54 protein-coding genes (2 of these 54 running past the window's edge) are annotated in these 56,121 nt (G+C 63.9%); 29 read left to right on the top strand and 25 right to left on the bottom strand.

Annotation, left to right across the window (positions count from 1 at the left end; translation table 11 throughout):
* Positions 1 to 786, bottom strand: partial view of a phosphatase PAP2 family protein gene (locus L6639_RS17405; RefSeq protein ID WP_237862950.1) — the 5' portion only. It extends 198 nt beyond the left edge of the window; the window shows 786 of its 984 coding nt (coding positions 1-786); its start codon is at positions 784 to 786; its stop codon lies beyond the left edge, outside the window.
* Positions 787 to 1,059: 273 nt separating this feature from the next.
* On the opposite strand from L6639_RS17405, the gene L6639_RS17400 reads away from it, so the two are divergent.
* Positions 1,060 to 1,746: a helix-turn-helix domain-containing protein gene (locus tag L6639_RS17400; protein ID WP_237862949.1), complete on the top strand. Its 687-nt coding sequence runs from the start codon at positions 1,060 to 1,062 to the stop codon at positions 1,744 to 1,746.
* A gap of 18 nt (positions 1,747 to 1,764) precedes the next feature.
* On the opposite strand, the gene L6639_RS17395 is transcribed toward L6639_RS17400, so the two are convergent.
* Entirely contained in the window at positions 1,765 to 3,141 is a 1,377-nt protein-coding gene (locus L6639_RS17395; protein ID WP_237863344.1) for a SagB/ThcOx family dehydrogenase, read from the bottom strand.
* A 92-nt stretch (positions 3,142 to 3,233) separates the two neighbouring features.
* On the bottom strand, positions 3,234 to 5,474 hold the full coding sequence (locus tag L6639_RS17390) for a TOMM precursor leader peptide-binding protein (protein ID WP_237862948.1): 2,241 nt from the start codon (positions 5,472 to 5,474) through the stop codon (positions 3,234 to 3,236).
* A 921-nt stretch (positions 5,475 to 6,395) separates the two neighbouring features.
* Between L6639_RS17390 and L6639_RS17385 the strand changes: the two genes are divergently transcribed.
* Positions 6,396 to 7,265 (top strand): VOC family protein, encoded by an 870-nt coding sequence (locus L6639_RS17385; protein WP_237862947.1) that lies wholly within the window; start codon positions 6,396 to 6,398, stop codon positions 7,263 to 7,265.
* A 431-nt stretch (positions 7,266 to 7,696) separates the two neighbouring features.
* Here L6639_RS17385 and pyk read toward each other — a convergent pair whose 3' ends face one another.
* Entirely contained in the window at positions 7,697 to 9,133 is a 1,437-nt protein-coding gene (gene pyk, locus L6639_RS17380) for a pyruvate kinase (protein WP_237862946.1), read from the bottom strand.
* Positions 9,130 to 9,732: a DUF1036 domain-containing protein gene (locus L6639_RS17375; protein WP_237862945.1), complete on the bottom strand. Its 603-nt coding sequence runs from the start codon at positions 9,730 to 9,732 to the stop codon at positions 9,130 to 9,132. Before L6639_RS17375 ends, pyk begins: the two co-directional genes overlap by 4 nt.
* A gap of 169 nt (positions 9,733 to 9,901) precedes the next feature.
* Here L6639_RS17375 and L6639_RS17370 point away from each other — a divergent pair, with 169 nt between their 5' ends.
* The 3 genes from L6639_RS17370 (at position 9,902) to L6639_RS17360 (ending at position 11,175) form a co-directional block, all read left to right on the top strand.
* Positions 9,902 to 10,207: a DUF1244 domain-containing protein gene (locus tag L6639_RS17370; RefSeq protein WP_237862944.1), complete on the top strand. Its 306-nt coding sequence runs from the start codon at positions 9,902 to 9,904 to the stop codon at positions 10,205 to 10,207.
* Between the two features lie 196 nt (positions 10,208 to 10,403).
* Positions 10,404 to 10,676, top strand: a complete 273-nt coding sequence (locus tag L6639_RS17365; RefSeq protein ID WP_008546273.1) for a DUF2312 domain-containing protein — start codon at positions 10,404 to 10,406, stop codon at positions 10,674 to 10,676.
* Between the two features lie 73 nt (positions 10,677 to 10,749).
* Positions 10,750 to 11,175, top strand: a complete 426-nt coding sequence (locus L6639_RS17360) for a DUF1801 domain-containing protein (RefSeq protein ID WP_237862943.1) — start codon at positions 10,750 to 10,752, stop codon at positions 11,173 to 11,175.
* Positions 11,176 to 11,187: 12 nt separating this feature from the next.
* Here L6639_RS17360 and L6639_RS17355 read toward each other — a convergent pair.
* The 4 genes from L6639_RS17355 to L6639_RS17340 form a co-directional block, all read right to left on the bottom strand.
* Positions 11,188 to 12,127 (bottom strand): IS630 family transposase gene (locus tag L6639_RS17355; RefSeq protein WP_377803134.1). Its coding sequence is split into 2 segments (ribosomal slippage): positions 11,188 to 11,790 and positions 11,792 to 12,127, totalling 939 coding nucleotides; the frame shifts between segments, so codons are not numbered across the junction.
* A gap of 104 nt (positions 12,128 to 12,231) precedes the next feature.
* Positions 12,232 to 13,839, bottom strand: a complete 1,608-nt coding sequence (locus L6639_RS17350; RefSeq protein ID WP_237862941.1) for a peptidoglycan L,D-endopeptidase MepK — start codon at positions 13,837 to 13,839, stop codon at positions 12,232 to 12,234.
* 283 nt (positions 13,840 to 14,122) lie between these two features.
* Positions 14,123 to 16,378: a L,D-transpeptidase scaffold domain-containing protein gene (locus L6639_RS17345; protein WP_237862940.1), complete on the bottom strand. Its 2,256-nt coding sequence runs from the start codon at positions 16,376 to 16,378 to the stop codon at positions 14,123 to 14,125.
* A gap of 347 nt (positions 16,379 to 16,725) precedes the next feature.
* A complete protein-coding gene (locus L6639_RS17340; RefSeq protein WP_237862939.1) occupies positions 16,726 to 18,222 on the bottom strand; it encodes a sigma-54-dependent transcriptional regulator in 1,497 nt (498 codons plus the stop codon).
* A gap of 127 nt (positions 18,223 to 18,349) precedes the next feature.
* Between L6639_RS17340 and L6639_RS17335 the strand changes: the two genes are divergently transcribed.
* The 9 genes from L6639_RS17335 (at position 18,350) to L6639_RS17295 (ending at position 27,016) form a co-directional block, all read left to right on the top strand.
* Positions 18,350 to 20,248 (top strand): M3 family oligoendopeptidase, encoded by a 1,899-nt coding sequence (locus L6639_RS17335; protein ID WP_237862938.1) that lies wholly within the window; start codon positions 18,350 to 18,352, stop codon positions 20,246 to 20,248.
* Between the two features lie 208 nt (positions 20,249 to 20,456).
* Positions 20,457 to 20,609, top strand: a complete 153-nt coding sequence (locus L6639_RS17330) for an aa3-type cytochrome c oxidase subunit IV (RefSeq protein ID WP_018317799.1) — start codon at positions 20,457 to 20,459, stop codon at positions 20,607 to 20,609.
* 142 nt (positions 20,610 to 20,751) lie between these two features.
* Positions 20,752 to 21,879, top strand: coding sequence for a Re/Si-specific NAD(P)(+) transhydrogenase subunit alpha (locus tag L6639_RS17325; RefSeq protein WP_237862937.1), 1,128 nt, complete (start codon positions 20,752 to 20,754; stop codon positions 21,877 to 21,879).
* Between the two features lie 11 nt (positions 21,880 to 21,890).
* A complete protein-coding gene (locus L6639_RS17320; RefSeq protein WP_014492434.1) occupies positions 21,891 to 22,208 on the top strand; it encodes a proton-translocating transhydrogenase family protein in 318 nt (105 codons plus the stop codon).
* A gap of 39 nt (positions 22,209 to 22,247) precedes the next feature.
* Positions 22,248 to 23,648, top strand: coding sequence for an NAD(P)(+) transhydrogenase (Re/Si-specific) subunit beta (locus tag L6639_RS17315; protein WP_237862936.1), 1,401 nt, complete (start codon positions 22,248 to 22,250; stop codon positions 23,646 to 23,648).
* A gap of 21 nt (positions 23,649 to 23,669) precedes the next feature.
* Positions 23,670 to 24,470: an alpha/beta hydrolase gene (locus L6639_RS17310; RefSeq protein ID WP_237862935.1), complete on the top strand. Its 801-nt coding sequence runs from the start codon at positions 23,670 to 23,672 to the stop codon at positions 24,468 to 24,470.
* Between the two features lie 60 nt (positions 24,471 to 24,530).
* Positions 24,531 to 25,628, top strand: coding sequence for a calcium:cation antiporter (locus L6639_RS17305; RefSeq protein ID WP_237862934.1), 1,098 nt, complete (start codon positions 24,531 to 24,533; stop codon positions 25,626 to 25,628).
* A gap of 26 nt (positions 25,629 to 25,654) precedes the next feature.
* Complete coding sequence (locus L6639_RS17300) at positions 25,655 to 25,939, top strand: cupin domain-containing protein (RefSeq protein ID WP_237862933.1); 285 nt, start codon at positions 25,655 to 25,657, stop codon at positions 25,937 to 25,939.
* Between the two features lie 93 nt (positions 25,940 to 26,032).
* Positions 26,033 to 27,016: a hypothetical protein gene (locus L6639_RS17295; RefSeq protein ID WP_237862932.1), complete on the top strand. Its 984-nt coding sequence runs from the start codon at positions 26,033 to 26,035 to the stop codon at positions 27,014 to 27,016.
* Positions 27,017 to 27,047: 31 nt separating this feature from the next.
* Here the strand turns inward: L6639_RS17295 and L6639_RS17290 are convergent, their stop codons facing one another.
* The gene (locus L6639_RS17290) at positions 27,048 to 27,698 is read right to left on the bottom strand and encodes a tetratricopeptide repeat protein (protein WP_237862931.1); all 651 of its coding nucleotides are present in this window, start codon (positions 27,696 to 27,698) and stop codon (positions 27,048 to 27,050) included.
* Between the two features lie 225 nt (positions 27,699 to 27,923).
* Positions 27,924 to 28,220: a 30S ribosomal protein S21 gene (gene rpsU, locus L6639_RS17285; RefSeq protein ID WP_027545547.1), complete on the bottom strand. Its 297-nt coding sequence runs from the start codon at positions 28,218 to 28,220 to the stop codon at positions 27,924 to 27,926.
* 259 nt (positions 28,221 to 28,479) lie between these two features.
* Here rpsU and aqpZ point away from each other — a divergent pair, with 259 nt between their 5' ends.
* On the top strand, positions 28,480 to 29,202 hold the full coding sequence (aqpZ, locus tag L6639_RS17280) for an aquaporin Z (RefSeq protein ID WP_237862930.1): 723 nt from the start codon (positions 28,480 to 28,482) through the stop codon (positions 29,200 to 29,202).
* Positions 29,203 to 29,238: 36 nt separating this feature from the next.
* Here aqpZ and L6639_RS17275 read toward each other — a convergent pair whose 3' ends face one another.
* Positions 29,239 to 30,345: a 5-(carboxyamino)imidazole ribonucleotide synthase gene (locus L6639_RS17275; protein ID WP_237862929.1), complete on the bottom strand. Its 1,107-nt coding sequence runs from the start codon at positions 30,343 to 30,345 to the stop codon at positions 29,239 to 29,241.
* A complete protein-coding gene (gene purE / locus L6639_RS17270) occupies positions 30,342 to 30,830 on the bottom strand; it encodes a 5-(carboxyamino)imidazole ribonucleotide mutase (RefSeq protein ID WP_237862928.1) in 489 nt (162 codons plus the stop codon). Before purE ends, L6639_RS17275 begins: the two co-directional genes overlap by 4 nt.
* A 141-nt stretch (positions 30,831 to 30,971) precedes the next feature.
* Here purE and L6639_RS17265 point away from each other — a divergent pair, with 141 nt between their 5' ends.
* Positions 30,972 to 31,715, top strand: a complete 744-nt coding sequence (locus L6639_RS17265; RefSeq protein WP_237862927.1) for a GGDEF domain-containing protein — start codon at positions 30,972 to 30,974, stop codon at positions 31,713 to 31,715.
* Positions 31,716 to 31,775: 60 nt separating this feature from the next.
* Here L6639_RS17265 and L6639_RS17260 read toward each other — a convergent pair whose 3' ends face one another.
* The 3 genes from L6639_RS17260 to L6639_RS17250 form a co-directional block, all read right to left on the bottom strand.
* Positions 31,776 to 32,027, bottom strand: coding sequence for a hypothetical protein (locus tag L6639_RS17260; protein ID WP_237862926.1), 252 nt, complete (start codon positions 32,025 to 32,027; stop codon positions 31,776 to 31,778).
* A 23-nt stretch (positions 32,028 to 32,050) separates the two neighbouring features.
* Positions 32,051 to 32,257, bottom strand: coding sequence for a hypothetical protein (locus L6639_RS17255; RefSeq protein WP_237862925.1), 207 nt, complete (start codon positions 32,255 to 32,257; stop codon positions 32,051 to 32,053).
* A 133-nt stretch (positions 32,258 to 32,390) separates the two neighbouring features.
* Positions 32,391 to 32,597 carry a YdcH family protein gene (locus tag L6639_RS17250; RefSeq protein ID WP_018641547.1) on the bottom strand — a complete coding sequence of 69 codons (207 nt, stop codon included), beginning with the start codon at positions 32,595 to 32,597 and terminating at the stop codon, positions 32,391 to 32,393.
* Positions 32,598 to 32,926: 329 nt separating this feature from the next.
* Here L6639_RS17250 and L6639_RS17245 point away from each other — a divergent pair, with 329 nt between their 5' ends.
* Positions 32,927 to 33,109, top strand: a complete 183-nt coding sequence (locus L6639_RS17245) for a YdcH family protein (RefSeq protein WP_057757317.1) — start codon at positions 32,927 to 32,929, stop codon at positions 33,107 to 33,109.
* 113 nt (positions 33,110 to 33,222) lie between these two features.
* Here the strand turns inward: L6639_RS17245 and L6639_RS17240 are convergent, their stop codons facing one another.
* Positions 33,223 to 34,326: an NAD(P)/FAD-dependent oxidoreductase gene (locus L6639_RS17240; RefSeq protein WP_237862924.1), complete on the bottom strand. Its 1,104-nt coding sequence runs from the start codon at positions 34,324 to 34,326 to the stop codon at positions 33,223 to 33,225.
* A 208-nt stretch (positions 34,327 to 34,534) separates the two neighbouring features.
* Here L6639_RS17240 and L6639_RS17235 point away from each other — a divergent pair, with 208 nt between their 5' ends.
* The 6 genes from L6639_RS17235 to L6639_RS17210 are packed head-to-tail and all read left to right on the top strand — an operon-like array spanning position 34,535 to position 42,172.
* On the top strand, positions 34,535 to 37,213 hold the full coding sequence (locus tag L6639_RS17235; protein WP_237862923.1) for a sensor domain-containing protein: 2,679 nt from the start codon (positions 34,535 to 34,537) through the stop codon (positions 37,211 to 37,213).
* Positions 37,214 to 37,252: 39 nt separating this feature from the next.
* The gene (locus L6639_RS17230) at positions 37,253 to 38,722 is read left to right on the top strand and encodes a glycerol-3-phosphate dehydrogenase (protein ID WP_237862922.1); all 1,470 of its coding nucleotides are present in this window, start codon (positions 37,253 to 37,255) and stop codon (positions 38,720 to 38,722) included.
* A gap of 52 nt (positions 38,723 to 38,774) precedes the next feature.
* Positions 38,775 to 39,935: an ABC transporter ATP-binding protein gene (locus L6639_RS17225; protein ID WP_237862921.1), complete on the top strand. Its 1,161-nt coding sequence runs from the start codon at positions 38,775 to 38,777 to the stop codon at positions 39,933 to 39,935.
* On the top strand, positions 39,932 to 40,843 hold the full coding sequence (locus L6639_RS17220; protein WP_237862920.1) for an ABC transporter permease: 912 nt from the start codon (positions 39,932 to 39,934) through the stop codon (positions 40,841 to 40,843). The genes L6639_RS17225 and L6639_RS17220 overlap by 4 nt, the downstream gene beginning before the upstream one ends.
* A 1-nt stretch (position 40,844) precedes the next feature.
* On the top strand, positions 40,845 to 41,657 hold the full coding sequence (locus tag L6639_RS17215; RefSeq protein ID WP_237862919.1) for an ABC transporter permease: 813 nt from the start codon (positions 40,845 to 40,847) through the stop codon (positions 41,655 to 41,657).
* Positions 41,658 to 41,671: 14 nt separating this feature from the next.
* The gene (locus tag L6639_RS17210) at positions 41,672 to 42,172 is read left to right on the top strand and encodes a DUF6622 family protein (protein WP_237862918.1); all 501 of its coding nucleotides are present in this window, start codon (positions 41,672 to 41,674) and stop codon (positions 42,170 to 42,172) included.
* Here L6639_RS17210 and L6639_RS17205 read toward each other — a convergent pair.
* The 4 genes from L6639_RS17205 to L6639_RS17190 all read right to left on the bottom strand — a co-directional run bounded on the left by L6639_RS17205 (position 42,169) and on the right by L6639_RS17190 (position 46,604).
* Entirely contained in the window at positions 42,169 to 43,020 is an 852-nt protein-coding gene (locus L6639_RS17205; RefSeq protein ID WP_237862917.1) for a carbohydrate ABC transporter permease, read from the bottom strand. The genes L6639_RS17210 and L6639_RS17205 overlap by 4 nt on opposite strands.
* On the bottom strand, positions 43,017 to 43,889 hold the full coding sequence (locus L6639_RS17200; RefSeq protein WP_237862916.1) for a carbohydrate ABC transporter permease: 873 nt from the start codon (positions 43,887 to 43,889) through the stop codon (positions 43,017 to 43,019). Before L6639_RS17200 ends, L6639_RS17205 begins: the two co-directional genes overlap by 4 nt.
* A gap of 98 nt (positions 43,890 to 43,987) precedes the next feature.
* Complete coding sequence (locus L6639_RS17195; RefSeq protein ID WP_237862915.1) at positions 43,988 to 45,373, bottom strand: ABC transporter substrate-binding protein; 1,386 nt, start codon at positions 45,371 to 45,373, stop codon at positions 43,988 to 43,990.
* A 247-nt stretch (positions 45,374 to 45,620) separates the two neighbouring features.
* A complete protein-coding gene (locus L6639_RS17190; RefSeq protein ID WP_237862914.1) occupies positions 45,621 to 46,604 on the bottom strand; it encodes a LysR family transcriptional regulator in 984 nt (327 codons plus the stop codon).
* Between the two features lie 118 nt (positions 46,605 to 46,722).
* On the opposite strand from L6639_RS17190, the gene L6639_RS17185 reads away from it, so the two are divergent.
* Both L6639_RS17185 and dctA read left to right on the top strand, forming a co-directional pair.
* Entirely contained in the window at positions 46,723 to 47,796 is a 1,074-nt protein-coding gene (locus tag L6639_RS17185; RefSeq protein ID WP_237862913.1) for a 4-oxalomesaconate tautomerase, read from the top strand.
* Between the two features lie 52 nt (positions 47,797 to 47,848).
* Positions 47,849 to 49,234, top strand: a complete 1,386-nt coding sequence (dctA, locus tag L6639_RS17180) for a C4-dicarboxylate transporter DctA (RefSeq protein WP_237862912.1) — start codon at positions 47,849 to 47,851, stop codon at positions 49,232 to 49,234.
* Positions 49,235 to 49,301: 67 nt separating this feature from the next.
* Here the strand turns inward: dctA and L6639_RS17175 are convergent, their stop codons facing one another.
* Positions 49,302 to 51,191 (bottom strand): AsmA family protein, encoded by a 1,890-nt coding sequence (locus L6639_RS17175; protein WP_237863343.1) that lies wholly within the window; start codon positions 51,189 to 51,191, stop codon positions 49,302 to 49,304.
* A 293-nt stretch (positions 51,192 to 51,484) separates the two neighbouring features.
* Between L6639_RS17175 and L6639_RS17170 the strand changes: the two genes are divergently transcribed.
* From L6639_RS17170 to L6639_RS17160, 3 genes are read left to right on the top strand one after another with little or no spacing between them, the layout of a single operon-like run.
* Positions 51,485 to 52,222, top strand: a complete 738-nt coding sequence (locus L6639_RS17170; protein ID WP_237862911.1) for a CoA transferase subunit A — start codon at positions 51,485 to 51,487, stop codon at positions 52,220 to 52,222.
* Positions 52,222 to 52,872: a CoA transferase subunit B gene (locus L6639_RS17165; protein WP_212298191.1), complete on the top strand. Its 651-nt coding sequence runs from the start codon at positions 52,222 to 52,224 to the stop codon at positions 52,870 to 52,872. The genes L6639_RS17170 and L6639_RS17165 overlap by 1 nt, the downstream gene beginning before the upstream one ends.
* 22 nt (positions 52,873 to 52,894) lie before the next feature.
* Complete coding sequence (locus L6639_RS17160; RefSeq protein ID WP_237862910.1) at positions 52,895 to 53,530, top strand: GNAT family N-acetyltransferase; 636 nt, start codon at positions 52,895 to 52,897, stop codon at positions 53,528 to 53,530.
* Between the two features lie 29 nt (positions 53,531 to 53,559).
* Here L6639_RS17160 and L6639_RS17155 read toward each other — a convergent pair whose 3' ends face one another.
* The 3 genes from L6639_RS17155 to L6639_RS17145 all read right to left on the bottom strand — a co-directional run bounded on the left by L6639_RS17155 (position 53,560) and on the right by L6639_RS17145 (position 55,941).
* Positions 53,560 to 54,435: a formylglycine-generating enzyme family protein gene (locus L6639_RS17155; RefSeq protein ID WP_237862909.1), complete on the bottom strand. Its 876-nt coding sequence runs from the start codon at positions 54,433 to 54,435 to the stop codon at positions 53,560 to 53,562.
* A 51-nt stretch (positions 54,436 to 54,486) separates the two neighbouring features.
* A complete protein-coding gene (gene nirK / locus L6639_RS17150; RefSeq protein WP_237862908.1) occupies positions 54,487 to 55,584 on the bottom strand; it encodes a copper-containing nitrite reductase in 1,098 nt (365 codons plus the stop codon).
* 150 nt (positions 55,585 to 55,734) lie between these two features.
* Positions 55,735 to 55,941 carry a hypothetical protein gene (locus tag L6639_RS17145; RefSeq protein ID WP_237862907.1) on the bottom strand — a complete coding sequence of 69 codons (207 nt, stop codon included), beginning with the start codon at positions 55,939 to 55,941 and terminating at the stop codon, positions 55,735 to 55,737.
* A gap of 160 nt (positions 55,942 to 56,101) precedes the next feature.
* Between L6639_RS17145 and hemN the strand changes: the two genes are divergently transcribed.
* A protein-coding gene (gene hemN, locus L6639_RS17140) for an oxygen-independent coproporphyrinogen III oxidase (RefSeq protein WP_237862906.1) crosses the window boundary here: on the top strand, positions 56,102 to 56,121 show its beginning. 1,333 nt of this gene lie beyond the right edge of the window; only the first 20 of its 1,353 coding nucleotides appear in the window; its start codon is at positions 56,102 to 56,104; its stop codon lies beyond the right edge, outside the window.

Here is a 56,121-nt window from a genome sequence, read left to right as displayed (position 1 = left end):
TGCAGCACCGCCGATGCGCCGCACCGGCCACAGCGCCCACATGTAGAGCACGGCGGATGCGGCGTGGAAGCTCGGAAACGAGACGATGCCGGAGAGCTTGAACAATTGCATCTCGTGCAGGCTGCCGTCGCGTAAGCCCAGGATGTCGCGCAACTGCCCGGCGTAAATGGCGGTGTTGATGTCGGGGAGGTGGGCCGCGGGCAATTGCAGTGCGTAATAGGTGCCGATCGCCGGCACGAGGGCCGAGATCGCGATGGTGATGGCGAGCGCAAGGCTCATTGCCAGCATGAACAATTGCAGCCGCACGTAGCGCGCCGTCAGCGTCAGCACGATGGGGATGGCGAGCAGGGGCCATTTGATCAGGCCGTAGCTGCGCGACAGGATGTCGGCGAGCCAGGGATGATCGTTGACGAAGCGCGCGATCGGCTCGGGATCGAGGCCGAGCGCGCGATCGATCGCGAGCAGCGCCTGATCCTGCAGCGGCCAGCCCATCTTGCCCGCGACGTAGCTGAGCGGCCCGACGATGGCGCAGGTGATGATCACTTGACCGATCGTGCCAAGCGAGAAGATCAGTTTCGGATCGGCGAGATCGCCTTTGCCGATGCGGTGGCGATAGGCAATGACGACGAAGAGCGCGGCGATTGCCAGCGTCGTGCCGTAGGCGACAGGCTCGAGCCTGAGGCCAGTGACATCAAGGCCGAGCGTCAGCAGGCTGCCCATGAACACGATGGGAAGCCAGTTCAAATGGAAGAGCTGCCAGGCGGTCTTGGCGTCCGTATCGACCATGCTGCACCGGGTTGGATCGCAGCCACAGTCGCTGGCCGGCTTTAAGACCGCGGTAAGAAGTGTGGTCAGCCGTTTACCAATGAATTCCCTGCAATTTGAGCGGTTTGCAGTGCAGCGACGCAAGTGAGGTCAGGCGTGACGCATGACGCATTTGCTGCTTGTCATCCCCCCTGAATAGTTGTTCAGTCCTTGCGGGGCGATTTGCAGCGAATTCGGTGACGAAGCGTTCGGCCGCGGGGCGTGCGGCAGGCGTGGTGGGACAGGAAGCGCGCCATGGTTTATCGGCGGACGCATCAAGTGGTTAAGCGCCTTGCGGCTCGGCGCAGCGCGATCCTGGCGGCGGCAAGGGAAGCCGCAGCCGAAGGCGGCATGGCGGCGGTGCAGATCGCGCCGGTCGCCGTCCGGGCCAATGTGGCGGCCGGCACCGTCTACCGCTACTTCCCTTCCAAGGCCGAGCTGATCTCCGAACTGATTTCCGAAGTCTCCCGTGACGAGCTCGCGGCCATCAGGCGGGCGGCCGATGCCGCGCCGGGACCGTCCTCGGCGCTGGCGGCGGCCGTGACCACGGTGGCCGTCCATACCCTGTCGCAGCGGCGACTCGCCTGGGGCATCCTGGCCGAGCCCGTCGATGTCGATGTCAGCGCCTCCAGGCTGGCCAGCCGCCGCGAGATCGCGGGCGAGATCGCCGCACGGATCGACGCTGCGGTCCGCGCGGGCCATCTGCCGGCGCAGGACACCGCGCTCGCCGCAACCGCGCTGCTCGGCGCGTTGCATGAGGCCCTGGTCGGTCCGCTCGCGCCTGACAATCTCGAAGACCCCGCCAAGATGCGCGACGCTGTCCAGACCGTGACGCTGCTGGCGCTGCGCGCCGTCGGCGTCATGGACGCCCGCGCGCGTGGTCTCGTCGTGCAGCAGACGCTGCTGCCGACGACCAAGGCGCTGGTCGGGGCTGCGGGCTGAGCCGATCGCAAAAAGGCTCTAGCCCGGGATCGACCGGTGCGCGCTGCGTCCCAGCGCGAACTGACCAACCGGTCCCTCGACGTGGAATTCGAGCCCCGTCATTTTTGCAAACAGATCAATATTGCTGGTGCCGATGGCACAGCCGCCAAGGCCCATATCGGCCGCCGCAAGGTAGAACGTCTGGATCATGCAGCCGACATCCTTCAGGACCAGCGAATATGCGATCGAGCTGTATTTCCAGGAGATCCGCCCGAAGCGTGCAGCGATCGTGATCAGGACCTGCGGCGGCCCGGATGCGTCCATGGAAAACTCGGCCGCCGCGAGAAGCGCCCGGAGCTGCTCGGGGGAGGCATCGAGCGTGACCAGCGCGTGGCCTCCGGCGTCGTAGTGGTAAAATCCGCGCGCCAGACCCTCGCAGTTGGAGACCGCCAGATACAGCTCCAGCTCATACGCACTGCCGGCCGCCGGATACGGTCGTGAGGTGTAGGTGACCTCGGAGCCGCCGTCGACATCGGCGCCGCTCTTCCATTCCGACAACACGCGGGCCGTGGCGCCGAGAAACTGCGCAAGCTCGGGAAGCGTGACGGGATTCCGATCGTCGAAATCCCGCGTCGAATGGCGCGCGCGGAGCAACTGCACGAACGGCGACGCCGGCTCGGGCAGGGCCAATTTGTCGAGGGAGACCGACTTGCCGGGCCAAGGCGGGCGCAGCGCGGGCAGCGGCGGAACGGCGGCAGCATAGGCGTACGCGCCGCCAACCGGATCGGTATGCCGGCCCTCCGTGCTCCGCGTGTGAAATACGAGATCGTGGAAATCCCAGAGAACGAGATTGCCGTCGCCTTCGTTGACCCGAAGGCCGTCTCTGTCTTTCGTATCGAGCTTGATCAACATCCCGCTGCTGAGCAGCAATCCGAGCAGACCAATGTCCAGCGCGGCCGCCTGCCTGCGAAGGTTGCTGATCTTCTGAGGCCGCGACAGGGCCGCGAGCGTGGCGGCGATGGCGGGATCGCAAATCCGGAACAGCGCGCCGGCGCGCGGCGATTCCAGCACCATCTCGTTGTCGCGCCGGCGAAGATAGGCGAAGCGCGACAAGGCGAGAGTATCGCCGTTCGACAGCTTTGCGGGTTCCGGCCAGTATTCCGCGATCTGTGGCTCGATAACGACCACGTCTCGCGCGTCACGGGGCGAGAACAGGCGATAGTCGAGGAGCCCGTGCCGCGCCAGCCGCTGCACCAGGGCATGAACCTGCCTTGCGACGATACTTCTGCCGGGAAGGGAGGCGAGCGGCAAGCCGGTGGCGAGGGGGCCTGCGCGTTCGATCGCCGCGCGGCTGTATTGTCCGAGGTTGAGCGAAGTATCGCCGGACACGGCGGCAACGCTTCCGTCGGCCTGCATATGCAGGGAGAAACGGCCGTTCAGCCGGGCGGCGATGACGAATGCGACTTTCCTGGCCAGCTTTTTCCGGGAGGTGCGCACGGAAGCAGCCTTCAAGTGTGCGGCAGGAACGGGGTCAGTTCGCTTTCCAGGCGTGGGCGGTCCAGCAGCCCAAGCTTCACCGGCACATCGTAAAGCCGGCCGGGCCCGAAGCGACGATAGAAATGCCGCAAGCCCGGGACAAGCACTCTGACGACGGGGACCTCGACGTCGGGTCGTGTCTGGTCGAGCACGAGGAAGTCGTATCCGGCGCGGACCGCGATCTCGACGCAGGCATTGACCTGGTCGCGCGTATTGTCGTGAAGCTTGATATCAGGCGCCGGCGGGATCACCGGATTGTCGCTCGGGATCAGGAACGGATAATCGTCGAGCCGCAGCGGCGTGACACCGTCAAGCGATGGCTTCTCGCCGCTTCCGCCGTCCATCAAGCCAATCGACATGAACTGAGTCAGCTCGGTGAGCGAACGCAGCAGGGCGATGCGGCGATCGAAATGCGAACCGGACCCGAACTCGATGTTCTCGTGCCCATTTTGCATCCAGTGCATGATCGCAACATAAGAGGGAATGCCGAGATCGCTGGTGATGTCGAGGACCCAAAGCCGGCGTCCCGCATCGGCAAACTGGCGCTGCAGATCCCGTACGTAGGAATCCTCGAATTCTGCGAGATCGACTTCCGCACGCTGCACGCGATTGTACCACCAGATCGCGTAGGCATCGCGTTCGACCAGTTCGAGGAAGCCTTGAACGATGGCTTCCTCGCGTGTGTTGCCGGCTGCGCAACCGTTCGAATCCGTGTGGAAGCCGCCATAGAAGAAATACAAGAGGCCAGTCGGAAGATATTTGAACCGCTTGTCGCGCATCGACCAGACCGGCGACCATTCGGTCTTCATCGAGGGATCGAACGGCTCGGGAACCGGATGTGAATCGTCGGGCAGAGGGATATGCCGGTTTTGGAATTGCAGGTCGCTGAAGAACTGGACGTCGTTTGGCAGAAGCGCCTCACCGGGAGCGAAATCGGCGAAGCGTCGCGTCGTCCTGATCTCGTCACCCTGGAAAATGCCGGAATAGCGTTCGATCGCCTCCATCAGCGCGCTGGCCTCGCCCTGCTCGGCCGTGGAGCCCTTGCCGAAGCTGCCGCCGCTCAGGCCGGACCTGAGTTGGTCGACATTCCACGCCGGCGCAGAGAAATTATGGTAAGCGAAAAAATTGGTGTTCATCGGCAGATCGGCTTCGATCCGCTCGAGCCTGGATACCACGCCGGTCAGCGGGCTGACGTGTTTGCGGAACCGCGCCACGGTGGCCCGCGACGTCACGGTGCGGTATCCGCCGCTGGTCATGACGAGCCGTCTGCCTTCGGCAATCTCGATCGGCGCTGCCGCCCGCCGCGGATTCCTCAATTTCTTGCTGCCACAGGTCGCGCATTGCGGACGTTTCGCAACGTAGTGCTTGGCGATGGCGGCCCCGGTGAGGTCGACGCTTGCGATGTGATCGCTGAGATCAGTGCGAAATCCGGAGGCGATCGCCTTTGCAATTTCAATGGCAGCGAAGTGGACCCCGGTCTGTCCGACACTCTCGCTGACCAGGGGCGATGTTGCGACCGCTTGCGCCGCCCCGCGATCGAGAAATCCCTTGATCTCGCGATTGCGGATCATGCGATCGTGCAGGCAGGTCCAGCAGGCGCTTTCGCCCGGCTTGAACACCGGCCCCACCAATGGAAAAACGCCGGAGGGCTGAACCAGCAGCCAGGGCGTTCCGTCGGTGACGCGTTCCCCGTTCAATTCGGCGAGCGTCGGTTCGAGATAATCGTTCACAAGCGTGACGATGAGTTTGGGCGACCGCTTGGCGATTTGAACTCCGAGCTTGGTCAACGCCGCGCTCAACTCGCTGGCACCCTTGACGTCGATCGATTCCACCCGCACCGGCCAGTTGCGCAGGTTCTCTTCGGCGATTTCGGCAGGCAGGCCGAGGCTTGCCCAATATCCATCAACGGGGCTCGCGTGCGATGCCCCGCTGACGACGTAGCGGCGCTCCAGCAGACGCCGGATCGCTTCCTCGATCTCGGCCACGGGAAAGTGTTTCGAGAGCTGGCGGATGATATCCTGGGCAGCACGGCCATTCTTTCCGATCGCGCTCGCCACTGCGTAATAGAGATCACCATGCAGGAAAAATTTGCGGTTCTCTGAATAGAGACAGACCACATTGGGAGGAAGCAGGTAGGCGGTGAAGTTTGGCGCGAAACGCAAAACGGTCTTGCGGGTCGGCTTCGCGGTGCGGCTCTTTCGCTTGATTGTCATCGGGGGCGCACGCTGATCCTGTTTCCGCCATGTTCGGTCGTTGGTGTACGACGAACGTCTTGCTGGCCCGACTTGTGCCGAGCGCTACCGGATTTCTTGACATGAGTTGGAACACACTCGTTCGCCATCGGCAAGCCGAGCAGGGAGACGAAGCGAACGCGGTGGCGACGAAAGCAAATTGGCCGGGTCGTGTGCGAGCCCGGCCAATGAAATTGCATCATGTCGATGTCGAGTCAGATGCTCTGGCCTAGCACCAGCGGCAGCGCCCCCATGATGCGCAGCATCCCGTGCAAGCTACCGGCACTGGCAACGGCAGGCCGATCCAGCCAACGCCGCAGCCGCCACAGCCACCGCAACCGACGCCGCAGCGACAGGCTCGGCAACCTGCGCAACCTCTGCAGCCACCACACCCTCTGCAGCCTCCGCAGCCGCGACAACCACCGCATCCCCGAGCCAGCAGCACATGGCTCAGTTCTTTCTTGTCGTAGGCCAGATGAAAAGTAGCGAGGCTGACGTCGGCGAGTTCTTCTTCGCTGAGCGCCGTGTACCGACCGGAATTGGAGTTCGGCCTTTGTTGAACATCGCCTGTCGGCAACGCGGACGCTGCCGCGCTTCCCGCCAGCGAAAACGTCAATCCGGCGAGGCCGAGCGCCGGCATTGCGGTTTTGGTCTTGCTGTTCTTTTTCGAAGCTTGTCTCGTCCGCCGCATGGCCGCATCCTCCATGGCTTCAGGTCCGATCTTCGCTGATGATCCTACGCCGAGCAAAAAGGGCGGGCAAGATTCGCGGATACACAAAAGAGTATGGGCCCGTTCGCACGCATTCATCTTCATGAATGACATCACTGTAATTTTTCGTCGATATCGATGGACGGCCGTGATGCGGTGCGCAATCGTCAGGGAGCTCAACCGGAGAGGCGAGCTTGGCCGATCAATTTGGACGCTTCGTTTGGTATGAGCTTCTGACGACGGATGTGCCGTCGGCAGCTGCCTTTTACGCCGAAATTGTCGGCTGGGCCGTGAAGGATGCGTCGAGCCCGGAACTTGCCTACACGCTGCTGACGGCGGGTGCTGCTCCGGTCGTCGGGCTCATGGATCTCCCCGAAGAGGGAGTACGGATGGGGGCAACGCCGAGATGGCTGGGCTACGTCGGCGTCGATGACATGGATGCGACGGTCGCGCAGATCCTCCGACTGGGAGGCGCCATCCTGGTGTCTCCGACCGACAGCAACATCGGCCGCATTTCGGTGGTCGCCGATCCGCAAGGAGCGACGTTTGCGTTGGTCAGCCGGCTGGCATTTGGCCTGATGCAAACGAGCGGGTCGTATCAGCCCGGGCGCGTGGGCTGGCACGAGTTGCTGGCTGAAGACCGACGCACGGTTTTTCCATTTTATGGCAAGGTTCTCGGCTGGCGACAGGCCTCCGCCGAACTGGATCCGGCAAGCGTGTATGATTTGTTTTCGGTAGCCGGGCAGACGATCGGCGGCATGCTCACCAAGCTACCGAGCGTAGCGAACGCCTGTTGGCTTCACTACTTCAATGTCGAGGACATCGGCGCCGCAGCCCGGCGGGTCATGACCGGCGGGGGCCGGGTCCTTCACCAGCCGATCGAGTTGCCCGATGGCGGCTGGATCGTGCGATGCGTCGACCCCCAGGGCGCCCTGTTTGCGCTGCAGGGCGCTTGGGATCACAAGGGCGTCGGGAGATCCTCGAGCTCGGAAGTCAGCTGGTCCTCCGAATGGGAGGGCATTGCTTCACGGGGCAGGATGGTGATCCACAAGACCAAGCGCTAAAGCGCGATGCGATTGGGATGAATCGATGCGTGCCAAGAACTCGAGTCACCTCTCCCGCAGGGAGAGGTCGGATCGCATCGTAAGATGCGATCCGGGTGAGGGGTTACAGTCTCACTGTGCGCCGCGGCCCCTCACCCGGATTGCTCAGGCGCGCAATTGCGCGCCATAGCAATCCGACCTCTCCCCGTTGGGGAGAGGTGAAACACGGACCGCCGACCAAACCTAATTTCATCACGCTTTAGAGCATGATCCGGGAAAGTGTGAAGCGGTTTTCCCTCGCGACACCAGCGGAACGCGTTTGCGCGGAGATCATGCTCAAACAAGGAGTTAAAGCGCGATGACGATTCAACCCAATCTCATCGCGCTTTAGACCAGCCCGCTACTGTGCATGGGGTTGTTTTCGCTTTTTGGTCGGCGGCCTGCCGGCCGCCTTAGATATTCGCCTCGCCCTCCGGGCCGACCGAGGCGATGCGCACCATGTTGGTGGTGCCGGGAATGCCGAGCGGCACGCCGGCGACGATGATCACGCGCTGTCCGGCGCGGACGAAACCGTCGCGGAACGCGATCTGGCCGGCGCGGTTCACCATGTCGTCCTGGTCGCGCGCATCCTCAGCCACCACGCAATGCACGCCCCAGACCACCGCGAGCCGGCGCCCGGCCGTGATGTTCGGCGTAATCGCCACGATGGGTGGCTTCGGCCGCTCGCGCGCCACGCGCACCGCAGTCGAGCCGGAGCTGGTCCAGCAGATCAGGGCGGGCAGGTCGAGCGTCTCGGCGATCTGCCGGGCGGCATCGGCGATGGCGTCGCCGGCGGTGGATTCCGGCGCGGGGCGCTGGGCCATGATCACGTCCCGATAGATCGGGTCGCGCTCGACCTCCTCGCCGATGCGGTTCATGGTCGAGACCGCCTCGACCGGGAATTTGCCGGCCGCCGACTCCGCCGACAGCATGATGGCGTCGGCGCCCTCATAGACGGCGGTGGCGACGTCGGAGACCTCGGCGCGGGTCGGCACCGGCGACTGGATCATCGATTCCAGCATCTGGGTCGCGATCACCACCGGCTTGCCGGCGCGGCGCGCCATGCGCGTCATCTGCTTTTGCAGGCTCGGCACGCGCTCGAGCGGCAGTTCGACGCCGAGGTCACCGCGCGCCACCATCAGCGCGTCGGAGGCCTCGATGATGTCGGCGAGACGGTCGATCGCCTGCGGTTTCTCGATCTTGGCCATCACGGCGGCGCGGCCGCGGATCATCTTCTTGGCTTCGATCACGTCGTCGGCGCGCTGCACGAAGGACAGCGCGATCCAGTCGACACCGGTGACGAGGGCCGCCTCGAGGTCGGCGCGGTCCTTCGGCGTCATCGCCGAGACCGGCAGGTCGGTGTCCGGCAGGCTGACGCCCTTGCGGTCGCTCATCTTGCCGCCGACCACGACGCGCGTCACCGCGTGCTCCTTGGTGGTCTCTTCCGCGATCAGCCGCACCTTGCCGTCGTCGAGCAGCAGCGCGTGGCCGGGCCGCAGGGCGGCCAGAATCTCCGGATGGGGAAGGTTGACGCGGGTGGCATCGCCCGGCGTCTTGTCGGAATCGAGCGTGAAGGTCTGGCCGTTCTGGAGCTGCACCGCGCCTTCGGCGAATGCCCCGAGCCGGAGCTTCGGGCCCTGGAGGTCGACCAGGATGCCGATCGGACGGCCGTAGCTACTCTCGACATTGCGGATCGTCGCCACCAGCTCCCGCATCTTGTCATGCGGAGTGTGGCTCATGTTGATGCGGAACACATCGGCGCCAGCCTCGAACAGGCGGCGGATCATCGCGAGGTCCGAAGAGGCAGGTCCAAGGGTCGCGAGAATCTTGATACGGCGAAGGCGCCTCATGGCTTATTTCCAGACGGTGGTGACGAGGGAGTTGGCGGGAGGCCAGGTGCCGCGGGGGGCGTACCACCGGGCGGACTATTGGGCAAACCCGGAACGCCGCCACCAGGACCCACAGGGCCGGGCATGCCGGGGACGCGCGGCTGCGTCGAAGGCTGCTCGTTGGCGTCGGTGAGCTGCACCGTCCAGGCCCGCTGCTCGCCGGTGTCGACCTCGAAATAGCCGGTCCGGTCATAGCCGCGCGCCAGGCAGTCCTCGGTGCCGCGGATGGTGAATTCCTTGTCGCGCGAGCACATGAAAGCCTGCCCCGACCATTCGCCGCCGCGGTCATAGTCGATCGCGTAAATGTAATAGTAGCGGGCGACCAGCGTTCCCCGCAGCAGGGTCTCGCAGGAGCGGGACGAGATGTTCCACCAGCCTTCGGTGGTCCAGCCGTCGGCGTCCTTGTAGCCGAGCGCGATGCCCACCCGGCTTGAGGTGTTGTTGCAGAGGCGGAAGTCGGCCGAGGCCGGGCTGGCCCAGAGGCACAATAAGCCAACCGCCAGCACCGGGACCAACCGGGCGAGCAGGCGAAGGGGGGAGCGGGGAGATTCGGCGATCATTGTCGCGGAACGTATACCAGATGATTGACGATTTGGCGTAGGGGCCGGGGACGTGCCCATTTGTTGGCCCAGCGGCCGTTTGCGCCGCGATATGGCAAAATCTGTGACAGGACCCCACCTGATCCCGTAAGGGTGACCACCATCAAGGGCGCAGCCGAGGAATCCAGCCATGGCCATTGACGACAAAACCAGAACGGAGCTCGAGGCGGCCGCTTTCCGGCGCCTGGTCGATCATTTGAAGACGCGGACCGACGTCCAGAACATCGACCTGATGAATCTGGCCGGCTTCTGCCGCAACTGCCTGTCCAACTGGCTCAAGGACGCCGCGGACGCCCAAGGCGTCGCGCTGAGCAAGGATGCGAGCCGGGAAGCCGTCTACGGCATGCCCTACGAGACCTGGAAGGCGAAGTACCAGGGCACGGCCACCGCCGAACAGATCGAGGCGATGAAGAAGGTCCATCCCCACAATCATTGAGGGGGACTGTCCGCGCCGCGGCCTGAGTCGCACCACACAACAGCTTTCTTTGCTCACCTGCAGGAAGGTGTGGGCGCGCTGTGGACGAGCGCGATGCTTGCTTGAACGCTGACGGCGTCAACCCTAAGGGTCTACCCAGCACGCGCGGTGGATGCCGGCGTCACCTCGTTTTGCCAGTTCCATTGGGAGTACCAAGATGGCCACCTCCGCCGCCGTCCGCGACGACGAGCCCGCGACGAAATTTGCCAAGGACCAGCTCAAATCCATCATCGAGCGCATCGAGCGGCTGGAGGAAGAGAAGAAGGCGATCTCCGACGACATCCGCGACGTCTATGCCGAGAGCAAGGGCAACGGCTACGATGTCAAGGCGCTGCGCACCATCGTGCGCCTGCGCAAGCAGGACCCCAATGAGCGCGCCGAGGCCGAGACGATTCTCGAGACCTATATGCAGGCGCTGGGAATGATCTGAGGCGTTTGCGCCTCCGACGTCACTCGGGCTACAAATCGCGGCTGTTGCACTTCGTTTGTGAACGGAGACGTCAGTGACTGCGCCGCCGCTGCCGCGTGAGGTGATCAGTGCCTTCGGCGCTCTTCCGGCGCCGATCGGCAAGCGGCTGTTCCAGGTGCGCGACCTGATTTTTGCGATCGCGGCGGCGGATGACAATGTCGGCCGTCTCACCGAGACGCTGAAATGGGGCGAGCCTGCCTACCTGACCGATGAGACAGGCAGCGGTTCGACCATCCGGCTCGGCCGCCTCAAGGACTCCGACCACGCTGCCATTCTGTTCAACTGCAAGACGACGCTCGTCGACACCTTCCGCGAGCGCTTTCCCGATCAGTTCGAATATCGGCAGACCCGGGCTCTGTTGCTGCCGGTGGCCGGCAAACTGCCGAAGCAGGCGCTATCGGTCTGCCTGTCGTTGGCGCTGACCTATCATCTGGATCGGCGGGGAAAGAGGGCGCGCTAAAGCGTGATGGCATTAAGTTCGATAGCCTGAATTTTTGAGGTAGTTGGCGCATTCCTCAGGAGTGAAGGCATCGAGTGCATGGCCGATTGCGGCGCAGACCGCGTCGACGGTTCGCGCCGCGGCTTTGCGGAGCAGGTGCTTGAGCTTGGCAAAGACTTGTTCGATCGGGTTGAGGTCGGGCGAGTATTTTGGCAGGAAGAAGAGCTTGGCGCCGACGGAGCGGATGAGCTGGCGAACTGCTTTGCTCCTGTGGCTGCCGAGATTATCCAAGACGACGATATCGCCAGGTCGAAGGACGGGCAGAAGGACTTTCTCGACATAGGTGCGAAAGCTCATGCCATCGATCGGCCCCTCGATGAACCATGGCGCATCAATCCGGTCATGGCGCAGGGCCGCCAAGAAGGTCATGGTCTTCCAGCGGCCGTGGGGAACCTTGGCGTGAAGTCTGCTCCCGCGCGGCGCCCATCCCCGCAAGGGCGCCATATCGGTCCTCGTCCAGGTCTCGTCGATGAAGACCAGCCGCTCAGCTTCGACGCGGCCTTGATATTTTGTCCACTGGGCTCGCCGCCGCGCGACCTCGGGTCGATCGCGTTCGCCAGCCGCCACGCTTTTTTTTGAAGCTGAGCTTCTCGGCGTGCACGAAATCCCACACTGAATGGTAGTCGACCTTCAGGCCACGTCCCGCAAGCTCGGCAACGAGGCCCCGTATGGTGAAATCGCCATCCTTGATCCGTTGCGACAGCCAATCCGCGTGGTCTCCCGAAACCGCCTTCGGCTTGTGACCGCCCATCTGGCCAGGCTCGACGCTACCAGTCTCCTCGACCCGCTGCATCCAGCCGATCGCTGTGCTGATCGCGACCCCAAACTGCTTGGCCGCCTGGTTGCGGGACATCCCGCCCTTGATCGCGGCTACGACACGCTTGCGAAGATCCAGAGAATAAGGCTTGCCCATCCATGCTGGCCTCCTTCCAGCCAGCATGGTGAATCAGAAACCCACTGATTTGGGAATCCCAAATCGATTCAACCTAACCCCATCCCGCTTTAGGCGATCGGCCTTTAGCGCAGCGCGGCCGTGCGCATGACGAAGGACGTCGTCTCGATCTTCGTGGTCGCGCTGCCCGAGAAACCGTCGCAGGACAGGCCATGCATCGGATCGTCGGTGAAGCCCATTGCGACCACGGCCTGCGGCTTGACGAAATAAGCGCGCATCGCAGCCATATCGAGCTCGCCCATCAGCGTGACAGACATCGCCCGGCTGGCGCTCGGCGACAGCATCACGATCTTGAGCCAGATGCTCTCGCCCTTGGCCGCGGAGAGCCGCGTTGCGGTTGCGATCATCCCTTCGGTGCTCTTGCCGACGACGGTGTTGATCTCGGTGGCCGGCGCAGCGTTGCGGGCGACGGACGCCGCACGCACGCCGTGCGGGATTGGCGCCGAGGCGGCGACGACGCGGGAGCGGTCGACTGGCGAGGCGGAAGCGGGCGCAAAGGCCAGCGCCTGATAGGCGGCGTTGGAGACGCTCGCGGTCGGTTGCGGATCGGTCGCGGCGGCCAGCGCCTGGCGCGCCCTGAGTGCTGCAATCTGCGCCGGTGTCGCTTGCTGCGGCGCGGCCGGAGTATCCCAGAAGCCGCGGGCATTGATGATGTCGGCCGGGGACTCGAACTTGCGGGCTGCCGGCTTGTCAGCCACGGGCTCGGGCTTCGGCTCAGCTTTCGGTTTCGGCGGCGCAACGAGCTGGGCATCGGCCGAGGCGAGCTGGATGGCGGAGGCGACCGACGGCTTGGCGCGCGGCGTCGGCACAGGATCGGCGGGTTTGCTTGCGGCGGCGACCACGGTGGGCTTGGCGGCCGGGGCGGGAGCGCCCTCGTCATCCTCGTCGGCACTGGCTGCCGGAGCCTGTTTGCTCTTGAACAGGGCGGCGAAGAAGCCTGGCTTACCGGCGCCATCGTCGCCACCGCCGCGACGCTCGATCTCGGCCTTGGCCAGCTCATAGCCCTTCAACGGCACACCGTCGGTTGGCAGATGCACCGTCTTCCCGTCGGGGAAGACGCGGGCGAGCTGGTCATGCGTCATGCGCGGCCAGTGCCGAATGCTGCCGGTGTCGAGATGCACGAAGGGCGAGCCGGAGGTCGGGTAGAAGCCGACGCCGCCGCGTTGGAGGCGGAGGCCCGCGAAGCGGATTTGCTCCAGCGGAACGTTCGGGATGTAGAAGTCCATCGCATGGCCCAGCATGTGCTGGCTGAAGCGCGCCACGCCCGAGGAGCGGCGGCGCAGCATGGCGTTGGTGGCGGGGGAGCGATAGGAGGAGATGATCTGGATCGGCTGCTTGCCGTCGACGTCGCGATAGACTTCCCAGAGGATGTCGAACAGGTGACGGTCCATCACCGTCTCGTCCTGGGTGCGCCAGTCGCGCAGGAAATGGTTGAGCGTCTTCAGCGCGGCTTCGTCGTAGCGGCCGTCGCGCTTGAAGGTGACCGTAAGGTCTTCGCCCGAATGGGTGTGGTGGAAGGAGAGCGTCTTGGTCTCGTTCAGCGCCGCGGCGTTATGGACCGAGCCGGCAGCCGCAAACAGCACCAGCGAAGCGAGGCCGATCCGAGATCCGACCTTCACTCCCGCATGGGACAGCGACAACGCAGCGAATTTGCGTGCGAAACCAGTCAGCACGAATGAGCCCACCCAGTCGACGAGCGTTCAAAATGGACTCTCCCGCCAACCCCGTTAGCGCGCGAAAGAGGATGAACGCTTTCTTAAAGCGAGAAGGTTAATCCGAGGTTGACCTTCCCGCCCCCAAACCAAGTCAGACTACAATCCTAACCGGTTGAGTGTGGCGAAAAAACGCCAGCCGCCCGAACTCGGGTGGAGAATGGTTAACGTTAAGCGACCCTATCCAGAGGAAAGGGTCGCTGATTTTATTGAAGAATTTCAGGGATTGAGGGCAGGCCGCGGCTCAGCGGGTGAAGACCCGCTGCTGCCGGCGGCCAACCGGAGCCGGCGGCTGAGCCGGTGCGCCGCCGCCGAACAGCCGCTCGAAGAAGTTCAACCCGGACGAGCCGCCATTGTTGGCGATCGCTACACCCGAGGGCAGCGTCGTTGCCGGGCGCGAATAGCTCGGCTGCGAATGGGCGACGACGTTCTCGAGGTCCTTGCCGCGGCTGTTCTTCAGGATGTTGATCATGGTCGCGTCGCGGCCATAGACGTCCTTGCGGAATTGCAGCTTGCCGCCGTCGTCCACGAACGCGGTTTGGTAGGTGATGTTGACCGGGATCGGGGTCGGGAATTTCAGGTCGACCTCACCCGAGCCGTACATGCCGCGCACGCGCTCCGGGGTGTAGTGCTCGTTCGGCATGGCGATGTTGAGCAGGACCGAGGCGTACTGATCCGGATATTGCACGCGCATGCAGCCATGGCTGAAGGCGCGCTCGTCCTTGGCGAACAAATACTTGTCCGGCGTGTCGTGCTGGTAGACCAGGAACTTGTTCGGGAAGTTGAAGCGGATGCGGCCGAGCGCATTGGCTTCCCCGGGCGGCTGCGAGATGTGCACCGAGCCGTCGCGGTTCTGCTCGAGCTTCAAGCCCATGCGCTGAAGCACGGTCGGGTCCTGCTGCAGCGCCGGCAGATACTCGCCATAGACGATCGACGGCGGCACGTTCCAGGTCGGGTTGACCGTGATGTACTTCATCGTCTCGGTCAGCAGCGGCGTTGCGTGCTGGCCCGGCTTGCCGGTGACGACGCGGGTGGTCCAGACCTGCTGGCCGCGCTGCATCACCTTCAGCGTGTAGTCGGGAATGTTGAGGATGACATAGGCATCGCCGAGCGAGGGGACGCCGAGGTCGCGCGGCAGCCAGCGCCAGCGCTCCATGTTCACCAGCACGGTGTCGATCTGCCTGTCACGCTTCGGGCTGTTCAGCGCCTTCACGGTCGGCGCATCCAGCACGCCGGTCGCCTTCATCTCGGCGCCGTCCTGGAATTTGCGCACGGCTTCGGCAACCGTTGCGTCATAATGGTCGTCGCTGGCGTTCTCGGTGATGCCCAGCTTGGCGCGAAGCTGCGGCACGCGCGGGTCCTGCGCGACGATTTCCGCCTGCTTCTTGCCCTTGGCGGGGGTGTATTTCAGCGCAGGGCCGTCGGTGATCTCGATCACCGGACCGTCGCCTTGACCGCGCAGCTTGGCAAGCTGCGCCTTCAGCTCCTTGTAGAGCTTCTGCGGCGGGTTGTAGCTGTCGAGCGCGGCAGAGGCGTCGGCTGCGGTCGTGACCTTGGTGAGCACCTCGCTCGGATCGACCGGATGCTCGGGATAGAGGATATCGGCGCTGACCTGGGACCAGTGCATGCGGCCGCTCTGCGCCTGGCGCGCATAGTCGAACATGCTGGCGGTGAGCTTCAGCTCGGCATCGGCGAGCGCATCGGGCGTCGTGGCGGCGACGAAGTCCGGCACCGGATAGTCGGCCGGATTGAGACCGTCGGAGGCCGCATCCTTCAGCCGCGCGATCACGCCCTTGGCCGCAGCGGTCAGGCTGCCGGCTTGCGTCCAGACCGGCGCGAAGTCGCGGGCGCCGTAGAACTTCTCGGCGGCGGCACGTTCGTTCTTGCGGTCGAAATGGCGCGAGGTCTTGGACCCGAGGATGTCCTTGATCTTGTCGGCGACCGGCTGGTCGGCGGCGGGAACGTTGCTCGCGGCCTTCACCGGCTCGGCGGCCGGAGTTGCGGCTGCCGCCGCCGGAGCAGCGGGGCTGGCCGATGGCGCGGCTGCGGTGTCAGCCTTTGCCGAGTCAGATTTGGCGGGCTCAGATTTGGCCGCTTCAGATTTGGCGGGCTCGGTCTTAGCGGGCTCGGTCTTGGCAGGTTCGGTGGTAGCCGTCTCGCTCTTCGGCGCCTCGGCGGCGGGCGTCGTGGCGATGTCGGCAGGTTTGGTTTCGACCTTCTCTGCGGCTGGAGCGGCTTCGGCCTTCACAGGCTCCTTGGCCGCATCCTTCGGAGCGTCCTGAACTGTGGCGGTGGTGTCGAGCTTGATGTCGGATGCGGTCGGGGGCGGAACGTTTGCGGGCTCGGGGCGCGGGATCGCAGCTTCGATCGCGAGTTCGGCAGCGCTGCTGCGCGCCTGATCCTGTGCCAGCGCCGAGCCGGCCGACACCGTGATGAAGGTCGCTGCGACCACCGCCAGAACGCGGTCAAAGCCTGCACGGTGGTTCAAACAGTCACGCATTGTATCGCACCCCTCGGGTGAGCTGTCCCTCGTGGAACAGCTTTCGTTATCGCCTAATTGAGCTTCGGCTAAATCGCGCCGGCCTCTCGAAAGTTACACGCCTGCACGCAACGATTCATACGCAGACGATATACAGGCCCCGTTTTCACAGCTAGCGCTACCCCGGGAAACTCACGACAAACTGACTTCAAGACAGTCTGTTTGCAACGGATTGTGCGGCTTTGCCCCGCGCTTTTCCCGCTGTCTGTCACTTCCAAGTCACGGTTCCGGCCGGAGCCGAATTTTGCCGTAATTCAACGGGTTGCGGACGCCTCACGAATGCGCGCGAACTGCCATTCGCATGAGGTTCAGTGCGTCTCTTCGCCGCTTTTCCCGCCATGTCCGGGACCCCCCGCTTCGTCGAGTTTGCGATACAGCGTGGACCTGCCGATCTTGAGTCGGCGCGCCACCTCGGACATCTGTCCACGGTAGTGCGAGATCGCGAAGCGGATGATCTCGCTCTCCATGTCCTCGAGCGGACGAACATCGCCGGTCGGGGTCAACATGGAGAGGGATCCTGCCAGGGGCAGCGGTGCGATGGGTATTTCGCTACCCGATACCACCGGGGGCGCCGCGATCGGCTCGATCATCAGCGGGGCGGTCGGAATCTCCGTCGCGGAATGCGGGTGCGAGGCCAGCAGCGGGAAATCGTCCAGGCCGAGCTGGTCGCCCTCGCTCATCACCACCGCGCGGTAAACAGCGTTTTCGAGCTGGCGGATGTTGCCGGGCCAGTCGAGCTGGGCGAGATGGGCCACGGCCTCGCCAGTGACGCCGGAGATCGCGCGGTTCTCCTCGGCGGCAAAACGCGCCAGGAAATGCCTGAGCAGATGCGGGATGTCCTCGCGGCGGGCCCTGAGCGAGGGGATCGTCAGCGGCAGCACGTGCAGGCGATAGAACAGGTCTTCGCGGAAATGGCCCTGCTTGACCCGGTCCAGCAGCTTGCGATTGGTCGCTGAGATGATGCGGACGTCGACCTTCACGGGCTTGCGGCCACCAACGGCCTCGACTGCGCCCTCCTGCAGTGCGCGCAAGAGCTTGACCTGCGCGGTCAGCGGCAGCTCGCTGACCTCGTCCAGAAACAGCGTGCCGCCGTGAGCCTCGAGGAATTTGCCGGTATGCCGCTCAGTCGCGCCGGTGAAGGCGCCCTTCTCGTGGCCGAACAGGATGGACTCGACGAGATTGTCGGGGATCGCGCCGCAATTGACCGCAACGAACGGCTTGGCCTTGCGCTCGCCGCTGCCATGGATGGCGCGGGCGAACATCTCCTTGCCCACGCCGGACTCGCCTTCGATCAGTACGGGGATCGACGAGTTTGCCGCCTTCTGGGCCGCGCGCATCACCGGCGCCATCGCTTCGGCGCGCGTGATGATGTCGGAGAAGGTCAGCCGACCCTCGCGGCTGTGACGGATGCGCTGCAATTCGCCCTTGAGCGCGGAGGCATTCAGCGCGTTGCGAAGCGAGACCTGGAGCCGCTCCAGTCCGACCGGCTTGACCACGAAGTCGGCCGCACCGGCGCGCATCGCCGAGATCACGTTGTCGATGCCGCCATGGGCGGTCTGCACGATGACGGGCACGCTGAGGCCCGCCTCGCGGATTTTCGCCAGCACGCCCATGCCGTCGAGGCCGGGCATCACGAGATCGAGGATCATCGCGTCGATCGCGGGTGCGTCGGGGCCGGTGAGGGTGGCGATCGCAGCGTCGCCGGATTCGACGACGACCGTCTCATAGCCGCATTTCTGCACCATGTTCTCGACCAGGCGGCGAGCTACGGCGTCGTCGTCGGCGATCAAAATACTGGCAGCCATGGTGCTCCCCGCACGCTACTACTATCTGTCTCGAATCGGGTCACTCTGGCCGAAGCCGATTAACGCACTCTTAAACCTTGATGCCCCCGCCCACCGTCGCGATTGTTGAACACAGGTTTCCCACACAATGACTTCGCGCTCCAAAGCTGCTCTCACAAAGAACGCTGCTCTTCGTAAGCCCGCCGCCAAGAAATCCGCCGTCAAGAAATTGGCACCCAAGGCAAAGTCCTCCGCGAAGCCTGCGAGCAAGACGGGCAAGCTTCCGGAGTGGAACCTTGCCGATCTCTATTCCGGGATCGACGCGCCGGAAGTGGCGCGCGATCTCGAAACGATGGATGCCGATTGCGTCACGTTCGAGACCGACTACAAGGGCAAGCTCGCAACAGGCACAGCAAACGAAGATGGCGGAAAATGGCTCGCGGAGGCCGTGCGACGCTATGAAGCGATCGACGATCTCGCCGGCCGTCTCGGCTCCTATGCCGGTCTCGTCCATGCCGGCGACAGCGTGGACCCTGCGATTTCAAAGTTTTACGGCGACGTCTCCGAGCGGCTGACGGCGGCCTCGACGCATCTCTTGTTCTTCGCGCTCGAACTCAACCGCATCGATGACGATATTTTGACTCGCGCGATGCAAACCCCGGAACTCGCGCATTATCGTCCGTGGATCGAGGATCTGCGCAAGGAGAAGCCGTATCAGCTCGACGACAAGCTCGAGCAGCTGTTCCTGGAAAAGGCGCAGACCGGCTATTCCGCGTTCAACCGTTTGTTCGACCAGACCATCTCGGGCCTGCGATTCAAGGTCGGCGCCAACGAACTCGCGATCGAGCCGACGCTGAATTTCCTGCAGGACCGCGACGGCGCCAAGCGCAAGGCTGCGGCGGAAGCGCTGGCAAAAACCTTCAAGGCCAATGAGCGCACCTTTGCGCTGATCACCAACACGCTCGCCAAGGACAAGGACATCTCCGACCGCTGGCGCGGTTTCAAGGATGTCGCGGATTCCCGCCACCTGAACAATCGCGTCGAGCGCGAAGTGGTGGATGCGCTGGTCGCCTCGGTCCGCGCGGCCTATCCAAAACTGTCGCATCGCTATTACGCGCTGAAGGCGAAGTGGTTCGGCAAGAAGAAACTGGCTTATTGGGACCGCAACGCGCCGCTGCCGTTCGCGGCGACCGACGTCATCGGCTGGCCCGATGCACGGAACATGGTGCTGACGGCCTATCGCGGCTTCTCGCCGAAGATGGCCGACATCGCCGAGCGCTTCTTCACCGATCGCTGGATCGATGCGCCGGTGCGTCCGGGCAAGGCGCCCGGCGCATTCTCGCATCCGACCACGCCGTCGGCGCACCCCTACGTGCTGATGAACTACCAGGGCAAGCCGCGCGACGTGATGACGCTTGCGCATGAGCTCGGCCATGGCGTGCACCAGGTGCTGGCCGCCAAGAACGGCGCGCTGATGGCGCCGACGCCGCTGACGCTGGCGGAGACCGCGAGTGTGTTCGGCGAGATGCTGACGTTCAAGCGGCTGCTTGCCCAGACCAAGAATGCAAAGCAGCGCCAGGCGTTGCTCGCCGGCAAGGTCGAGGACATGATCAATACCGTGGTGCGGCAGATTGCGTTCTATTCGTTCGAGCGTGCCGTCCACACCGAGCGCAAGAACGGCGAGCTCACCGCGACGCGGCTCGGCGAGCTCTGGCTGTCGGTGCAGGGCGAGAGCCTGGGTCCGGCGATCGAGATCAAGCCGGGTTACGAGAACTACTGGATGTACATCCCGCACTTCATCCATTCGCCGTTCTACGTCTACGCCTATGCGTTCGGCGATTGCCTGGTGAACTCGCTCTATGCCGTCTACGAGAACGCGGCCGAGGGCTTTGCCGAGCGCTATCTCGACATGCTCGCCGCCGGCGGCACCAAGCATTATTCCGAGCTGCTGCGGCCCTTTGGGCTCGACGCCAAGGATCCCAAATTCTGGGATGGGGGCCTGAGCGTCATCGCCGGGATGATCGACGAGCTGGAGGCGATGGGCTGAAGGGCGCGAATGCCTGGATTTAGGGCAGGGCTGCCGCGCGGCATCTGTTGAACCCCGGTTCAGCAAAGCAAATTCCGCGCGCCGGATCCGCGATAATCGGGATTCCAAATGAGCCTATTTGCTGGAAAACCGCGCCTTGGCGCCGTTGCCCTGCCCGAAGGTTTAAGGTATCCCAGCCGAGGAATTCGACTTTCGACTGGGGACATCCATGGCAGATCATAGCGAAGTTGCGTACAGCACCGCCGACGGCAACGACTACGTTGCTCACGAGCAGACCTACGAGGGCTTCATCAAGCTGGTGAAGTACGGCACGGCGTCGGTCGCGCTGATCGTGATTCTGATGGCGATCTTCCTCACCTAAATCGACCTTGGCGGCTGCCTTCATCTGTGGCGGCAGCTGCCCACAAAATTTGCAAACAAGCCGGTTCTAAAGCCGGTATGCAACGCTGCGGGAGTAACGCTACTTTTTTGTGCGTGCGCTGGCCCGCGCCGCCGGAGGACCTATGAAGATCGCCGTTGCCAAGGAAATCGATCCGTCAGAGCCGCGGGTCGCGGCTTCGCCTGATACGGTGAAGAAGTTCAAGGCGCTGGGCGCCGAGATCGCCGTCGAGCCGGGCGCGGGCCTCAAGTCGGGCCTCCCCGATTCCGAATTCACTGCGGTGGGGGCCACTGTCAGCGCCGATGCGCTGAAGGATGCCGACATCATCATCAAGGTGAAACGTCCCGAGGCCTCCGAGCTGTCGCAATACAAGCGCGGCGCGCTCGTCATCGCCATTATGGATCCCTATGGCAACGAAGCCGCGTTGAAGGCGATGGCCGATGCCGGCGTTTCCGCCTTTGCGATGGAATTGATGCCGCGCATCACCCGTGCGCAGGTGATGGACGTGCTGTCCTCGCAGGCGAACCTTGCCGGCTACCGCGCCGTGATCGAGGGCGCCGAGGCCTTCGGCCGTGCCTTCCCGATGATGATGACCGCGGCCGGCACCGTGCCTGCCGCAAAGGTGTTCGTGATGGGCGTCGGCGTCGCCGGTCTCCAGGCGATCGCGACCGCGCGCCGCCTTGGCGCCATCGTCACCGCGACCGACGTGCGGCCTGCGACGAAGGAGCAGGTGGAATCGCTCGGTGCAAAGTTCCTCGCCGTCGAGGACGAGGAGTTCAAGAACGCGCAGACCGCCGGCGGCTACGCCAAGGAGATGTCGAAAGAGTACCAGGCCAAGCAGGCCGCGCTGACCGCCGAGCACATCAAGAAGCAGGATATCGTCATCACCACCGCGCTGATCCCGGGCCGTCCCGCGCCGAAGCTCGTCTCGGGCGAGATGGTCAGGTCGATGAAGCCGGGTTCGGTGCTGGTCGATCTCGCCGTCGAGCGCGGCGGAAATGTCGAGGGCGCCAAGGCGGGCGAGGTCGTCGAGACAGATGGCATCAAGATCGTCGGCTACACCAACGTCGCGGGCCGCGTCGCGGCCTCGGCCTCCAGCCTCTATGCACGCAATTTGTTCTCCTTCATCGAGACCATGGTCGACAAGAAAGAGAAGAAGCTCGCCGTCAACTGGGACGACGAGCTCGTCAAGGCCACCGCGCTGACCAAGGACGGCGCCGTGATTCACCCGAACTTCCAGCCGAAGGTTTAAGGAGGCCCGTCATGGAGCATGCTGCACAGGTCGTCGACCCCTTCATCTTCCGGCTGTCGATCTTCGTCCTCGCCGTCTTCGTCGGTTATTTCGTGGTGTGGTCGGTGACACCGGCGCTGCATACGCCGCTGATGAGCGTCACCAATGCGATCTCTTCGGTGATCGTGGTCGGCGCGCTGCTGGCCGGCGGCGTCGCCAACGTCTCGAGCGGTTCGGGCTGGGCGCGCGCGTTTGGCTTCGTCGCGCTGATCTTTGCCTGCATCAACATCTTCGGCGGCTTCCTTGTCACCCAGCGCATGCTGGCGATGTACAAGAAGAAGTCGAAGTAAGCGGCCACCTCGGGCTGATGGGATCAATGGGGACCTGAGATGAGCGCAAACTTCTCTGCATTCTTGTATCTCGTGGCGGGGGTGCTCTTCATCCTGTCGCTGCGCGGACTCTCGAGCCCGGCGTCGTCGCGCCAGGGCAATCTGTTCGGCATGGTCGGTATGGCGATTGCGGTCGCCACCACGCTCGCCAACCATCCGCCGGCCGATGGTCTCGCCTGGGTGCTGGTGATTGTCGGCATCGCCATTGGCGCGGCGATCGGTGCGGTCATCGCCCGCCGCGTGCCGATGACGTCGATGCCCGAACTGGTCGCCGCCTTCCACTCGCTGGTGGGCATGGCCGCGGTGCTGGTCGCCGCCGGCGCGTTCTATGCGCCCGAGGCCTTCGACATCGGCACCCCCGGCAACATCCACACCCAGAGCCTGGTCGAAATGTCGCTCGGCGTCGCCATCGGCGCGCTGACGTTCACCGGCTCGGTGATCGCATTCCTCAAGCTGTCGGCGCGGATGAGCGGCTCTCCGATCATCCTGCCGGCGCGGCACGTGATCAACGTCGCGCTCGCAGTCGCGTTGGTCGCCTGCATCGTCGGGCTCGTTGTCACCGGCAGCCCGGTGTTCTTCTGGCTCAATGTCATCCTGGCGCTCACGCTCGGCGTGCTCATGATCATCCCGATCGGCGGCGCCGACATGCCGGTCGTGATCTCGATGCTGAACTCCTATTCGGGCTGGGCCGCGGCGGGCATCGGCTTCACGCTCGGCAATTCGGCGCTGATCATCACGGGCGCGCTGGTAGGCTCGTCGGGCGCGATCCTGTCCTACATCATGTGCCACGCGATGAACCGGTCCTTCATTTCGGTCATTCTCGGCGGCTTCGGCGGCGAGACCGCTGCTGCCGGCGGCGGAGCAGGTGGCGAGCAGAAGCCCGCCAAGCTCGGCTCGGCTGACGATGCCGCGTTCATCATGAAGAACGCCTCCAAGGTCATCATCGTGCCCGGGTACGGCATGGCGGTGGCCCAGGCCCAGCACGCGCTGCGCGAAATGGCCGACATGCTGAAGAAGGAAGGCGTCGAGGTGAAATACGCCATTCACCCGGTCGCGGGCCGCATGCCCGGCCACATGAACGTGCTGCTCGCCGAGGCCAACGTGCCCTATGACGAGGTGTTCGAGCTCGAGGACATCAACTCCGAGTTCGCGCAGGCCGACATCGCCTTTGTGATCGGCGCCAACGACGTCACCAATCCGGCCGCCGAAGAGGACAAGACCTCGCCGATCTACGGCATGCCGGTGCTGCAGGTCTGGAAGGCCGGCACGGTGATGTTCATCAAGCGGTCGCTGGCGTCGGGTTATGCCGGTATCGACAATCCGCTGTTCTACCGCGACAACACCATGATGCTGCTCGGCGACGCCAAGAAGGTCACCGAGAACATCGTCAAGGCGATGTAGCGCCGGAGAGCCGGCGCAGCGATGACATTCCTGAAATGGATCGCCATCGTCGCTGCCGCCGGCTATCTCGCAGGTCTCGCCGTGCTCTATGTGAAACAGCGCAGCATGCTGTTTCCGATCCCGACCACTGAGCGCACCGCACCGGCCGCCGCAGGGTTTCCGCAGGCCGAGGAACACGTCCTCACCACCTCCGACGGTGAGAAGATCATCGTCTGGCACGTGCCGCCGAAGCCCGGCCGCAACGTGGTGCTGTACTTCCACGGCAATGGCGATTTCCTTGCGGGCCTTGCCGGGCGCTTCAAGGCGATCATTGCTGACGGCACCGGTCTCGTCGCGCTGTCCTATCGCGGCTATGCGGGCTCCAGCGGCGCGCCGAGCGAGGACGGTCTGCTGCGCGACGGCGCGGCCGCGTATTCATTCGCGGCGGAACGCTACGACGCCCAGTGCATCGTCGCCTGGGGATTCTCGCTTGGGACCGGCGTTGCCGTTGCCGTCGCGTCCGAGCATCCGGTTCGCAAGCTGATCCTCGAGGCGCCCTACACCTCGATCGCAGACGTCGCGGCCGCGCAATTCCGCTTCCTTCCGGTCCGTCTCCTGATCCGGGATCCGCTTCATTCCGACGAGCGGATCGCGGGCGTCACAGTGCCGCTGTTGGTCGTTCACGGCGCGCAGGATCAAACCATCCCGATCGCATTCGGGGAGAAGCTGTTCGCGCTGGCGCACGAGCCGAAGCAATTCGTTCGACTCGCTGAGGGCGGGCACGACGATCTCGACAACTTCGGCATGATCGAGATTGCGCGAGGTTTCATCAACGGCTCCTGAGGGCTGACGGGCGCGATCTTCTCGCGCATAATCGGGCGGTTCAACGAAGGAATCGCCTGCATGAGTGTACACGGACCGATGCCGCGGTCGTCCTGGGTGTTCCCGGCCCTGGCGGTGCTGCTGTTCCTGGTCGTCACCGCGACCGGCTACGGTTTCACCCTGTCGGCCGGGGGCGGCCTGTTCGCGATCGTCCTGCTGGTGATCCTGTTCGGCACCGTGTTCGCGGCCGTCCATCATTCCGAGGTGATCGCGGAGCGGATCGGCGAGCCGTTCGGCACGCTGCTGCTCACGCTTGCGGTGACCATCATCGAGGTCGCGCTGATCACCACGATCATGCTCGGCGACAAGCCCGCCCCGACGCTTGCGCGTGACACCGTCTTCGCAGTGGTGATGATCGTCTGCAATGGCCTCGTCGGCCTCTGCGTGTTCATCGGCGGGCTGCGCTACCGCGAACAGGGGTTTCAGCTCTCTGGAGCCAACGTCTATCTCAGCGTGCTGATTGCGCTCGCGACGTTGACGCTGATCATGCCCAATTACACGCTGACGACGCCGGGGCCGATCTATTCGACGCTTCAGCTCGGCTTCGTCGACCTCGTGACCATCGTGCTCTATGGCGTGTTCCTCTACACCCAGACCGTCCTGCACAAGGACTATTTCGTCCATGAGGGGGCGGAGGGCGAGAGCGGGGAGGCCCATCTGTCGGGCAAGATGCTGGCGCTGAGCGTCGCGCTGCTCCTGATCTCGCTCCTGGCCGTCGTGCTGTTGGCCAAGAAATTCTCGCTGGTAGTGGACGCCGTCGCCGACACGATCGGCGCTCCGCCGGCCTTTGCGGGTCTTCTGGTCGCGCTCCTGATCCTGATGCCGGAAGGCGTCTCCGCGATCACCGCGGCCCGCAAGAACGATCTTCAGAAGAGCATCAATTTGGCGCTCGGATCCTCGCTGGCGACCATCGGCCTGACCATCCCGGCGGTCGGGCTCGCCACCTATGTCATCGACCAGCCGCTAGTGCTGGGGCTCAATTCCCAGAACACGGCGCTGCTGTTCCTGACATTCTTGCTGAGCATGCTGACCTTCGGCACCGGCAGGACCAATGTCCTGTTCGGACTGGTCCATATGGTGGTATTTGCCGTCTACGCGTTCATGGTGTTCGTGCCCTGAGCCGATTCGTCTTAGAGAGGTTCTCGATGCTTGCCGCCAGGTCCGAAGTCCAGATCGACAATGACGAGGTAAGGGTGACCGAATGGCGGCTTGCCCCGGGCAGCGCGACCGGGCATCACACCCACGGAATGGACTATGTGATTGTTCCCGTCGTCGCCGGCGAAATGACCATCGTGGCGCCGGGCGGGGAGCGTTCCAAGGCGCAGCTCTCGGCGGGAAAATCCTACTTCCGCAAGGCCGGCGTCCAACACGACGTACTTAACGAAACCTCAACCGAGATCGTGTTCCTTGAGATTGAGCTGAAGGCGTAAGGCGCGCGTAACCTTTGCCATCGATCCGTCGCAGTTGATCCCTTACAATGCCCCAAAGTTCCCGCATCAGATCGCGCGGGGAGTGGCCGAGAAATGCTGAAATACCTCGCTAAAATCTCGATGGATATTTTCCCCTCGGTGCTCGCGACGATCATCGGGGCCTACATCGTTAACCACTACATCAACGCCAGGCCGGCGGCGGATACGCCAGCCGCAGTCGTCGCACCTGCCGACGCCGGCAAGAAGCCCGCTGACGTGGCCCACCTCCCGGGCCCCGGCGTGAAGGCCAAGGGCGTTTCCGAGAAGAGCATTTCCGACAAGAGCGCGGCGGACAAGGCGGCGGCCGACAAGTCTGCTGAGACCAAGGCTGCTGAGACCAAGGCTGCCGACACCAAGGCTGCGGACGAGGCCGCTTCGCACGGTCATTCCCCCGCGCATGAGAAGGCGGTTGCCAAGTCCTCCCCCATCACGTCCAGCCCGGCAGCCCCCGCCGCTGCACCCGTGGTTGAGGCCAATTCGTCTCCGGCCGTGACCCCCGACGCCAACGATCTCGCCCGGGCTGCCATCGAGCGCCTGCGCAAGTCGCCCGAGGGCAAGGCCGCCGAGAAGGCCGCAGAGGCCAAATCGACTGAAGCCAAGCCTGCCGAAGCCAAGCCTGCCGAGGCCAAGCCTGCCGAGACCAAGTCGGTCGACAAGGCGCCCGAGAGGACGCCGGAGCCTGCCGTTCAGGAAGCATCCCGCACGCCGGAGGCTCCGCGCGTCGTGACCGCGGTGCCAGCGACGGTGCGTCCCCTGCCTCCGCCGATCAATGTGTCGACGCCGTCACCCGAGGCCTATGGCAATGGCGCTGCGTCGCAGGCGAATCCGCCGTACACCGCCTCGATCGGCAACGACGATCCGAATCGGCTGACGCCACCGGCCGATATTCCGGTCCCGGTGATCGCCCCGCCGCTCGACCTGCGCGCCGATGCCGGCGCGCCGATGCCGCGTCCCAAGACCAATGTCGCCGACGAAATGTTGTCGGGCATGAAGTCGATGTTCCACGCGGTTCTGCCGAAGAGCGCTACCCCCGATTAGCCAGGATAGCGCCTACGCCGTCCCATAATTGTCAGCCGCCGACACGGGCCAAGCCGCTGCGAGCGGCGTCATCGCGTGGGCGCAGGCTGACTGCCTTGTTGTAGGACGCCGCCGCCTTGGCCTTGTCACCCAGCCGCTCATAGGCCTGCCCCCGGGTCGTCCAGACCTGAGCATTGTGCGGATCGGCTTCGGAGGCCTCGTCGAGATCGGCAGCCGCCTCCTTGACCTTGCCGATGGCGAGATAGCTGACGGCACGGCCGAGCAGCGGTTCGGCCTTCTGCGGATTGAGCCCGCTGGCGGCGCCGAAATCGGCAATCGCGAAGTCGTGCTCGTTGTTGCCCTGGTAGAGCAGGGCGCGGCCGTAGAGCGCCTGCGCATTATAGGGATCGAGCGCGACGGCGCGGTTGAACTCGTCCAGCGCGGCCTGCGTCTCGCCGGACTTGGCAAAGCCTTGCGCTTTTTCCGTGTGGGTCTGGGCCTCAGAGACGTTGGCAGCGCTGACGGCGCTGTCAGGCGCGGCGGTCGCCTTGGGCGCTTCCTGCGGCTTGTCCTTCTCCGGCCCCAATGAGCCGAGATCGAAGGAGCAGCCGCACAGCGCGATCCCCATCAAGGTCAGCGCAAGGGGCTTGCGCCAGATCCGGCGTCGCCGCGCCAAGACGGGCTGGGGGATAGGGAAGGCCATCTACGGTTCGCTCGCGCTAGAGCATGATCCGGAAAAGTGTGCAGAAGTTTTCCGAAAAGATCATGCCCAAACAACAACCTAAAGCGCGATGACAAACAATCCTGATCTCATCGCGCTTTAGCGCCGCATCTGTAGTGCCCCGTCCCAGAAAGGCACTGCTCACAAAATAATAACGCGGGCTCGGAGCCCGCGTTATCGAAACTCAGTCCTGCAATCTCGGCAAGATCAGCGCGGTCCGCGCGGACCTGCGCCGGGGCCGCCACGGCCACCACGTTCGCCACCGGGGCCAGCGCCGAACACCGGCTTCGGCTTCATCGGCAGCAGGCCTTCGCGCTGCAGCTTCTTGCGGGCCAGCTTGCGCGCGCGGCGCACGGCTTCGGCCTTTTCACGAGCCTTCTTCTCGGAGGGCTTCTCGTAGTGACCGCGGAGCTTCATCTCGCGGAAAATGCCTTCGCGCTGCATCTTTTTCTTCAGCGCCTTGAGGGCTTGGTCGACATTGTTATCGCGAACGAGAACCTGCACGCGGCATCCTCTTCAGTGGATCGGATTTGAATTCTGGTAAGACGAAGGGATGGCAAAAAGCGCAAGCCCCTAACCTTGAGGGCGCGGATGTATCAGACAAAACCTGGGATGTCCACCTGCGAAGCGGAGTTTAGGGCCAAGTTCAGCCATTAAATGCGGCGAAAATCCTCCCTTGCAGCCCCGATTTGGGAGATTTGGCGCCAAGAAGGGCCGCAGCGGACATAGTTCCGAAAATCTTTGCAATCAGGGGAGACGCCACATGGACATGAAGAAATACGCTGCCGAGGCCATCGGCACGTTCTGGCTCACATTCGCAGGCTGCGGCAGCGCGGTGATCGCCGCCGGCTTTCCGCAGGTCGGCATCGGCCTGGTCGGCGTGTCCCTGGCCTTTGGCCTCAGCGTCGTCACCATGGCCTATGCGATCGGCCACATCTCGGGCTGCCATCTCAACCCGGCCGTCACGGTCGGCCTTGCTGCCGGCGGGCGGTTTCCGGCAGGCCAGATCCTGCCTTACGTGATTGCGCAGGTCTGCGGCGCCATCGTCGCCGCCGAGCTGCTCTACGTGATCGCCAGTGGTGCGCCGGGCTTCGACGTCACCAAGGGCTTTGCCTCCAACGGCTATGATGCGCATTCGCCGGGCCAGTACAGCATGATCGCCTGCTTCATCACCGAGGTGGTGATGACCATGATGTTCCTGTTCGTCATCATGGGCGCGACCCATGGCCGCGCGCCGGCGGGCTTCGCACCGCTCGCGATCGGGCTTGCGTTGGTGATGATCCATCTCGTCAGCATCCCCGTGACCAACACGTCCGTGAATCCGGCGCGCAGCACCGGCCCCGCGCTGTTCGTCGGCGGCTGGGCGCTGGCGCAGCTCTGGCTGTTCTGGGTCGCACCGCTGATCGGCGGCGCGCTGGGGGGCGTGATCTATCGCTGGCTCAGCGAGGAGCCCGCGGGCGTCGTCGCGGGCGTGAAGACGGCCTAGTTCAACAGCGGGATCGCAGCTTTTGCTGCGGTCCCCCTACTTGCTCTTTGAAGGCCTGACTTCGGTGACGTGGCCCATCTTGCGGCCGGGGCGCGGAGCGCCCTTGCCGTAAATGTGGACAGTCGCGCCGGGCACGCTCAGCCACTTCTCGTAATCATTGATTTCGTCGCCGATCAGATTGGTCATGGTGACGATCTCACCGTGGCGCACCGGCTTGCCGAGCGGCCAGCCGGCGATGGCGCGGATGTGTTGCTCGAACTGGGAGACCGACGCGCCGTCGAGCGTCCAGTGTCCGGAATTATGCACGCGCGGCGCGATCTCGTTGACCAGCACTTTCGATCCGCCGCCGTTGGCGAGCACGAACATCTCCACCGCGAGCACGCCGACATAGTCGAGCGCGGTTGCGATCTTGCCGGCGATGCTGCGTGCCTCCTCGGCAAGTACATCAGGGATCGGCGCAGGCGCTCGCGAGATCTTCAGAATGTGGTCGCGATGCTCGTTCTCGGTGACGTCGAAGCATTCGACCTGGCCCGATGCAGAGCGTGCGGCGATGACGGAGATCTCGCGCTCGTACGGGATGAAGGCTTCCAGGATTGCCGATTTTGTGGCGAGGCTGGTCCACACTTTCGCGATGTCGTCGCCCTCGCGGATGATCGCCTGGCCCTTGCCGTCATAGCCGAAGCGGCGGGTCTTCAGCACCGCGGGGAGGCCGATTTTGACGATCGCCTCGCGCAACGATGCGACCGAGGTGACGTCGGCATAGGCGGCGGTGCCGATGCCGAGCCGCGTGACAAAATCCTTCTCGGCGAGCCGATCCTGGGTGGTCTCGAGGATCTTGCGGTTCGGCAGCACCGGACGGCGCGAATCCAGCACCAGGGCGGCCGCGGACGGAACGTTCTCGAATTCGTAGGTGATGACGTCGACATCGTGGGCGAACAGCTCGAGCGCCTCGACATCGGCATATTCGGCGCAGGTCGCGTTCAGCACCACGTCGAAAGCCGGCGAGTCGGGATCGGGCGAGAACACCTGGCAGCGCAGGCCGAGCCGCGCCGCCGCCATGGCCAGCATTCGACCGAGTTGTCCGCCGCCGAGGATTCCGATGGTGTCGCCGGGCTTCAGCTTCACCTGCTTTGCGTCAGTCACGCCTTGTCCTCCGGGCGCTCGGCAACCGCCTCGGTCTGTGCCTTGCGCCAGGCGGCGAGGCGATCGGACAGCGCTGGATCGGACAGCGCCAGCACGGCGGCCGCAAGCAGCGCCGCGTTGATCGCGCCGGCCTTGCCGATCGCGAGCGTGCCGACCGGAATGCCGGCCGGCATCTGAACGATCGAATAGAGCGAATCGATGCCCTTCAGCGTCCTGGACTCGACGGGGACGCCGAAGACAGGCAGTTCCGTCAGGGCTGCGGCCATGCCGGGCAGGTGCGCGGCCCCGCCGGCGCCGGCGATGATGACCTTGAAGCCTTCCGCCTTGGCGCCCTTGGCGAAGGTAAACAGCCGGTCGGGGGTGCGGTGAGCTGAAACGATGCGGGTGTCGGAGGCGACACCAAGCGCTGCGAGCGTGTCGGCGGCATGCCGCATCGTCTCCCAGTCCGACTGGCTTCCCATGATGATGGCGATCGGCGCTGTCATGACGTCAATTGTGCTCGAAAAACAGAAAGATAGGCCAGATTAACGGTTCCGGCCGGCGGCTCGCAAGGCGGTGGCAAGGAGAAGGGAATGCACTATCCTGTCTTGGTGAATCCCCGCAAGCCTTCATTGAGCAGGATGCCCATGAAGAAACCAAAAAGGGCGACCGCTGCGAAGGCCAAAAAGGGCCGGAAAACCAGCGGTAGCCGAACGAAAGTCGTACCCAAGCGGCCTGCGGCGCCGCGCCGCGCGTCCCGGGCCGGCGCTGCCAAGACGGCGACCAAGATGACCGGCAATGCAGCGAGCAAGGACAGCAGCACGGCGACCATCCGCGGCCTGCGGACCAAGCTCACCCAGGCGCTGCGGCGCGTCGCCGAGCTCGAGGCGGCGGCCGACACGGATTTCCTACTCGACATTCCCAACCGGCGCGGTTTCGAGCGCGAGCTCCAGCGCGCCATCGCCTACATGAAGCGCTACCGCGCCAGCGGCGCGCTGATCGTGCTCGACGTCGACCGGCTGAAGCCGATCAACGATTCCTTCGGCCATGCCGCCGGCGATGAGGTGCTCAAGGCGATAGCCAGCACGCTGACGCGACAGATCCGGGCGTCCGACGTGGTCGGCCGTCTCGGTGGCGACGAGTTCGCATTGCTGTTGTGGAATCTCAGTGAGACTGACGCCAAGGCGAAGGCGGCCATCTTCGAGCAGGCGATCGACGATTTGTCCTTCACCTTTCGCGGCCAGCATGTGACGGCGGGCGCCTCCGCCGGTGTTGCGCTGCTCGGTGCGCAGTCCGATGCTGCCCGCGCGCTGGAGGAGGCTGATGCTGCCATGTATGTGCGCAAAGCGCACCGGCGGCACGAGCCGCGGATCAGGCTTGTGAGCAGCTGAGCATGATCCGGAAAAGTGTGCAGCGCCTTTCCGAAGAGATCATGCTCAAGAAATAAAACCTTACAGCGTGGCGAGATCTTCCGGCACGTTGCCGAATTTGCGCAGCAGCGTGGCATCGCCGAACTCACCGGTCATGGGATCGCCGCTGCGGCTGAACGCGACTGCGCCGATATGGCCGGTGCCGCGCGCCAGGGCCTCGGCGCGTCGTAGCGCAGCGGTCGAGCTCTGGCATTCCTCAGCAGTGCCGGCGACAGGCGATCCGTCGGCATCGATCAGGAAGGGCATTGCAACGTAATAGGTCACGTCTGACATGGCGTTGCTCCAATGGTGGGGTCTTAAGCCGCGCTGCTCCTGCTGCGCGAAGCCTCCGGGATGCAGCCGGCCGTAACAGCCGCCTGCAATTCCTCCAGCGCCGCTTCCAGATATTCGTTGGCCATGATCAGCGCCTTGATGGTGCTGCGCAGGTTGCCGTCGCACATCGCGATCGCCTGGTCGCAGGCCTGTTCATAATGGCTGTTGTCGAGAAGGGCGGGGGCTGACATCGGCGGTGTCCTTGCTGTCCTTGGGCGGTTTGCTTTGGGCATTTCCGGGGGGCGTCGGGGATAGGATTAATGTTCCTCTTTTGTTCTTTTTGAGTCAAGTGGATTCACGTTGCGGCAATGCACGGCCACCGGATCAGGCGATGATGTCGGGGGTAATCTGGTCTTCGATGAATGCGATACGGTCTCGCAACAACAGCTTGCGCTTCTTCAGGCGCTGTAACCGCAATAGGTCGGGGGCAGGCGATTGATGCAGTGCATCGATCGCCGCGTCGAGATCTCGGTGTTCCTGCTGCAACCGGGTGAGCTCGGCTTCGAGTTCACGCTCGTCTTCATGGGTCATGTCTGCGGTGGCCGAAAAACCGATAGGCTTGAGATTAAGGCTGTGGATGCCATGTGGAAATTATCGTCCTTGCGCGGCGTGATCGCAAGCGATCTGCGACCTTCACGCACCGCTCTCTCGCAAGATATTTCGACGATTCGCGGGCGCGTGGCGCAAGCACCTTGATATCATGGATTTTTCGACGCGTGGTTCCTTACTCACGCTTCATTACATATGAATTTTCAAAAATGACGGTGCGACGACGGATACATATCGACAGAACGAATCGGTGATGTACACTTCCTCGTCCGGATCGAATCCAAGGTTCACCCCTACCGAGGAGGTTTCGAATGACAATTCAGGCACATCTGGTTGAATTGGAACGGAAGCACAAAACTCTCGAAAACGAATTGCACGAAGCGCTCGTGCACCTTTCAACAGACGACCTGCAAATTGTTGAGTTGAAGCGCCGCAAGTTGATGGTCAAGGACCAGATTGAACGACTGAAGCAGACCGGCGACACGCTTCACTAGTAACCCCCGTAACAGCGTCAAGTTTGATCGTATCCTTTCAGGCAGGGACGAAAGCCTTTGCGCTCGTCCCTGCTGTAAGGTGCGCACCCGCGCGATCATCATCGCGCAGCGGGCTAGATTTCTGCGAGCTCCGCGACGTGGTCTGCGATCGCGAGCGATGATGTCAGTCCCGGCGATTCAATGCCGAACAGATTGATCAGTCCTGCGACGCCGTGATCGCGCGGCCCCTGCATCAGAAAATCCTGTGTTGCCACTGCCGGCGGTACGATCTTCGGGCGGATGCCCGAATAGCTCGGCATCAGCGCGCCATCGGGTAGCGTCGGCCAGTATTTGCGGATCGCCGGATAGAACCGCTCGGCGCGCGACGGATCGACCTCATAGTCGATCGTCTCGATCCATTCGACATCAGGGCCGAAGCGCGCCTGTCCCGCCATGTCCAGCGTCAGATGCACGCCAAGCCCACCGGGCTCGGGCACCGGGTAGATCAGGCGCGAAAACGGCGCGCGCGCATTGCAGCTGAAATAATTGCCCTTGGCGAGATAGGCCGGCGGAATCCGGTCGATCGGCATGCCGTCGATGTGGCGCGCCACCGATGTCGCCGACAATCCCGCGGCATTGACGAGCAGGCCGCATTGCAAGGCCATCGGCGCTTCGCCGCCGGCTTCGATCTCGATCACGCCCGCCTCCGCCTTGGCGCGGATCAGCGGCGTGTGAAACGCAAAGGCCGCGCCCGCTGCCTCGGCCTCGCCTTGCAGCGAGAGCATGTAGGCATGGCTGTCGATGATGCCTGTCGACGGCGACAGCAGCGCAGCGTCGCAGGCCAGTGCCGGCTCCAGCGCGCGCGCGGCCTCGCCTGAAAGCAGCTGCATGTCGAGCACGCCATTGGCCTCAGCATGCGCCTTGATCGATTGCAGCTTCTCGGTTTCCTTCGCATTGGTCGCGACGATCAGCTTGCCGCAATTCTTGTGTGGAATGCCGCGCTCGCCGCAATAGCGATACAGCGCTTGCTTGCCGCTGACGCACATGCGCGCCATCCAGCTTCCGGCACGGTAGTAAATCCCGGCATGGATCACTTCGCTGTTGCGTGAGGAGGTGACGGTGCCGATGGCCTCGGCTTCCTCGAGCACGATCACCTCGCGCCCCGCCTGGGCGAGCCTCCTTGCCACCGCGAGCCCGACCACGCCGGCTCCGATGACGACGCAATCGACCCTATCCATGGTGATGCAGAAGTCCCGCTGAAGGTGGTGCCGATGGCTCCGGTTTGCCCGGGAAACGCGCTGCGCGGGCGTTGTCCGTTAAGGAAGCATTTATCATGTCAGGGCAATTGCCGTATTTCACGTCACATTTTTCTGCTGGGCCTACAGGCGTTTACCCGATCCAAACCCGTGAAGCCAGACAATCCGCAGTTGAAATCGCGGGTGGCTGATGGCTGAGAAGAACTGGCAGGAAGGCAGCATGCTTCCGATTGCTGTGCAGGCCGTCGTGTGCCTGACCAGCGCGGTCGCGCCTTCGCGTGCCTATGCCAATAGCTTCATTTCGCCAAACCAGCTTGGCGATTTCGGCCCTAATCTGGTCTGGGAAGCCCTGATCGGGGGCGTTGTCATCTGCGCGTTCCTGGCGGCCATCGCGCTGTGGATCCATTCCGCGCTGCGCAGGAGCAACCGTTCGCAGCTGCGGCGCAACGCCTTCATCTCTTCGGCCATGAACAATCTCAACCAGGGCGTGGTGATGACGGATGCGCAGCGGCGCATCATCTTCTGCAACGACCGCTATCTCGAGATCTACGGCCTCGCGCGCTCGGACCTGTGGACCGGCATGACCGGCTACGACATCCTCGGGTTGCGGCGCAAGCGCGGCGTCCTCGGCGTCTCCGACGATGAGTTCTACGAGAAGGCGGCAAGTCACAACGGTCTGATCACCGAACTGCCCGATGGCCGCTCCATCCTGGTCAAGTATTTCGTGCTGCCCAATGGCGGCTCGGTGGCGACCCATCTCGACGTTAGCGAGCAGCGCGCACTGTCGCGGCAGCTCGCCTCGACCAAGCAGTTCCTGGAAACGGTGCTGGACAACGTGCCGGCTTGCGTCGCAGCGAAGAACATCGAGGACGGCCGCTATATCTTTGCCAACCGTGCCTATGAGCACTTCTGGGGGTTTTCGCGGGATCAGGTCGTCGGCAAGAATGCGCGTGAGCTGTTCGGCGCGACATCGGCCGATAGCATTGAGATGACCGACCGGGCCGCATTGCTGGCGCCGGAAGGACAATATCGCAACGAATTCGAGGTTGAGGTCGGGCGGGCCCGGCGCATGGTGGCCTCGATCCGGATCGTGGTCCGCAACGAAAGCAACAAGCCGCAATTCCTGCTGATCGTGTTCGAGGACATCACCGATCGGCAATCGCTGTCGATGGAGCTGGAGAGCACCAAGAAGTTCCTCGAGCTCGTGGTCGATAACATCCCCGTGGCGTTGATCGTGGAGCAGGTCAAGGACGGCCGCTACCTGCTCGCCAACCGCAGCGCCGAGACGATCCTGAACCGGAGGCGCGAGGAAGCGACCGGCCTGACCGCGGCCGACATCTTCAATGCCAAGGAAGCCAAGCTCATCATCGCGCGTGACGAGGCCGCGATCAAGAAACGCGGGATGATCACCGAGGAGCATCCGATCTCCACCAAGGACGGCCTGCGCCTGTTCCTGACCCGGCGCGCCACAGTGCTCAACGACGCCGGTGAGCCGCAATATCTGATCAAGACCCACGAGGACGTCACCAACCGCCGGCAGATCGAGTCGCGGATGGCGCACATGGCCTATCATGACGGCCTCACCGATTTGCCGAACCGCGCTGCCTTCCTTCAGGCGCTGACCCAGATGATCGAAGCCTGCGAAGGGACCGACGAGGAATTTGCGGTCCTTTGCGTCGATCTCGACGGCCTCAAGGAAGTCAACGACGTGTTCGGTCATGCGCTTGGCGACAAGCTGTTGATCGAGGTGGCCCAGCGACTGCAGGACACCGCACGCGGTGGCCTGGTGGCACGCCTGTCCGGCGACGAATTCGGCCTGATCATCGACGGCAAGCAGCCCGACGCAGGCCTTGCGCTGGCGCAGCAGCTTGGCGAGGCGCTCGCGCCGGAATTCCAGATCGACGGCCGCGCGGTCCGCGCCGGCATCACCACCGGCATGTCGGTCTTTCCGCACAACGGCCCCGATGGTGCCTCGCTGCTCGCCAATGCCGGCGCGGCCCTGTTCCGCGCCAAGCAGAAATCGCGCGGCACGATCAGCCTCTACCAGCCCGAGATGGACCAGCAGATCCGCGACCGCCGCGTGCTGCACCAGGACCTGTCGAAGGCGATCAAGAATGGCGAGCTTTCGCTTGCGTTCCAGCCGCAGGGCATCGCGCGCAACAGCGTCGCCGAGAGCGAGATCATCGGCTTCGAGGCGCTGGCGCGCTGGCAGCATCCGGTACGCGGCCAGGTCTCGCCGGCCGAATTCATCCCGATCGCGGAAGAAAGCGGCCTGATCGTCGAGATGGGCGAATGGATTCTCCGCGAGGTCTGCCGCGAGGCCGCGTCGTGGCCGAAACCAATGCAGGTCGCGGTCAATCTGTCGCCGGCGCAGTTCATGCACGGTGACGTGGTTGGTCTCGTCCATTCGATCCTGATCGAGACGGGGCTTGCGCCCGGCCGGCTCGAGCTGGAAATCACCGAGGGCGTGCTGATCGAGGACTTTGACCGCGGCCTGGCGCTGCTACGCCGCCTGAAGGCGCTGGGCGTCCGCATCTCCATGGACGATTTCGGCAGCGGCTATTCCTCGCTGAGCTATCTCCAGGCCTTCCCGTTCGACAAGATCAAGATCGATCGCGCCTTCATCATGAATCTCGGCCGCAACCCGCAATCGGCCGCGATCGTTCGCGCCGTGATCGATCTCGGCCACGGCCTCGAAATGTCCATCATCGCCGAGGGCGTCGAGACGATCGACCAGCTCGCTTTCCTCGCCAAGGAGGGCTGCGACGGCGTGCAGGGTTATCTGCTCGGCAAGCCGATGCCGATCGGAAAATATGCCGACCTCGTTGGCCGCGGCGAGGCCATGGAGCTTGCGCTCAAGACCGGCTAGTGATGTTGAGCGCTTACCTCGCTCCCTCTCGACGGTTTCATGGCGGATTACGACCTCGCGATCATCGGTGGCGGCCTGAACGGTGTCAGCCTCGCCCGCGATGCCGCCGGCCGCGGGCTGCGGGTGATCCTGATCGAGCAGGGTGATCTCGGCGGCGCTGCCTCATCGGCGACCCCTCGGCTGATCCATGGCGATCTGTCGGTGCTGGAGCGGCGCGGCTTCTGGCGCGTCCGCCGGGCACTGGCCGAGCGCCGGATTTGGCTTTGGATCGCGCCGCATCTGGTGCGGCCCATGAGTTTTGTGATCCCGGCCCATTCCGACGAGCGTCCACCCTGGCTGTTGCGCGCTGGCCTGTATGTTTATGACGCCCTGACGAACCGCGGCGGCCTTCCGGCATCGACGACCTTAGACATCACGCATCATGCGGTCGGTAACGCGCTGAAACGGCCATTCGGCATCGCCTTCGAATATGCCGATTGCGTCGTCGACGATTCGCGCCTGGTGGTGCTCACGGCGCTGGATGCCGCCGAACGTGGCGCTGCGATTCGGACAGGGGCGCGTTGTGTGCGGGCCGACCGGACCGATGCCTGGCGGCTTGCCGTCGTCGATCGCGGTCATCGCCGCACGATCACGGCCCGCGCGCTGGCCAACGCCACCGGCGCCTGGACGTCAATGGTCGCGGAGACCGTGCTGCGGCAGAAGCAGCCGGCCATGGCGGCCGTGCAGATGAGCCAGATCATCGTGCCCAGGCTGTTCGAGTCCGACAATGTCTATGTGTTCCAGAACAACGATGGCCGGCTGATTTTTGCTAGCCCGTTCGAGCGCGATTTCACGCTGGTCGGTACCGTCACGCATGATTTCACCGGCGATCCCGCCATCGTTGCGATGCCGGGCGCCGATGTCAGCTATCTCTGCGAGGCCGTGAGCCGCTATTTCCGCGAGCGCCTTGCTCCGACGGACGTGGTGCGCACGGTCTCCGGGGTCAATCTGTCGCCGGTGCCCGCGCGGCGACGCGACGGCACGACGTTGTTCCACGCGCGCCGGCGCAAGGCACCGCTGCTCACGATGTTCGGCGGCGACATCACGACCTCGCGCTTTCGCGCCGAGCGGGCAGTGACGCGACTGACGCCGTTCTATCCGATGTCGCGGCCCTGGACTTCAGGCGCAGCCTTGCCTGGCGGCGATTTCGCCTGGGATCGTTTCGAGACCGAGGTCGATCTCGCCTGCCACCGCTGGCGCTTCCTATCGGAGCCGCAGGCCCGGCGCATGGTTGCCGCCTACGGCTCGCGATTGGCTGATGTGCTGGGTGAGGCGAAGACACGCGAAGAGCTGGGACCGGCCTTCGGCCCCGACCTGACCGGCGCCGAGGTGCACTATCTCATGACCCACGAATGGGCGCGCTTCCCCGAGGACATCCTGTGGCGCCGCTCCAAGTTAGGCCTGACCATGCCGGCTACGGACCGTGACGCGCTGGCTGCATTCATGGCGACCCCACCTCGAACCGGTTGAGCAAACGACGATCCGCCGCTAGCGTGCGGCGGCATTGGGGTTGGCAGGGACCATGACTGACGAATTGCCCGGAACAGACGTCGCTGGCCGAGATGCGCGTCCGGCCGCGGGCGAGCCGCTGCTGCGCATCGAGGGCGTCGCCAAGACCTTCGGGACGTTCCGTGCGGTCGACGGTGTGTCGCTCGAGATCAAGGCCGGCGAGTTCTTTGCGCTGCTCGGTCCCAGCGGCTGCGGCAAGACCACTCTGCTGCGCATGCTTGCGGGTTTCGAGGCCCCGGACGAAGGACGCATGTTGCTCGGCGGCAAGGACATCGCGCAGGCGCTGCCGCATGAGCGTCCGATCAACATGATGTTCCAGAACTACGCGCTTTTCCCGCATCTGTCCGTGCGCGACAACATCGCCTTCGGCCTCAAGCGCGCCGGCATGGCGCGTGCCGACATCGCAACGCGCGTCGCGGAGATGGTCGCGCTGGTCAAGCTCGAGGGGCTCGAGAAGCGCAAGCCCGACCAGCTCTCCGGCGGCCAGCGCCAGCGCGTCGCGCTGGCCCGCGCGCTGGCGCGAAGGCCGCAATTGTTGCTGCTCGACGAGCCGCTCGCGGCCCTCGACAAGAAGTTGCGCGAAAACACGCAAGGCGAGCTGATGGAGCTGCAGCGTCGGCTCGGCATGACCTTCATCATCGTCACGCATGACCAGGAGGAGGCGATGACGATGGCCAGCCGGATCGGCGTGATGAAATCCGGCAAGCTTGCGCAGGTCGGGACCCCGCGCGAGCTCTACGAGGCCCCGCGTTCGCGCTGGATCGCGGAGTTCGTCGGCGACATCAATCTGTTCGACGCCGAGTCCAAATTGCGCGATGGTCATCGCCTCGTCATTGGCACGCGCGATGCCGGCGCGCTTGTTGTGGCCGAGCCGCGTGAAGCGGTCGGCGAGGGAAAGTTCTCGGTTGCGATCCGCCCCGAGAAGGTCAAGCTGGCGCGCCGTGGTCCCGTGAGCGCGGCCGGTCATGAAACGGCGATCAACCTGCTCGACGGCGTGATCGCGGACATCTGCTATCTCGGCGGCACCACCACCTACAAGGTGAAGCTTGATACGGGTGGAATGCTGCAGGCGTCGGTCGCTAACAGTGCGCGCCTGGATGTCGATGCCTATAGTCTGAACCAGCACGTCGTCGCCTGGTTCACGCCCGACGATTGCGTGGTGCTGCCGTCATGAGCGCGCGCCGGATCTTTGCGCGACCGGCGCGCTTCGCCGCGATCGCGCCGTATGTCTGGATGGTGCTGTTCTTCCTCGTGCCGTTCGGTTTCGTGCTGAAGATCAGCCTGTCGCAGACGGCGATCGCGCAGCCGCCCTATGAGCCGGTGTTCGATCTGACAGCGGGATGGACGGCGATCCGGTCGGCCTTTGCCGCGCTCTCGATCGACAATTTCAGGCTGATCGCCTCCGACGACCTGTATGTGTTCGCCTATTTGCGCAGCCTGACTGTTGCCGTGACAGCGACCGTGTTGCTGCTCGTGATCGGCTATCCCATTGCCTACGGCATGGCGCGACTGCCAAAACGCTGGCAGGCGGTGGCGATGGTGCTGGTGATCGTGCCGTTCTGGACCTCGTTCCTGATCCGCATCTATGCCTGGATCAACATCCTCCAGCACGACGGCCTGCTCAATCAGATCCTGCTGGCGTTGCACCTGGTCAGCCAGCCGGTGGTGTGGCTCTCCACCGACACTGCGATGTATATCGGCATCGTCTATTCCTATCTGCCTTTCATGATCCTGCCGCTCTACGCCACGCTCGCCAAGATGGAGCCGGCGCTGGAGGAAGCGGCCTCCGATCTCGGCGCGCCGCCCTGGCAGGTGTTCTGGCTGGTCACATTCCCGCTGTCGCTGCCGGGCGTCGGCGCCGGCGTGCTGTTGTGCTTCATCCCCGTTGTCGGCGAGTTCGTCATCCCGGATCTTCTCGCCGGCTCCAACTCGCTGATGATCGGCCAGACGCTGTGGCTCGAATTCTTCACCAACAAGGACTGGCCGGTGGCCTCCGCCGCAGCGATCGTGCTGCTCGTGGTGTTGCTGGCGCCGCTCCTGCTTTACGAGCGGCTGCAGCGGCGGCAGTTGGAGGAACAGTGAGATGCGAAAGGCGTCCCGTCTGTCCCGATTCAACATTGCCTCGCTGGCGCTGGGACTCGCCTTCCTCTATCTGCCCATTCTGATCCTCGTCATCTACTCCTTCAACGCCTCGCGGCTGGTGACGGTATGGGGCGGCTGGTCGCTGCGCTGGTATCACGAGTTCTTCGCCGACCGCGCCATGATCGAGGCGTCCTGGATGAGCCTGAGGGTTGCGGTCGCCTCCGCAACCATCGCCACACTGATCGGCACGCTGGCTGCGGTGGCGCTGTCGCGCGGCGAGCGCTTTCGCGGCCGCACGCTGTTCTCCGGCATGCTCTATGCGCCGCTGGTGATGCCGGAGGTGATCACGGGACTGTCGCTGCTGCTGCTGTTCGTGGCGCTGAACGCCGAGCGCGGCTTCTGGACGGTGACGATCGCGCATACCACGCTGACGATGTGCTTTGTCGCCGTCGTCGTGCAGTCGCGCCTCGGCTCGCTCGACCGTTCGCTCGAGGAGGCGGCGATGGATCTCGGCTGCGCGCCCGTTCGGGCCTTCCTGTCGGTCACGCTGCCGCTGATCGCGCCCGCCATCGTCGCCGGATGGATGCTCGCCTTCACGCTCTCGCTCGACGACCTCGTGATCGCCAGCTTCACCACCGGCCCCGGCTCGGCCACGCTGCCGATCCGTATCTATTCCGAGGTGCGACTGGGTGTGAAGCCGGAGATCAATGCGATCTGCACGCTGGTGATCGCCCTGATCGCGGTCGTCATTGTCATCGCCTCGCTCGCTTCAAAACTGTCGAGCTCGCAGGGCGAGAGCGCTGCGCCTCTCTAGAAAAGGAACGGGTCATGATGTTCGTCTATCAAATCCTGATCCACACTCCGCCCTGGGTCTGGATCCTGCTGGCTTATCTGGTCTGGCAGGGCATCAAGGCGATGCAGCCGCGCAAGGCGCCGATCTGGCGTGCATTGATCGTTCCGGCCGTCTTCATCGTCTGGGGCGTTTCGAGGATCGGTTTCGGACATCAGGACAGCCAATGGCCGCTGGTCGCATGGATCGGTGCGGCGCTGGCGCTGCTGCCGCTCGGTGTGCTGACACCGCGTCCGTTCGATGTCGATCACAAGACGGGAGAGATCATCCGTCCAGGCAGTGCATTCGCGCTGATTCGCAATCTCGTCGTGTTCACCCTGCAGTACACGGTGAGCGTGATCTCCGCCATCGACGCAGGCGACCGAGCGCTTGCAATCATCGTCGGCCGCGCCATTTCGGGCGCGACCGCCGGCTATTTCTTCGGTTCGATGGTCGCGCTGCTGCTCGCCTATCGCAGGAAGCGCGCCGAGGATGTCTAGGACTTCACCGCGCCCGCCGTCAGCCCGCCCACCATGTAGCGGCGGAAGGCGTAGTAGACCGCGGCCGGTGGCAGCGCGTAGATGAAGCCGGTGGTCATCAGCAGCTCCCAGGGCGAATCGTCCGCGGCAAGGAAGTTGCCGAGCGCGACGGGCAGCGTGATGTCTTGGTCGTTCGAGAGTAGCAGGAACGCGTAGAGATATTCGTTCCAGGCGAGCAGCACCGCATAGGTGCCGATCGCGACCAGCGAGGGCATCATCAGCGGCAAATAGACCAGGCGGAAGATCTGCAGCGTCGTGGCGCCGTCCATCACCGCGGCTTCATCCAGCTCGACCGGCAGCTTGTCGGAGGCCTGCTTGAGCACCCAGATCGCGTAGGGCGAGGCGATCGTCACCATCGCCAGGATCAATGCCCAGCGATTGTTGAGCAGACCGTAATTGCCCATGGTGCGGTACATCGGCACGGCGAGGAACGCCGCCGGAATGAAATAGGTGAAGAGCGCGAGGTTCAGCACCACGCGCCCGCCTGGCACCTTCAGCCGCGAGATCGAGAACGCCGCAGCCGTGGCGATGAACAGGGTCAGCGCACCGACGGCGGCCGCGATCACGGTCGAATTCCAGAACTGGACGTAGAAGTCGCGCAGGAAATAGTGCTGCTGCTTGAACACGATTTCGAAGTTGTGCAGCGTCGGATGGTCCGGCCACAGCTTGCCCGAGAACGCGTCCTCCTTCGGAGAGATCGCGAACAGGAACATGTGATAGATCGGAATCATCGTCCACAGGAAGACGGGAATGCCGATCAAGAGCAGCCGCGCTTCCGTCGCGACGTCACGGAGGGAGGGAAGCTTCATCGCGACAACCGTTTCATCATGAAATACACGAGCGGCAGGACGAACGGCATCGCGCAGACGATGGAGGCCATCGCGAGCGAGAGCTGGTCGAGCCGGAGATAGCGAATGCCAAGCGTCGACAGCACGTGCGTGAGGTCGGCCGGACCACCGCCGGTGAGCAGATAGACGCTGTTGAAATCGCCGAGCGTCCAGATCATCGAGAGCAGCGTGCAGGTGACGTAGAGCGTCTGCATCGACGGCCAGGTGATGAAGCGGAATTTTTGCCACCAGTTCGCGCCGTCGACCTCGGCGGCCTCGAATAGGTCCTGCGCGATCGCAAGGCGCCCGGTGATCAGGATCATCGTCCAGAACGGTAGCGATTTCCAGATGTGCACGCCGATCGCCATGGTCAGCGCCACGGTCGGGTCGTTCAGCCAGTTCGGGCCGTCATCGCCGGTGAAGGCGAAGATGTAGTGGTTGATCATGCCCCATTCGGGGTTGAGCATGAAGCGCACCGACAGGATGGTCGGAATCGACGGCACCGCCCAGGGCAGGATGAAGATCACCGAAAGCCATTTGATCCAGGTGCGCTGCTGCGCAAAAAAGCCGGACAGGAACAGCGCGATCAGCATCTTGATGTTGATGCCGATGACCAGGAAGATCAGCGTGTTGACCGCGGCGCGCCCGAAGATCGGGTCGTTCCAGAGCGCGACATAGTTCGACGGCGCTCGCGCCAGCCACAGCCCGTAGCAGACGGGATAGACGACGAAGGCGAGGAAAACGAGCAGATAGGGCGTGAGCAGCACGATGCCCCAGACCTGCGCCGTGGTCAGCCGCGACGTCAGGGGTGGGGCGGGGATCGCCTGATCGCCAGAAAGCGTAATCGCCATTCTTTTCGAACTCTTCAAAGAGAAGCCGGCCGCGAAACGCGGCCGGTGTTGTTCTTACACCTCTCCCCGCAAAGCGGGGAGAGGGAAGTGCAGGGGACTTAGCCCGCGACCTGCTTGATGCGGGCGATCAGTTCGTCGACGGCCTTGTCGACCGGGACCTTCTCGCTGACCACGCGGTTCATCGCCTTGGCCCAGACGTTCTCGTTGTTCAGGATCGTGAACTTCCAGTTCTTGGTGAAGTCGAACGGCGCGGTGCCGCCGGTGAACTGGGCGTACACCGCCTTGCGATGCTTGTCGGCCTGCCAGAACGGGCTGGCCTGACTTTCCTTCGTCACCGGGAACCAGCGGCCGAGCGCGCCCTCGATATAGGGACGCACGTTCTCTTCCTGGAGCAGGAAGCTGATGAACTGCTTGGCCTCGGCCTTGTTCTTGGCCGCGGTGAAGATCAGCCCGGTCTTGACGTCGGAGCGGTAGCGAATGGTCGAACCATCCGGCGCCTTCGGGAAGGACGCCGTGATGATGTCCTGCTCATAGGCCTTCTTGCCGGCGTCGCGCTGTTCTTGCGTCAGCGCCTGGTTCTGCGAGTCCTCGTACCATTTCGCCGCGATCGAGATCGTGAAGTTGTGGGTCATCACGATGGTCTTGTTGTGGAAGGCGACGTTGTTGTCCGGGTCCTTCCAGGTCGTCGAGGACGGCGGGGTACAGCCCTTGATGTAGGTGTCGGTGTAGTCCTTCATCGCCTTGATCAGGTTCTCGCGAACCTTGGGATCGTCCACCAGGAGCTTGCCGTCGTCGTCGACCAGCTTGACATGATAGGCGTCCATGAAGGTGTAGAACGACTGGAAGGCGTCGGTGGATTCCACGCCCATCGGCTGGCCGACGGCGTAGATGCGCTGGCCGGTGGCCTTGCGGATCGCCGGCTGCACCTTGTCGCACCAGAATGACCAATAGCCTTCCCAATCATTCGGGATGTCGCTCTGCTTGAAGCCGGCTTTCTCCAGCATGTCGTTCCAGATCTGGACGTGCATACTCTGCTGCTTCAGCGGGAAGCCGTAATAGGCTTTCTTCTTGGCGACGTCGTTATAGAGGATCGACGCATCCAGCGTGTTTTGCACGAACCGATCCTTGATCGGTTCCATGATGTCGGAAAGGTCCTCGAGCTTGCCCTCATAGGCCCACTTGCCCTGCACCTGCACGTCATAAGTGTCGGAATAGGCGACGTCGGGCACGGTGCCGGCATCGAGCGCGGCGACCGTCTTCGGAATCATGTCCTGGATCGCATACTGCGACAACTCGACCTTGATGCCGGTCTTGGCTTCGAACTTCTTGATCGTGTCGAGCAGTGCGTCGTCTTCGGAGCGGTAGAAGCCCTTGCCCCACCAGACCGTAATCGTTTTTTGCTGCGCGAAAGCGGGTGCGGCGGCTGCAAACAGCCCAGCTGCAGCTACCGCCAATGTAACTGCGCCAATAACCTTGGATTTCACGTTTTTCTCCCTCAAGCGGCCGGTGTTTTAACCGGTCGGATAAAACACTAGCCCATGGCCGCTATCCGATCTAGCGGCATGTTGTCAGACCTAGGTCGAGGGGTGTCGGGCTCTCGGAGATGCTTAACGCGCGCATCGATCCAATCGCCGCATCAATTCGTGCCGATCAATTCGGAGTGCGTGTTCCCAAAGCGAGGCTGCTCACCGCCTCTACCGGGAAACGGACTTGCGCCGCACTCTCTGCGAGCTACGAGCGCTTTCCCTTCGGGCCCGTCGAAACGGCTTCCGCACTTGCCTCAGCGGACCGGGACCGCGGCTTGCCTTGCCCGCCGGTCCGGGACGGAGAGCGCCATGCCTCGAGGAGCATCTTGAGGAATTGGCTGGCATGAGGGGATAATGTAGCTCCGCGCCGGCGCACGATTCCGATCGTCCGCGACACTTCCGGCTCGATCAGCCGAATGGTGTGAATGATCGGATGGCCGGCGGCCGGCGTCGCCAGCTTGGGGAGCACGGCGATGCCGAGGCCCGCTTCGACCAGACCGAGCGAACCGGAGAGGTGCGCGACTTCATAGGACCAGTTCAACTGGAGGCCATGTCGCGCCAGCGCATTGTCGATCAACGCGCGATTGCCGCTGTTGCGGCCGACGGTGATAACTCGGTGCGGCGCGATTTCGGGCCAGCTTACCTGTTTGCGCGATGCCAGCGGATGGTCATGGCGGCAGGCGAGGACGAAAGGATCCTCAACGAGCTTCTCGAATTCAATCTCGGCATGTGAGGCACCGATGAAATTGATGCCGAAGTCAACTTCTCCGCGCGCGACCGCTTCCAATCCCTCGTTGGCACCAATGTCCAGAATGCGAACGCGAATGCGCGGATACGCATCGGCGAACCGGCCGATTGCACGCGGCAGGAAGTAGAACACCGCGGTCGGCACCGCGGCGACCGAGACCAGGCCTGAACTCCGCGCTCCGATATCCTGGATGGCGAGCACCGAGGTCTCGAATTCGTCGATGAGCCGGCGCACCTTCGGCAGGAAGTCGCGGCCTGTCATGGTGAGATTGACGTGGCGGGTGGAGCGCTCGAGCAGTGGCGCACCCAGGCTTTCCTCCAGCTTCTGAATGCGTCGGCTGAGCGCGGGCTGCGACAGGTTCAGCGCCTTGGCGGTCCGCACGAAGCTTCCCGTCTCTGCAACGGTGATGAACGCCTTGAGGTCGAGCAGTTCAGCGTTCATGAGCAGGCTCCATTATACCGATATACGGAATAATACCTCAGATATTTGCATTTCACAAAAGAGTTCTGGCGGAGGATGTTCGGGTTCGAACGAAGATGTCGCCGAACGGAACAATGCCATGAACGATCAGATTGCCATTCCTTGTGTGGTCATGCGCGGAGGGACCTCTCGGGGCCCGTTTTTCCTGGCCCGCGATCTTCCGGCCGACCCCGGCCTGCGCGACGCGCTCCTGTTGTCCGTGATGGGAAGCGGGCACGATCTCGGGATCGATGGAATCGGCGGCGGCAATGCGGTTGTCAACAAGGTCGCGATCATTGGGCCGGCATCCGTACCAGGCGCCGATGTCGACTACCTGTTCGTCCAGGTGCGCGTTCGTGAAGGGATCGTCGATACGTCCCCGAACTGCGGAAACATGCTGGCTGCCGTGGGGCCGTTCGCAATCGAAGCCGGCCTGGTCGCCGCGACCGCAGATCGCACGCATGTGCGTATCCACAATGTCAACACCGGCAAGCTGATCGATGCGACGGTCGCCACCCCCGGTGGGCGGGTCACTTACGAGGGCGAAGCGCGAATCGATGGCGTACCGGGGACCGCCGCGCCCGTCGAACTGTCGTTCCCCAACGCGGCGGGCGCGCGCACTGGCCGCCTGCTGCCGACCGGACGGCCGGTCGACCGCATCGGAGGGATCGATGTGACCTGCATCGACGCTGCGATGCCGGTCATGCTGGTCCGCGCGGCGGATCTGGGATGGACCGGTCGCGAGGCGCCCTCCGACTTCGCCGACAGCAGCTTCCGCGCGCGTCTCGAAAGACTGCGTATCGAGGCCGGGCGTCTGATGGGTTTTCCAGATTCCGCGAACATGGTGATTCCGAAGCCGGTTCTGATTGCGTCTGCCGGCGCCGCGACCCTGAACACCCGCTACTTCATGCCCCATGACTGTCATAGCGCGCTGGCGGTGACCGGCGCTGTCGCGATCGCGACTGCATGCGTGACACCCGGAACGATCGCCGCAGAGATGGTCGGACCGCTGGCGCCGCCGGTGCCGATCACGCTCGGCCATCCCTCCGGCCAGCTCGTGGTTCGGCTGGAGCCCGGGCCGGTCGCCCGGGTGCAGCGGACAGCCCGGCGGATCTTTGAAGGGCACGTCTTTGCCCGCCGGTCGCACGTGCCTCATGCGGTGCTGGCGGCCTGAAACCTGCCGCCTGCGAAGCCATCAAGAAAATCAGAACATGGGAGAAACGAGAATGCAGATGCAAGCAATGGTTGGGCCCGGGCACAGCGAGGCACGAAAGCCATTCTATCGCATACTCTACGTTCAGGTGTTGATTGGCGTCATGCTGGGCGTCCTCACTGGTCATTTCTGGCCGGAATTCGGCGCCGCGCTGAAGCCCCTCGGAGACGGCTTCGTCAAGCTCGTCAAGATGATGATCGCACCGATCGTGTTCTGCACCATCGTCAGCGGCATCAACAGCATCAGCGATTCCCGCGAGGTCGGTCGCACCCTGGTGAAATCCATGGCGCTGTTCTATCTGCTGACCGTGCTCGCCCTGCTGGCCGGACTGATGGCTGTCTCGTTGATCCAGCCGGGTGTGGGCATGCATGTTTCCGTCAGTACGCTGGATCCGTCGGTGGCTGCGAAGTTCACCAAGCAGGCAGCTGCGACCGGATTTGCGGACTTCATGCTGCACATCATCCCGCATTCGTTCTTCGGAGCGTTTGCGGATGGCGAGGTGCTGCCGGTCCTGCTGATCTCCATCCTGATCGCCTTTGGCTTAAGCCGTGCGGGCGACGGAGGTGCTGCGGTGACAAAGGCGGTCGCCTCGTTCTCGCACGTGCTGTTTGTGTCCTTCGGCTTCATCATGAAGCTTGCGCCGCTCGGGGCCTTCGGCGCCATGGCATTCACGGTGGGCCGTTACGGCGTCCGTTCGATTGGCTCGCTCGGACTGCTGATCTTGACGTTCTATGTCGCCTGCTCCGTCTTTGTGGTCGTCGTGCTCGGGACGCTGGCGCGGCTGAACGGCTTCAGCCTGTGGAAGACGATCCGCTACTTCAGGGAAGAGTTGCTGATCGTGCTCGGCACGTCCTCGTCGGAGCCGGCGCTGCCTGGCGCGCTGCGCAAGCTGGAGCAGCTCGGATGCCGGAAAGGCGTGTCAGGGCTCGTGCTGCCGATGGGCTACTCCTTCAATCTGGACGGCAGCGCCATCTATCTCACCCTGGCCTCCATCTTCATCGCGCAAGCCTGCGACATTCACCTGTCATGGGGGCAGATCGCGGCGATGCTCGGACTGATGCTGCTGACGTCGAAAGGAGCGGCCGGTGTCACCGGCAGCGGCTTCGTCGCGCTTGTGGCGACCCTCTCCGTCATGCCCGATTTGCCTGTGACCGGCGTGGCCCTGCTGGTCGGTATCGACCGCTTCATGTCGGAAGCGCGGGCGCTGACCAGCATGATCAGCAATTGCGTCGCAGCCATCACCGTTTCGCTGTGGGAGGACGCCTGTGACCGCGAGGTGTTGGCTCGTGAACTGGGGCAGAGCGGCAGTGTGGAGATTGCGGCCGGGACGAAGATCGCCGGGGCAACAGTGATCCGGGACCACAAGAGCTGGATTTCGACGACGCAATCGGCGGCCTGACGGCGCCTTTGGATCAAGTCGGACGCAGTACGCGATCTGGCCCCTCAGGACCAGGACCTCGATCACTCTAGTTAGACTTGGCGTTGTCCTTCGCGTTCTCCGCCGTCGGCGATCCCTCGGGCGCCTGCCGCTTGCCGCCGGTGATGCGTTGCTTCAGGAGGTCGAGGAAGGGTGATGCCGCTGGCGACTGGCGGATCAGGGCTTCGGGGTCGGGGAAGATCAGCGGATCGTCCCAGGGACCCTGCACCATGAAAGGCAGCTGAAAGCCGGACGTTGTGTTCAGGCTCGCCACACCTTTCATGTCGTATTCGCGCGTCGGCACCGACGCGGTGCCGGTCAGCGTGATCTTTGCCGCAGGCCCTTCGATGCGGATGTCCTCGGCGGTGGCGATGCCGTCGGCGAATTTCACCGAGATGGTGAGGTTGTCGTACGGCGTCGTACCGCTGCGGAAATTGCCGCCGCCGGACAGCGGCCGGCGCTCGAGCCGTTTCAGGAGCTGCTCGGCATTGAAGCCGGAGATGGCGCCGTCGTGCCCGATCACGCTGGCGGTGCCGTCGAGCGATTGCACGAGGCCAAACGGGCTCGAGCCGGAGGCCATGAGGGACACGTTGATGTTGCCGCGGCCAGACAGCTTGTTGAGGCCGAACAGCTCGGTAGCGCAGGCCTGAAGGTCAACGTCGGCGAACTGGAATTGCGCCTTGATGTCGGCGACCGTGTCGGAGCGCGAGATGCCGAACGAGCCCTTGGCGATGCCGCCATAGACCTGGGCCTCGCCGACCGAGAGCGCCAGCGTGCCGTTGCGCAAATTGGCGCCGATCGCGGTGCGGCCGAGCTTGGTCGGGCCGACCGTCAGCCTGGCTGCCGAGAGGCGCATGTCGAGGTCGGTGCTCGACAATCCGTTGAGATCGAACAGCTGCCTGTTCCAGTCGCGCGCGCCGCTCGCGAGCAGACGGAAGGTGGAGATATAAGGCGTGAAGTCGAGTGCGTCGGCGGCCAGCGTCGCCTGCAGAGTCTGCCGGCCGTTATTGGCATAGGTCATGACGCCCTCGGCGGTGTTGCCGTCGAGCTCGACATTGACGTTGGTCAGCGCGATCGAGGCGCCAACGACATTGGCGCGCGCCTTCAGCGCGAAGCGGCCGAAGCCGCCGCTGCCGGGCGGCGGCTGGCCGGTCCAGCGCAGCGCGTTGCGCAAGGACGGGCTGTCGATGGTGAGCGTGCCCTCCATCATCGGGCTAGTGCGGTTGGCGACGCTGCCGTCAAAGGCGAGTTTGAGCGGTGCACTGGCGATCCGCGCCTTCAGGCCGGAGCGCTCGCCCGAGAGCGCCGCGACGAAATCGGCAAAACTGATCGAGCCGTCGACGCGTTCGCCGCGCCAGTCGAACTGCCCGGTTGCGGCGAAGGAGCGCGAGATCGAGGGCCAGGCCAGCGACAGGTCGATGTCCTCGAACTTCTCCGTGGCATTCGTGGCGACGTCCATATAGTCGAGCAAGCCGTCCTGGATCCTGATCTCGGAGAATGAGACCTGGTTGTCGGCGCCGGGCTTCATCGTTCGCGCAATGGTCTGGATGAACGGTGTCCAGTTGCTCTCGCCGTCCGGCTTCAGGCTGACATGGATGTGCGGCCGCAGCAGTGTCAGGTCGGCGATTTCGAACCGTTGCAGCAGCAGCGGCAGTAGCCGAAGATTGGCGGTGAGCACGTCGACATGGAGCGCGGGGTCGGCGGTGCCGCCGCCCTTGAGACCGACGTCATGGAAGGAGATGTAGCTCGCCGGCAATACGGAAATGTCGATATTGCCCGCCACGCTGAGCTCGAGTCCGGTGACGTCGCGGATCTGCGCTTCGACTGCCTTGCGCAACGCGTCGCGGTTGATGAGCCAGGAGGTCGCGATCAGGGCGATCAGCACGACGCCGAGCAGCGCCGCAATCGGCGTCCCGAGGCGCTTCATTCCTTGGGCCATGGTCAATGGCATGTCCTGATCGGGTTGGTCGCTTGAGCCGGAAAGGCGGGCCGGGAAGCCTGCGCGCCCCCGCCAAGATCCTGTCCAAGTCCTGTTATGTTAAGTGCCGCAACTTGATGGGTTTTCTTGTCGCTTTCAAGGCCGCGGACGGTTCTGCCCACGGCGTGGGCAGCTTCTAGCACCGCCCCTCGGAACGGAGAACCCCGTATCATTGACGGCTTCGGACGATTTCGCCTAATAATCGCCGCCAATAAGGGCGCTGCGCCTCTCAGGTTTAAGTCGAGGGTTTTTGCATGAACAAGGTCTATCCCGACGCCAAGTCGGCGCTCGAGGGCGTTCTGAAGGACAACATGATGATCATGTCGGGTGGCTTCGGCCTCTGCGGCATCGCCGAATCGCTGTCCGATGCGATCCGCGACTCCGGCGTGAAGGGTCTGACGGTCGTCTCGAACAATGCCGGCGTCGACGGCATCGGGCTCTCGCGCCTCCTGGAAACCCGCCAGATCAAGAAGATGATCTCGTCCTATGTCGGCGAGAACAAGCTGTTCGCCCAGCAATTCCTCGCCGGCGAGCTGGAACTCGAATTCAACCCGCAGGGCACGCTGGCTGAGCGCATCCGCGCCGGCGGCGCCGGCATCCCGGCCTTCTACACCAAGACCGGTGTCGGCACGCTGATCGCCGAAGGCAAGGAAGTGAAGGAGTTCGACGGCGAGAAGTACCTGATGGAGCGCGGCCTGTTCGCCGACCTCGCCATCGTGCACGCCTGGAAGGGCGACACCGCCGGCAACCTGATCTACCGCAAGACCGCGCGCAACTTTAACCCGATGATGGCGACCGCCGCGAAGATCACCGTGGCCGAGGTCGAGCACCTGGTTCCCGCCGGTGAACTCAACCCTGATCACATCCACACGCCCGGCATTTTCGTGAAGCGCATCGTCGAGGTCGGCACGGCCAAGAAGCGCATCGAATTCCGCAACACCCGCCCGCGCCCGTCGAGCGCGCCCGCGGCCGGAACAGGAGTAGAAATCTGATGGCCTGGACCCGCGAACAGATGGCCGCGCGCGCCGCGAAGGAATTGCGTGACGGCTATTACGTCAATCTCGGCATCGGTATCCCGACGCTGGTCTCGAACTACATCCCCGATGGCGTCGACGTCAGCCTGCAGAGCGAGAACGGCATGCTCGGCATGGGCCCGTTCCCCTATGAGGGCGAGGAAGATGCCGATCTCATCAACGCCGGCAAGCAGACCGTGAGCGAGCTGCCGTCGACCTCTTATTTCTCCAGCGCGGATTCCTTCGGCATGATCCGCGGCGGCCACATGGATCTGTCGATCCTCGGCGCCATGCAGGTGGCCCAGAACGGCGACCTCGCCAACTGGATGATCCCCGGCAAGATGGTCAAGGGCATGGGCGGCGCGATGGACCTCGTCGCCGGCGTCAAGCGCGTCGTCGTCGTGATGGAGCATTCGGCCAAGGACGGCGCCAAGCTCCTGAAGAAGTGCAATCTGCCGCTGACCGGCGAGCGCGTCGTCGACATGGTCGTGACCGATCTCGCCGTCTTCACCATCGACAAGCACGGGGACGGCGGCATGGCTCTGATCGAGCTCGCCGACGGCGTCACGCTCGATGAGGTCAAGGCCAAGACCGAAGCCGAATTCCGCGTCGCGCTGAAGAACACGTAAGGTCCTGGCAAAGGGGGCGCGCATGACGATACGGTCTGCGCGTCCCGACGATGCCGATTTCATCGCCAGAACCATCCTGCCATCGCAGCGCGGCCACCGGCCGCGCGGCTGGTTCGACATTGCGCTGGGCTGGCCGGAACAGCAGTGCCGCGATTTCATCGCGCGTATCGCGACCGCACAGGCCGTGTCGATGTGGCATTATCAGAACTTCCTGATCGCGGAATGCGATGACAAACCCGCCGCTGCGCTCTGTGCCGTGCCTGCGGCCGGCACCGGCCCGGCGGCGTGGGCTGCGATCGCGGAGGTCGGCGCAGCGACTGGGTTGACTGCGTCCGAGCTGGAGGCCATCCGCCGACGCGGCGCCTATGTCCGGGACTGCTGGGTTCAAGGCGGCGAGGGTGACTGGATGATCGAGCATGTCGCGACCGATCCCGCCTATCGCGGCCGCGGCCTCGTGCAGGCACTGATCGCGCAGGCGCTCGAGAAGGGGCGGACGGCTGGATTTAATCGCGCAACGATCTCGTTCCTGATCGGCAACGAGCCCGCAGAGCGGGCTTATGCCAAGGCCGGTTTTGCCTTTGCGGAAGAGAAGCGAGACCCCGCCTTCGAGGCGATCATCGGAGCGCCCGGATTTCGCATGTTCGCGCGCGCAATTTGACCTCGCTGCGCTCCATCCGGGCTAGGCGGCTACGACCTCGCCCACACTTTGCCCCACCGCGCCGACACGTTCGCCACCCATGACCGCTCCTCGCGGACCAAACGAAAACCGAGATTGGCGGGCGGCACGCCCTGTGCGCAGCCGCCGGCGCGTGCGTCGCGGATGAAGTCGGTGACGTAGGCGCGGTGCGCGCCTTCGGCGATGCGTACGCCGCAATTCACCGTCGGGCGGCCGGCGTTACCTGATGCATCGACGCGCGAGCGCACGAAGCAGGTTGAAGTCCACTCCCAGACATTGCCGGCGACGTCGGACACGCCACGCTCGTTGAGGCCGAACTTGCCGAACGGATAGGCCGTGGTGTCGGAAAGGTCGCGCTCGGATTCGCGCTCGTAGCGGCTGATCCAGCGCTTTGCCGGATTGTCCGCGTCCGCGGGCGCGCCATCGTCCTTGAAGCGCGAGCCCGCCGCAAAAGCCCATTCGGCGTCGCTCGGCAGGCGGTAATGGTGGCCGGTCTTGCGCGACAGCCAGCTCGCATATGCCTGCGCATCGTGCCAGCTCACCTGTACCGCAGGACGGTCGGGCGCAATCGCGACGCCGCGATCAAGCGCGCGGCATTCGCCATCCTGCACGCAAAGCTGGTAGTCGGCCGAGGAGACCTGCTCGCGCATGACATGGAGCGGCTTCGTGAATTGCAATGTGTGCAGCGGTGCCTCGGCCTGCTGCCCGGCGCGGGTGAAATCGCCGGCCTCGCGGTAGGCGAAGCTGCCCGCGGCAATCTCGACGATCGCAGGCTCGCCTTGCGCGTCGTGCGTTGTCATCTCGGAAACCAGTGGCGCAACGGCCAGCGGTCCTGCGAAGCCGGCCGCGCAGGCGAGCAGCAATTTGAGCTTGAATGCAATCAGCATGGTCGTTCCCCGAACGAGGAGGGGCCGGTAACGGCCGGCCCCTTGTCGCCTCTAGTTGGTGCTGGCGGGCGGTATCTCCGCAGGCGCCTTCACCTGGGTCATCAGATCGTCGTTCCACTTGCCCTCGATCTTGAAGTGGGCGGTGGCGCCGAGGTCGGCAGCTTCGATCAGATTATGCGTGACATAGGCGTAGATGCCGGGTTGCAGGAACTTGTACATCGCCGCTCCCGCGGAGCCGCCGCGGATGAACCAGGTCTCGAGCCCGGTCTCCGGCGCATTGGAGAATTTTCCGGTCTCCCAGACATAATCGCCGTGGCCGCCGATCAGGTGCGGACGGCTGTCGCGGTTGGCCTGCGAATGCACGATCAGGACGTTCTCGCCGACATTCGCCGTCAGCGCGTTCTTGCCGGTGAGGGCGCCGACCTTGCCGTTGAACACGACGTGGGACGGGATGAGCTTCTTCATCACCTCTTCAGTGTCGGTGAAGGCTTCGCCCGGCGAGTCGTAGGATTTGAAATTGCCCTTCTCGTCGCGCGGCACGTACATGTCCTGCTCGCCGATATAATAGACCTTGTCGTATTTCAGCGCGTGGCCCTTGCCGTCGTTCAGTCCGTCGCGCGGCAGCACCATCACGGCGCCGTTCATGCCGGAGACGACGTGCCAGGGAATCATCGGGCCGCCGGGAGCGCAGTGATAGACGAACACGCCGGTCCGCGTGGCCTTCCAGCGCAATACGACCTGCTCACCGGGATTGATCAAAGTGAGCGCGGCGCCGCCGAGCGCGCCAGTCGCGGAGTGGAAGTCGATATTGTGCGGCATGGAGTTGGTCGAGGGATTGACCAGCGTCACTTCGACATAGTCGCCCTCATGCACGACCATCAGCGGGCCCGGCATCGAGCCGTTGAACGTCATGGCCTGGAAGGTGGTGCCCTTCTCGTCGATGACGACCTTCTTCTCCTCGATGGTGAGCGTGAACTCCATGATCTTGGGGCCCTGCTTGGTCGCCTGCTCGTGCGCATGCACGAAGGGCGGGGCGACCAGCTCCACCTTCTGCCGCGGCAGGTTGAGGTCGTTGGCGGCGAAAGCGGGCGCTGCCAGCATCAGCGCGGTCGCGGCGGCGCTGATCAATGCGGCTCTGCGGGTAAACATCGGAAGCATCCTTCATCTGAAAAGCGTTTGATGACGGATGCAGTCTGCGCCTGTTGCGGCAATCGTGTTTGCGCTGCGACAAGCTTTTGCCGGATTCGCCTCCGGTGAATCCCTTAAGGGTGGACCGAAGCGCGTAGCTGGATGCGCCGATTAGAGAATCTCGATCGCAATCCAGACGGTACCCCAGACCGCGAGCGACAGCATGGCGAGCACGGCAGCCACGATGACCAGCGTGTGCACGAGACGATTTGCGCCGGCGGTGGGCGCGACGGGGACGGGACGGAAGTCGTCGAAGCGCGGGATGTGGCCACGGATACCGGCTAGCCAGAGAACGAGGTCGAGCGCAAACGACGCCATCGGCTATCTCCCAAGGGGATGATGATTAAACGCCACACTGGTCGCGATCCGGCGCCCGCACTTTGCGCAAGCGCAAGGTCGTCTGGTGGAAAACGGGTCATTCTCTGTATCCAGGGTTGCTGCGGCTGCATGCAGCGTCAATTTTACGAATGGGTAAGATATGAGGACCGACCTCGCGGC

The organism is Bradyrhizobium zhengyangense (assembly GCF_022012555.1).
Lineage (GTDB): Bacteria > Pseudomonadota > Alphaproteobacteria > Rhizobiales > Xanthobacteraceae > Bradyrhizobium > Bradyrhizobium zhengyangense.
The sequence above is the reverse complement of the archived record's forward strand: the minus strand, read 5'-3'. Positions and strand labels throughout refer to the sequence as shown.

Coding starts and splice junctions, on each gene's coding strand:
- L6639_RS17400 (WP_237862949.1), top strand. CDS start 1,060: ATGGTTTATCGGCGGACGCATCAAGTGGTTAAGCGCCTTGCGGCTCGG.
- L6639_RS17395 (WP_237863344.1), bottom strand. CDS start 3,141: ATGCAGGCCGACGGAAGCGTTGCCGCCGTGTCCGGCGATACTTCGCTC.
- L6639_RS17390 (WP_237862948.1), bottom strand. CDS start 5,474: ATGACAATCAAGCGAAAGAGCCGCACCGCGAAGCCGACCCGCAAGACC.
- pyk (WP_237862946.1), bottom strand. CDS start 9,133: ATGAGGCGCCTTCGCCGTATCAAGATTCTCGCGACCCTTGGACCTGCC.
- L6639_RS17375 (WP_237862945.1), bottom strand. CDS start 9,732: ATGATCGCCGAATCTCCCCGCTCCCCCCTTCGCCTGCTCGCCCGGTTG.
- L6639_RS17370 (WP_237862944.1), top strand. CDS start 9,902: ATGGCCATTGACGACAAAACCAGAACGGAGCTCGAGGCGGCCGCTTTC.
- L6639_RS17365 (WP_008546273.1), top strand. CDS start 10,404: ATGGCCACCTCCGCCGCCGTCCGCGACGACGAGCCCGCGACGAAATTT.
- L6639_RS17345 (WP_237862940.1), bottom strand. CDS start 16,378: ATGCGTGACTGTTTGAACCACCGTGCAGGCTTTGACCGCGTTCTGGCG.
- L6639_RS17340 (WP_237862939.1), bottom strand. CDS start 18,222: ATGGCTGCCAGTATTTTGATCGCCGACGACGACGCCGTAGCTCGCCGC.
- L6639_RS17335 (WP_237862938.1), top strand. CDS start 18,350: ATGACTTCGCGCTCCAAAGCTGCTCTCACAAAGAACGCTGCTCTTCGT.
- L6639_RS17330 (WP_018317799.1), top strand. CDS start 20,457: ATGGCAGATCATAGCGAAGTTGCGTACAGCACCGCCGACGGCAACGAC.
- L6639_RS17325 (WP_237862937.1), top strand. CDS start 20,752: ATGAAGATCGCCGTTGCCAAGGAAATCGATCCGTCAGAGCCGCGGGTC.
- L6639_RS17320 (WP_014492434.1), top strand. CDS start 21,891: ATGGAGCATGCTGCACAGGTCGTCGACCCCTTCATCTTCCGGCTGTCG.
- L6639_RS17315 (WP_237862936.1), top strand. CDS start 22,248: ATGAGCGCAAACTTCTCTGCATTCTTGTATCTCGTGGCGGGGGTGCTC.
- L6639_RS17310 (WP_237862935.1), top strand. CDS start 23,670: ATGACATTCCTGAAATGGATCGCCATCGTCGCTGCCGCCGGCTATCTC.
- L6639_RS17305 (WP_237862934.1), top strand. CDS start 24,531: ATGAGTGTACACGGACCGATGCCGCGGTCGTCCTGGGTGTTCCCGGCC.
- L6639_RS17300 (WP_237862933.1), top strand. CDS start 25,655: ATGCTTGCCGCCAGGTCCGAAGTCCAGATCGACAATGACGAGGTAAGG.
- L6639_RS17295 (WP_237862932.1), top strand. CDS start 26,033: ATGCTGAAATACCTCGCTAAAATCTCGATGGATATTTTCCCCTCGGTG.
- L6639_RS17290 (WP_237862931.1), bottom strand. CDS start 27,698: ATGGCCTTCCCTATCCCCCAGCCCGTCTTGGCGCGGCGACGCCGGATC.
- aqpZ (WP_237862930.1), top strand. CDS start 28,480: ATGGACATGAAGAAATACGCTGCCGAGGCCATCGGCACGTTCTGGCTC.
- purE (WP_237862928.1), bottom strand. CDS start 30,830: ATGACAGCGCCGATCGCCATCATCATGGGAAGCCAGTCGGACTGGGAG.
- L6639_RS17265 (WP_237862927.1), top strand. CDS start 30,972: ATGAAGAAACCAAAAAGGGCGACCGCTGCGAAGGCCAAAAAGGGCCGG.
- L6639_RS17260 (WP_237862926.1), bottom strand. CDS start 32,027: ATGTCAGACGTGACCTATTACGTTGCAATGCCCTTCCTGATCGATGCC.
- L6639_RS17255 (WP_237862925.1), bottom strand. CDS start 32,257: ATGTCAGCCCCCGCCCTTCTCGACAACAGCCATTATGAACAGGCCTGC.
- L6639_RS17250 (WP_018641547.1), bottom strand. CDS start 32,597: ATGACCCATGAAGACGAGCGTGAACTCGAAGCCGAGCTCACCCGGTTG.
- L6639_RS17245 (WP_057757317.1), top strand. CDS start 32,927: ATGACAATTCAGGCACATCTGGTTGAATTGGAACGGAAGCACAAAACT.
- L6639_RS17240 (WP_237862924.1), bottom strand. CDS start 34,326: ATGGATAGGGTCGATTGCGTCGTCATCGGAGCCGGCGTGGTCGGGCTC.
- L6639_RS17235 (WP_237862923.1), top strand. CDS start 34,535: ATGGCTGAGAAGAACTGGCAGGAAGGCAGCATGCTTCCGATTGCTGTG.
- L6639_RS17230 (WP_237862922.1), top strand. CDS start 37,253: ATGGCGGATTACGACCTCGCGATCATCGGTGGCGGCCTGAACGGTGTC.
- L6639_RS17225 (WP_237862921.1), top strand. CDS start 38,775: ATGACTGACGAATTGCCCGGAACAGACGTCGCTGGCCGAGATGCGCGT.
- L6639_RS17220 (WP_237862920.1), top strand. CDS start 39,932: ATGAGCGCGCGCCGGATCTTTGCGCGACCGGCGCGCTTCGCCGCGATC.
- L6639_RS17215 (WP_237862919.1), top strand. CDS start 40,845: ATGCGAAAGGCGTCCCGTCTGTCCCGATTCAACATTGCCTCGCTGGCG.
- L6639_RS17210 (WP_237862918.1), top strand. CDS start 41,672: ATGATGTTCGTCTATCAAATCCTGATCCACACTCCGCCCTGGGTCTGG.
- L6639_RS17205 (WP_237862917.1), bottom strand. CDS start 43,020: ATGAAGCTTCCCTCCCTCCGTGACGTCGCGACGGAAGCGCGGCTGCTC.
- L6639_RS17200 (WP_237862916.1), bottom strand. CDS start 43,889: ATGGCGATTACGCTTTCTGGCGATCAGGCGATCCCCGCCCCACCCCTG.
- L6639_RS17190 (WP_237862914.1), bottom strand. CDS start 46,604: ATGAACGCTGAACTGCTCGACCTCAAGGCGTTCATCACCGTTGCAGAG.
- L6639_RS17185 (WP_237862913.1), top strand. CDS start 46,723: ATGAACGATCAGATTGCCATTCCTTGTGTGGTCATGCGCGGAGGGACC.
- dctA (WP_237862912.1), top strand. CDS start 47,849: ATGCAGATGCAAGCAATGGTTGGGCCCGGGCACAGCGAGGCACGAAAG.
- L6639_RS17175 (WP_237863343.1), bottom strand. CDS start 51,191: ATGGCCCAAGGAATGAAGCGCCTCGGGACGCCGATTGCGGCGCTGCTC.
- L6639_RS17170 (WP_237862911.1), top strand. CDS start 51,485: ATGAACAAGGTCTATCCCGACGCCAAGTCGGCGCTCGAGGGCGTTCTG.
- L6639_RS17165 (WP_212298191.1), top strand. CDS start 52,222: ATGGCCTGGACCCGCGAACAGATGGCCGCGCGCGCCGCGAAGGAATTG.
- L6639_RS17160 (WP_237862910.1), top strand. CDS start 52,895: ATGACGATACGGTCTGCGCGTCCCGACGATGCCGATTTCATCGCCAGA.
- L6639_RS17155 (WP_237862909.1), bottom strand. CDS start 54,435: ATGCTGATTGCATTCAAGCTCAAATTGCTGCTCGCCTGCGCGGCCGGC.
- nirK (WP_237862908.1), bottom strand. CDS start 55,584: ATGTTTACCCGCAGAGCCGCATTGATCAGCGCCGCCGCGACCGCGCTG.
- L6639_RS17145 (WP_237862907.1), bottom strand. CDS start 55,941: ATGGCGTCGTTTGCGCTCGACCTCGTTCTCTGGCTAGCCGGTATCCGT.